The 49,655-nt window shown below is 44.1% G+C and carries 46 protein-coding genes (1 of these 46 running past the window's edge); 25 read left to right on the top strand and 21 right to left on the bottom strand.

The genetic code is table 11. The features are described 5' to 3' along the window. Positions 1 to 186 precede the first annotated feature (186 nt). The 3 genes from IEV36_RS08960 to IEV36_RS08950 are packed head-to-tail and all read left to right on the top strand — an operon-like array spanning position 187 to position 1,276. The gene (locus tag IEV36_RS08960) at positions 187 to 528 is read left to right on the top strand and encodes a hypothetical protein (protein ID WP_005260328.1); all 342 of its coding nucleotides are present in this window, start codon (positions 187 to 189) and stop codon (positions 526 to 528) included. Between the two features lie 58 nt (positions 529 to 586). Next, complete coding sequence (locus tag IEV36_RS08955; protein WP_005260327.1) at positions 587 to 961, top strand: hypothetical protein; 375 nt, start codon at positions 587 to 589, stop codon at positions 959 to 961. Between the two features lie 3 nt (positions 962 to 964). Continuing rightward, positions 965 to 1,276 (top strand): ankyrin repeat domain-containing protein, encoded by a 312-nt coding sequence (locus IEV36_RS08950; RefSeq protein WP_005260325.1) that lies wholly within the window; start codon positions 965 to 967, stop codon positions 1,274 to 1,276. A 290-nt stretch (positions 1,277 to 1,566) separates the two neighbouring features. Here the strand turns inward: IEV36_RS08950 and IEV36_RS08945 are convergent, their stop codons facing one another. Next, complete coding sequence (locus tag IEV36_RS08945; RefSeq protein WP_005260323.1) at positions 1,567 to 2,262, bottom strand: TIGR04219 family outer membrane beta-barrel protein; 696 nt, start codon at positions 2,260 to 2,262, stop codon at positions 1,567 to 1,569. A 132-nt stretch (positions 2,263 to 2,394) separates the two neighbouring features. On the opposite strand from IEV36_RS08945, the gene IEV36_RS08940 reads away from it, so the two are divergent. The 3 genes from IEV36_RS08940 to IEV36_RS08930 all read left to right on the top strand — a co-directional run bounded on the left by IEV36_RS08940 (position 2,395) and on the right by IEV36_RS08930 (position 5,841). Then, positions 2,395 to 3,837, top strand: coding sequence for an aldehyde dehydrogenase family protein (locus IEV36_RS08940; RefSeq protein WP_005260321.1), 1,443 nt, complete (start codon positions 2,395 to 2,397; stop codon positions 3,835 to 3,837). 371 nt (positions 3,838 to 4,208) lie between these two features. Continuing rightward, entirely contained in the window at positions 4,209 to 5,687 is a 1,479-nt protein-coding gene (locus tag IEV36_RS08935) for a sodium-dependent transporter (protein ID WP_005260319.1), read from the top strand. Positions 5,688 to 5,697: 10 nt separating this feature from the next. Beyond that, entirely contained in the window at positions 5,698 to 5,841 is a 144-nt protein-coding gene (locus tag IEV36_RS08930; protein WP_005260316.1) for a methionine/alanine import family NSS transporter small subunit, read from the top strand. Positions 5,842 to 5,923: 82 nt separating this feature from the next. On the opposite strand, the gene IEV36_RS08925 is transcribed toward IEV36_RS08930, so the two are convergent. The 3 genes from IEV36_RS08925 to fmt all read right to left on the bottom strand — a co-directional run bounded on the left by IEV36_RS08925 (position 5,924) and on the right by fmt (position 8,709). Continuing rightward, the gene (locus tag IEV36_RS08925; protein ID WP_005260315.1) at positions 5,924 to 6,346 is read right to left on the bottom strand and encodes a hypothetical protein; all 423 of its coding nucleotides are present in this window, start codon (positions 6,344 to 6,346) and stop codon (positions 5,924 to 5,926) included. A 105-nt stretch (positions 6,347 to 6,451) separates the two neighbouring features. Beyond that, positions 6,452 to 7,750 (bottom strand): 16S rRNA (cytosine(967)-C(5))-methyltransferase RsmB, encoded by a 1,299-nt coding sequence (rsmB, locus tag IEV36_RS08920; protein WP_005260312.1) that lies wholly within the window; start codon positions 7,748 to 7,750, stop codon positions 6,452 to 6,454. After that, positions 7,747 to 8,709 carry a methionyl-tRNA formyltransferase gene (fmt, locus tag IEV36_RS08915; RefSeq protein WP_004776424.1) on the bottom strand — a complete coding sequence of 321 codons (963 nt, stop codon included), beginning with the start codon at positions 8,707 to 8,709 and terminating at the stop codon, positions 7,747 to 7,749. The genes rsmB and fmt overlap by 4 nt, the downstream gene beginning before the upstream one ends. A 210-nt stretch (positions 8,710 to 8,919) precedes the next feature. Here fmt and ilvD point away from each other — a divergent pair, with 210 nt between their 5' ends. The 3 genes from ilvD (at position 8,920) to IEV36_RS08900 (ending at position 12,994) form a co-directional block, all read left to right on the top strand. Then, positions 8,920 to 10,749 (top strand): dihydroxy-acid dehydratase, encoded by a 1,830-nt coding sequence (gene ilvD, locus IEV36_RS08910; RefSeq protein WP_032864002.1) that lies wholly within the window; start codon positions 8,920 to 8,922, stop codon positions 10,747 to 10,749. 143 nt (positions 10,750 to 10,892) lie between these two features. Beyond that, positions 10,893 to 12,182: a hypothetical protein gene (locus IEV36_RS08905; protein WP_004776421.1), complete on the top strand. Its 1,290-nt coding sequence runs from the start codon at positions 10,893 to 10,895 to the stop codon at positions 12,180 to 12,182. 80 nt (positions 12,183 to 12,262) lie between these two features. Beyond that, positions 12,263 to 12,994 carry a sulfite exporter TauE/SafE family protein gene (locus IEV36_RS08900; RefSeq protein ID WP_005260308.1) on the top strand — a complete coding sequence of 244 codons (732 nt, stop codon included), beginning with the start codon at positions 12,263 to 12,265 and terminating at the stop codon, positions 12,992 to 12,994. Positions 12,995 to 13,000: 6 nt separating this feature from the next. Here IEV36_RS08900 and IEV36_RS08895 read toward each other — a convergent pair whose 3' ends face one another. The 4 genes from IEV36_RS08895 to IEV36_RS08880 all read right to left on the bottom strand — a co-directional run bounded on the left by IEV36_RS08895 (position 13,001) and on the right by IEV36_RS08880 (position 19,007). Beyond that, complete coding sequence (locus tag IEV36_RS08895) at positions 13,001 to 13,897, bottom strand: LysR family transcriptional regulator (protein ID WP_004776418.1); 897 nt, start codon at positions 13,895 to 13,897, stop codon at positions 13,001 to 13,003. Positions 13,898 to 14,008: 111 nt separating this feature from the next. Beyond that, positions 14,009 to 15,304 (bottom strand): solute carrier family 23 protein, encoded by a 1,296-nt coding sequence (locus IEV36_RS08890; protein WP_004776416.1) that lies wholly within the window; start codon positions 15,302 to 15,304, stop codon positions 14,009 to 14,011. A 310-nt stretch (positions 15,305 to 15,614) separates the two neighbouring features. Further along, positions 15,615 to 18,299: a phosphoenolpyruvate carboxylase gene (gene ppc, locus IEV36_RS08885; RefSeq protein WP_005260306.1), complete on the bottom strand. Its 2,685-nt coding sequence runs from the start codon at positions 18,297 to 18,299 to the stop codon at positions 15,615 to 15,617. Between the two features lie 84 nt (positions 18,300 to 18,383). Next, entirely contained in the window at positions 18,384 to 19,007 is a 624-nt protein-coding gene (locus tag IEV36_RS08880) for a TetR/AcrR family transcriptional regulator (protein ID WP_004776413.1), read from the bottom strand. A 151-nt stretch (positions 19,008 to 19,158) separates the two neighbouring features. Between IEV36_RS08880 and IEV36_RS08875 the strand changes: the two genes are divergently transcribed. The 6 genes from IEV36_RS08875 (at position 19,159) to IEV36_RS08850 (ending at position 26,843) form a co-directional block, all read left to right on the top strand. Further along, a complete protein-coding gene (locus IEV36_RS08875; RefSeq protein ID WP_005260304.1) occupies positions 19,159 to 20,259 on the top strand; it encodes an efflux RND transporter periplasmic adaptor subunit in 1,101 nt (366 codons plus the stop codon). A gap of 2 nt (positions 20,260 to 20,261) precedes the next feature. Then, positions 20,262 to 23,381: an efflux RND transporter permease subunit gene (locus IEV36_RS08870; RefSeq protein WP_005260302.1), complete on the top strand. Its 3,120-nt coding sequence runs from the start codon at positions 20,262 to 20,264 to the stop codon at positions 23,379 to 23,381. 141 nt (positions 23,382 to 23,522) lie between these two features. Continuing rightward, on the top strand, positions 23,523 to 23,900 hold the full coding sequence (locus IEV36_RS08865; RefSeq protein ID WP_004776408.1) for a hypothetical protein: 378 nt from the start codon (positions 23,523 to 23,525) through the stop codon (positions 23,898 to 23,900). 144 nt (positions 23,901 to 24,044) lie between these two features. Next, the gene (dnaJ, locus tag IEV36_RS08860) at positions 24,045 to 25,160 is read left to right on the top strand and encodes a molecular chaperone DnaJ (RefSeq protein ID WP_005260301.1); all 1,116 of its coding nucleotides are present in this window, start codon (positions 24,045 to 24,047) and stop codon (positions 25,158 to 25,160) included. Between the two features lie 114 nt (positions 25,161 to 25,274). Beyond that, a complete protein-coding gene (gene dapB / locus IEV36_RS08855) occupies positions 25,275 to 26,096 on the top strand; it encodes a 4-hydroxy-tetrahydrodipicolinate reductase (protein WP_004776405.1) in 822 nt (273 codons plus the stop codon). A gap of 96 nt (positions 26,097 to 26,192) precedes the next feature. Beyond that, complete coding sequence (locus tag IEV36_RS08850; protein WP_005260300.1) at positions 26,193 to 26,843, top strand: START domain-containing protein; 651 nt, start codon at positions 26,193 to 26,195, stop codon at positions 26,841 to 26,843. A 38-nt stretch (positions 26,844 to 26,881) separates the two neighbouring features. Here IEV36_RS08850 and IEV36_RS08845 read toward each other — a convergent pair whose 3' ends face one another. Further along, on the bottom strand, positions 26,882 to 28,069 hold the full coding sequence (locus tag IEV36_RS08845; protein WP_005260299.1) for an MFS transporter: 1,188 nt from the start codon (positions 28,067 to 28,069) through the stop codon (positions 26,882 to 26,884). A gap of 1 nt (position 28,070) precedes the next feature. Next, a complete protein-coding gene (dkgB, locus tag IEV36_RS08840) occupies positions 28,071 to 28,877 on the bottom strand; it encodes a 2,5-didehydrogluconate reductase DkgB (protein ID WP_005260298.1) in 807 nt (268 codons plus the stop codon). A gap of 136 nt (positions 28,878 to 29,013) precedes the next feature. Here dkgB and IEV36_RS08835 point away from each other — a divergent pair, with 136 nt between their 5' ends. Continuing rightward, positions 29,014 to 29,916: a LysR substrate-binding domain-containing protein gene (locus tag IEV36_RS08835; protein WP_004776401.1), complete on the top strand. Its 903-nt coding sequence runs from the start codon at positions 29,014 to 29,016 to the stop codon at positions 29,914 to 29,916. On the opposite strand, the gene IEV36_RS08830 is transcribed toward IEV36_RS08835, so the two are convergent. Continuing rightward, entirely contained in the window at positions 29,864 to 30,274 is a 411-nt protein-coding gene (locus IEV36_RS08830) for a hypothetical protein (RefSeq protein ID WP_005260297.1), read from the bottom strand. The two genes, IEV36_RS08835 and IEV36_RS08830, sit on opposite strands and share 53 nt — an antisense overlap. Before the next feature lie 90 nt (positions 30,275 to 30,364). Here IEV36_RS08830 and IEV36_RS08825 point away from each other — a divergent pair, with 90 nt between their 5' ends. Continuing rightward, on the top strand, positions 30,365 to 31,780 hold the full coding sequence (locus IEV36_RS08825) for an aminotransferase-like domain-containing protein (RefSeq protein ID WP_004776399.1): 1,416 nt from the start codon (positions 30,365 to 30,367) through the stop codon (positions 31,778 to 31,780). On the opposite strand, the gene ahr is transcribed toward IEV36_RS08825, so the two are convergent. The 7 genes from ahr to IEV36_RS08790 all read right to left on the bottom strand — a co-directional run bounded on the left by ahr (position 31,777) and on the right by IEV36_RS08790 (position 36,586). Next, complete coding sequence (gene ahr / locus IEV36_RS08820) at positions 31,777 to 32,802, bottom strand: NADPH-dependent aldehyde reductase Ahr (protein ID WP_005260296.1); 1,026 nt, start codon at positions 32,800 to 32,802, stop codon at positions 31,777 to 31,779. The genes IEV36_RS08825 and ahr overlap by 4 nt on opposite strands. Before the next feature lie 39 nt (positions 32,803 to 32,841). Beyond that, a complete protein-coding gene (locus tag IEV36_RS08815; protein ID WP_005260294.1) occupies positions 32,842 to 33,396 on the bottom strand; it encodes a DNA-3-methyladenine glycosylase I in 555 nt (184 codons plus the stop codon). A gap of 35 nt (positions 33,397 to 33,431) precedes the next feature. Further along, entirely contained in the window at positions 33,432 to 33,677 is a 246-nt protein-coding gene (locus IEV36_RS08810; RefSeq protein ID WP_005260292.1) for a hypothetical protein, read from the bottom strand. 9 nt (positions 33,678 to 33,686) lie between these two features. Next, positions 33,687 to 34,223 (bottom strand): M23 family metallopeptidase, encoded by a 537-nt coding sequence (locus tag IEV36_RS08805; protein WP_004776395.1) that lies wholly within the window; start codon positions 34,221 to 34,223, stop codon positions 33,687 to 33,689. 39 nt (positions 34,224 to 34,262) lie between these two features. Further along, on the bottom strand, positions 34,263 to 35,300 hold the full coding sequence (mutY, locus tag IEV36_RS08800) for an A/G-specific adenine glycosylase (protein WP_005260289.1): 1,038 nt from the start codon (positions 35,298 to 35,300) through the stop codon (positions 34,263 to 34,265). A 228-nt stretch (positions 35,301 to 35,528) separates the two neighbouring features. After that, positions 35,529 to 36,266, bottom strand: a complete 738-nt coding sequence (locus IEV36_RS08795; RefSeq protein WP_005260287.1) for a dienelactone hydrolase family protein — start codon at positions 36,264 to 36,266, stop codon at positions 35,529 to 35,531. 161 nt (positions 36,267 to 36,427) lie between these two features. Then, the gene (locus tag IEV36_RS08790; protein WP_004776391.1) at positions 36,428 to 36,586 is read right to left on the bottom strand and encodes a DUF1328 domain-containing protein; all 159 of its coding nucleotides are present in this window, start codon (positions 36,584 to 36,586) and stop codon (positions 36,428 to 36,430) included. A 185-nt stretch (positions 36,587 to 36,771) separates the two neighbouring features. On the opposite strand from IEV36_RS08790, the gene IEV36_RS08785 reads away from it, so the two are divergent. From IEV36_RS08785 to IEV36_RS08755, 7 genes are all read left to right on the top strand, one after another. Then, positions 36,772 to 37,224 (top strand): YcgN family cysteine cluster protein, encoded by a 453-nt coding sequence (locus tag IEV36_RS08785; RefSeq protein ID WP_004776390.1) that lies wholly within the window; start codon positions 36,772 to 36,774, stop codon positions 37,222 to 37,224. A 110-nt stretch (positions 37,225 to 37,334) separates the two neighbouring features. Further along, positions 37,335 to 38,498: a PQQ-dependent sugar dehydrogenase gene (locus IEV36_RS08780; RefSeq protein ID WP_005260285.1), complete on the top strand. Its 1,164-nt coding sequence runs from the start codon at positions 37,335 to 37,337 to the stop codon at positions 38,496 to 38,498. A gap of 25 nt (positions 38,499 to 38,523) precedes the next feature. Continuing rightward, the gene (gene ampC, locus IEV36_RS08775) at positions 38,524 to 39,711 is read left to right on the top strand and encodes a class C beta-lactamase (RefSeq protein WP_005260284.1); all 1,188 of its coding nucleotides are present in this window, start codon (positions 38,524 to 38,526) and stop codon (positions 39,709 to 39,711) included. An 83-nt stretch (positions 39,712 to 39,794) separates the two neighbouring features. Next, complete coding sequence (locus IEV36_RS08770) at positions 39,795 to 41,069, top strand: replication-associated recombination protein A (protein WP_155757710.1); 1,275 nt, start codon at positions 39,795 to 39,797, stop codon at positions 41,067 to 41,069. 147 nt (positions 41,070 to 41,216) lie between these two features. Continuing rightward, positions 41,217 to 43,475 (top strand): ATP-binding cassette domain-containing protein, encoded by a 2,259-nt coding sequence (locus IEV36_RS08765; protein ID WP_005260282.1) that lies wholly within the window; start codon positions 41,217 to 41,219, stop codon positions 43,473 to 43,475. A gap of 143 nt (positions 43,476 to 43,618) precedes the next feature. Then, a complete protein-coding gene (locus tag IEV36_RS08760) occupies positions 43,619 to 44,737 on the top strand; it encodes an acyltransferase family protein (RefSeq protein ID WP_005260280.1) in 1,119 nt (372 codons plus the stop codon). A gap of 141 nt (positions 44,738 to 44,878) precedes the next feature. Then, the gene (locus IEV36_RS08755) at positions 44,879 to 46,618 is read left to right on the top strand and encodes an amidohydrolase (protein WP_005260278.1); all 1,740 of its coding nucleotides are present in this window, start codon (positions 44,879 to 44,881) and stop codon (positions 46,616 to 46,618) included. A 58-nt stretch (positions 46,619 to 46,676) separates the two neighbouring features. On the opposite strand, the gene purC is transcribed toward IEV36_RS08755, so the two are convergent. Genes purC through dapA form a run of 3 tightly spaced genes read right to left on the bottom strand, consistent with a single transcriptional unit; the run spans position 46,677 to position 48,943 of the window. Continuing rightward, entirely contained in the window at positions 46,677 to 47,396 is a 720-nt protein-coding gene (gene purC / locus IEV36_RS08750; RefSeq protein WP_005260273.1) for a phosphoribosylaminoimidazolesuccinocarboxamide synthase, read from the bottom strand. Positions 47,397 to 47,431: 35 nt separating this feature from the next. Further along, a complete protein-coding gene (locus tag IEV36_RS08745; protein WP_004776374.1) occupies positions 47,432 to 48,034 on the bottom strand; it encodes a hypothetical protein in 603 nt (200 codons plus the stop codon). Positions 48,035 to 48,049: 15 nt separating this feature from the next. Further along, positions 48,050 to 48,943 carry a 4-hydroxy-tetrahydrodipicolinate synthase gene (gene dapA, locus IEV36_RS08740; RefSeq protein WP_005260271.1) on the bottom strand — a complete coding sequence of 298 codons (894 nt, stop codon included), beginning with the start codon at positions 48,941 to 48,943 and terminating at the stop codon, positions 48,050 to 48,052. A 292-nt stretch (positions 48,944 to 49,235) separates the two neighbouring features. On the opposite strand from dapA, the gene pncA reads away from it, so the two are divergent. Further along, positions 49,236 to 49,655: the 5' portion of a bifunctional nicotinamidase/pyrazinamidase gene (gene pncA, locus IEV36_RS08735; protein WP_032864000.1), read on the top strand. 213 nt of this gene lie beyond the right edge of the window; the window shows 420 of its 633 coding nt (coding positions 1-420); it begins with the start codon at positions 49,236 to 49,238; its stop codon lies off the right edge, out of view.

Genomic DNA, 49,655 nt, shown 5'->3' with positions numbered 1-49,655 from the left:
CGCTGATGGTAGTGTGGCACTTGCCATGTGAGAGTAAGTCATCGCCAGCTTTTAAATTAGAAACACCCCCTCCGCTAACGCAGAGGGGGTGTTTTTTATGCTTGGACGAAATATAAGTCAAGATTTAAAGAGTCGCGCTATTTTTATCCTGATTAAATGCAAATAAGAGATGATATTAGGACTGAGATGATTTTCCATACACTTTTATCAGCTATTGGAATTGTCTATTTAGGTTTTTTAGTATGGAAGTGGTTAGAAAAACCTAAGCAACAATATCAAGCACCTAGAACAATTTGCAAATGGGTTCTCGATAATCCAGAAGAAGAGCTTTATATAGCTTTTATTACGTCAGATCAAAAGGTGGGGGTTGCTAGTGGTCGATATGCAATGTCTTCTGGTTCCACAAGTACGACTTGGTCTGGCTTTCTATCAGGTGATTTAAATGACCTTGTACGAACAACTATGGGACAAAATGTATTTGATGAAATGATAGAATGCCTTAAACAACAAAAAATAAATCAGATATAGTTAGGCCTATATCTATCTTAAATTAGTATGCAAGTGACATCATATCGGGTGGAAGAAAGTGAATAGTGAGCAGAAATTTGGAGAAGCTTTAGCGTTTAACGTTGTACAGTACCTAATAAAGCAGACGCAAATTAGTAATTATCATAAAGAATATTGTGGAACTGGGTTTTACTTTGATGGGCAGAATATTTTTTATACTCACTTTTTTGATGGATATCCAGACTTAGAGCATTATCAAAATACCGAAAACAGATATAGTGGAATCATTAGCATATTCCATGAAATCGCGGAGTTTCAGGATTGGCTAGCTAATCAATCGGACAGAAAGCTCTCTGGTGTAGAATCTCAAGATGACTTTTATAGTTATAACCAACGTATTACAAGGTTGAAGCTTGAGAAATTAATTTTAGAATCTCAAAAATTGGATAATTAAATTATGAAACTCAACTCTTTCTCTCCACTGCCTGAAGATGATGAAGAACTGCATCTTCCTGAGCTAGTGTATTGGGCATCTCTTGGTGATGTGGAACAAGTCGAGCAGCTATTGGTAGAGGGAATAGATCCAAACCAGACCGATGATGAAGGTTATAGCGCGTTACAGGCTGCTGCCGAGAATGATCATTTAGCGCTAGTAAAGCTGTTAGTGAGTAAAGGTGCAAATGTGGCGTATAAGAGCGAATATACAGCGCTACAGCTTGCAGAAATGGCGGAGCATGCCGAAGTTGTTGCCTACCTAAAAAGTCTTTAAATCGTGGATAAGAATCATTAGATAAAAAGAAGCCCCATCATCCTGACGGGGCTTCTTCATATTCAGCTTATGTCGTTGATATCCTATTAACGACCACTTCCTGTGCGTCTTATTATTCTCAATGAGACTTCCTGTCTCTCTATGATTTGTATAATAGGCGAAAAGTCGAGTTCGGTATATTCGCTAATGGCTGCGATCTGTGTACGTTTTGGCGTACATGAATGAGGAAAAAGTCGTTTCCCATAAAAAAACGGAATCATGAAATTCCGTTTTTTTATATATTTTAGGTCTTAGAAATGTACATCTAAGCCAATATAAGGACCTTTAAAGTTAAATTTAAGGTCATTTTTTTCATAATCATCTAGCTTGATATCCAAGATACGGTAGCCTGCTTTCAGACCAACATCCACTAGTAGATTGTCGATAAAGTTGTATTGTAATTCTGCTTGAGCATCCGTGATTTTGGCATCATTAAAGTTGCTATATAAGAGTTCTGCTTTCGCGCTCAAGCCTGTAAATGGCAGTTTTACTCCCGCCGATCCATAGATCACAGGTACAGTTTTATCGATATCTGTTTTGCTGATGTTAAGGGTTTTGACATCACCATTTAAGTTCGTTGCACCTAGACCGACATCAGCATTTACAATCGTATCTAAAATTTCATAGTATAAAATGAAATCGGTATGATCGATGTTGAGGTCGTAAACAGGTTGACCTGCAACTTTATGATCCGTTTCTGTTTTTAAATTTACATAACGGATTTTTGCATTGGGAATCAATGGAATTGGATGCTCAACAGCAAGGGATACTTGAGCTGAACCTTTACGTTTAAGGTCCTGATCAGGCGCAGCACTTTGGTCGGCCATATTGGCTTCGCCATTGTAGTTCCAGTAGCTGAGGTCACCTTTAACACCAATAACATCGGCTTGTGCCAGGCCACAAATGCTCGTTCCTAAAGCAAGCATTGATATTTTTAATAATTTCATTGCATTATCCTAATTAATATCGAAAACAGTAATGAATTGTTGTGAATTCACCTATGAATGGGCGAATCATATAGTGATCTTGGTAAATATGCAGTAGTCTAATTTTAAATTTTTATAAAGGAATAAATAATAATGACGGATAAACAAAGTGTGGTGGATTATCCGCTTTATGTGGCTGGGAAAGCCGTTATAACAGGTCAATGGCTTGAAGTCCATGATAAGTATAATAATACCGTTTATGCACGAGTCGCCTTGGCGGATGCTAAAGTGCTTGAAAAAGCGATATCGGCTTCGGTGAAGGCAGAAGCTGAGATGGCAGCCTTAAAACCGTTTCAAAAACAAAAAATCTTACTGCATTGTGTAAAGCGTTTTAATGAACTGCGGGATGAGCTGACCGAGATTCTGATTGCAGAAGGTGGCAAGCCACGTGGTGCAGCAAGTGCTGAAGTAGAACGTTTAATTAATACTTTTCAATTGGCTGCAGATGCGGTGACACAGCTCGATGATGGGCAATTAATCCCTTTGGCGGTCACACCTGCTGCCGCGAAGTTTCGTGGCATGGTGAAGCATGTACCGATTGGTGCGGTTTCTTTAATTAGTCCATTTAATTTTCCTCTCAATCTGGTGGCACATAAGATTGCACCTGCGATTGCAGCGGGCTGTCCTTTTGTGTTGAAGCCGGCCAGTTTTACCCCGATCAGTGCCTTAAAGATTGCGGCTGTATTGGCTGAAACAGATTTGCCCAAAGGTTCTTGGTCAATCTTGCCTTGTAATCGTGAGGCAGCGGATATTTTAGTGACTGATGATCGTTTTAAATTACTCAGCTTTACGGGTTCAGATCAAGTCGGTTGGGATATGAAGGCGCGGGCAGGTCGCAAGAAAGTGACGCTGGAACTCGGTGGCAATGCAGCAGTCCTGATTGATGCGGATACAATCATTGATGATGCCTTGATTGATCGCTTGATAAGTGCTGCTTATGGGCATGCAGGGCAGGTCTGTATCAGTGTGCAACGGATTTTAGTCCATGCAGATATTTATGCTGAGCTAAAAAAGAAACTCATTGCCAAACTGAAAAAAATTAAGGCTGATGATCCTGCTTTAAGTACCACATTGGTTGGCCCGATGATTAAAGAGGCGGAAGCATTACGCTTAAAAAAATGGATTGATAAGGCTGAGAAGAAAGGGGCGAAAGTCCTGCTTGGTGGTAGTTTACAAGGCGTTTTGTTTGAACCTGTGTTACTGGAAAATGTCGATGCCAAGCTGGAAATTTATAAAGATGAAGCTTTTGGCCCAGTGGCCATTTTAGAAAAATTTAAGGAATTTGAGCAGGGAATCGCGACCATTAATCAAAGCCGCTTTGGTTTGCAGGCAGGTGTCTATACGCAAAATCTCAATAAAATGCTGTATGCGTGGGATCATCTGGATGTGGGCGGTGTCATCATTAATGATGTCCCGACGTTCCGCGTCGATAATATGCCTTATGGGGGCGTAAAAGATTCTGGTTTAGGTCGCGAAGGCATCCATTCTGCTATCCGTGATATGCAAGAACAAAGACTTTTGGCAATTAAACAATAGAGGAGGAAAAGCGTGGTGAGGATTTGGCTTGCCTGTTTTATGTACTTGATTTTTATAGATTGACTGCAAGGTCAAATTTACAGGCAGTTGAAAAATAATCAATTGTTCTGAAAAGCTGATATTTTCTTGCAGAATTTACAGTAAAAATAAATAAAAACAGGTATTGTTCGGCTATTAAAAGCAGAAAAACAATGCCCAATCTTTAAGGAAGATGGTTTGGTTTTTTGTTTGTTTGGTCTTGAAAATAAGAAGCTCACAAGGTTGAAATTTCATCCAAACAAAACAAGATTTTTTATGGCATTTTCATGTCTGTTGGATAATAAAAAACTGAAAGCAGCATGGAAGGTCAGCAGGACAAATTTAGGTGTTTTATGGCAGATTCTCGTGAAAACTGGACATCACGATCTGGTTTTATTATTGCAGCTGTTGGTTCAGCTGTAGGTTTAGGTAATATCTGGCGGTTCCCGTATGTCGCTTATGAAAATGGCGGCGGAGCGTTTCTTATCCCTTATTTACTAGCGTTGATTACCGCTGGTTTACCTCTTCTCTTTTTAGACTATGCCACAGGTCATCGTGCGCGTAACTCTCCACCAAAAGCGTATCGTGCGTTATTCAAAGGTGGCGAGACGCTAGGTTGGTGGCAAGTCTGTGTGTGTATCATCATCGGTTTGTACTATGCCAGCGTACTGACATGGGCGGGAAGTTATGTGTACTTCTCGATTGGTCAGGCATGGGGCAGTGATCCTGAAAGTTTCTTCTTCAATACGTATTTGCAGACCTCGAAAGCGACGGGCTTTGATCTACAATTCGTGAGTCATTTGTTCTGGCCAATTGTTGGGATCTGGGCGCTCACTTTAATCATTTTATATGGCGGCGTTAAAAAAGGCGTTGAATTATCGAATAAGATTTTCATGCCATTACTCTTCGTTCTATTTACCATTTTGGTGATTCAGTCATTACGTTTACCGGGTGCGGCAGAGGGCTTAAATGCATTCTTTACCCCGAACTGGTCTGCGATGATGAATTATAAAGTGTGGTTAGCGGCTTATGGTCATACTTTCTTCTCGCTGTCAGTTGGCTTCGGGATCATGGTGACTTATGCCTCTTATCTCAAACCAAAAACCAACTTAACGGGTTCTGGCTTGATCGTTGGCTTTGCCAATGCATCAACTGAAATCTTGGCAGGTATTGGTATCTTTGCTGCGTTGGGCTTTATGGCGCATACTGCTGGTAAAGAAGTACACGATGTAGTAAGTGGTGGTATTGGTTTAGCGTTTATCGCTTTCCCGAAAATCATTTCAAGCTTAGGTGCTGGTGCTGACTTATTTGGCTTATTGTTCTTCTCATCACTCTTCGTTGCGGGTATTTCTTCAATGGTGAGTATTCTGGAAGTGCCAATTGCAGCAATGCAGGATAAGTTGAAATGGGGTCGTACTAAAGCCGTAACCATTATTGGTGGTGGTAGTGCGCTAGTTTCAGTCATCCTATTTTCAAGTGTAAATGCGATTAAACTGGTTGATATCGTGGATCACTTCATCAATAACATCGGTATTATTGGTGGTGCGTTGATTTCAATTATTAGTATTGCCTGGTTTAAACGTTCTGCCTTGCGTGAATTGCGTGATCATGTGAATCGTATTTCGACTGTTCAATTGGGCAAAGGTTGGGATTTCACTTTAACGGTGATCACATCGTTGATCTTGTTAACGACCTTAAGCATGACCGTATTTAACTTGGTGAAAAACGGTTACGATAGTTATAGCATGAGCTTACAAGGCGTATTTGGATGGGGCAGCGTGATTTTCTGTGCTGTCGTTGCAATTGTACTCAGCCGAATCAAAGATCGCTAGGAGAACAAATATGAATACTTCAGCAATCGTAATGATGGTGATTTCAATGGTGTTTTTATGGGGTGGATTGGCATTGTCTATTCTGCACTTAACCAAACACCCAGAAGAATTGGATGACGTTCTGGAAGAAGTCAAAGATCAGCATACGCTTTAAATGTTAAAGCTAAAAATAACCCAATCATAGATTGGGTTATTTTTTGAATAATAACGCAGGCTTTAAACTGTATAAGTAAATTTTAGATATTGCAGGATTTTTTATTAAGCGTATTTGTGAATAGCTTTTTACCATTCTTATCTATATAAATGTAATCAACCATAATACCATTTTTTATATAATTCTTTAAATACGTGCAATTATATGCTTGATTTTCTGGAATTAAGTTGTTTTTTGCATCGTCGAGATCTACTTCATCTGCAGTATGGTTAAATGTCTGATAAGTATAAGTAACATGAAGCTTATCCTGTTTAATATTAATAAGTTTGACCGTTGAATTAACATTAAAAGGTATTTGTGATTGTTCTACTAAAAGGTCTTTAGCTATCGATTCAACAAGCTCCGTTTGAAGCTTATGTTTATAAGCAATTAAGGTTGGTATTAGAACTACAGTAAAAGTGATTCCCCAAATGGCTAATTTATATTCTTTGTAACTAAAATTCATTTTAGATAATTAAATAAGTTGTTGATATTATTTTAAACATAGACTGAAATATTGACAATATTAGATAAAAAAGCAGGCTTTAAAGCCTGCTTTTTTATTTTTGATTTATCCCAATTTTTTAATCCGGCAATAATAGAAACCATCACCAGCGTGTGCAGAAGGAAGCAACTGACGACCATGGGTCTGTTCAATGCCCCAATCTGCTTCGATTTTGATTTCTTCTGCATCAGCATGTTCTGCAAAGAATGCCGCCATTTGCTGCTCATTTTCAGCTTTTAGAATCGAGCAGGTGATATACAGCAAAGTGCCACCGACTTTAAGCTGTTGCCACATCTGCTGCAAAATCTGTTGTTGTAGCGCAGCCGTTTGTGCGATATCGGTCGACTGTCTGAGTAAACGAATATCGGGGTGGCGACGAATCACACCTGTTGCAGAACAAGGCGCATCCAGCACGATACAATCGACGGGTTCTGGTGCCTGCCAAGTGGTCGCATCAGCGGTAATAATCTCAACATTGTTGTCATTTAAGGCAAGACGTTCTAAATTTTCAGAAACACGCAATAAACGTTTGGCATCATGATCAAGCGCAATCAGTTTTTGAGGAGTAAAGCGCTCAAGAATGTGCGCAGTTTTGCCACCTGGTGCAGCGCAGGCATCGACAACAACTTTATTATCTAAGTTCGGTAAAAGCGTCGCGCACAATTGGGCATGTTCATCCTGAACAGAAAAACCACCTTCTTCAAAACCTGGTAAATGGGTAATATTGCCCGTTTGCTCCAGAACAATACCAACATCTGAAAGCGTGCAAGGACGAGCATCAATCTGCTCTTCGTCCAAAATCTCTAAATATTCGTTACGACTGACTTGGCGTTCGTTGATGCGCAGGGTTAGTGGTGCGACTTGTTTTAAGGCTTGGCATAGAGACTCTGCTTGCTCAGGCCAATCTTTTTTAAGTCGCTTGAATAACCAGCTTGGTAAACCATGCGTATTATTTAATGCTTTTTCAAATTCAGTTGTTTCACGTGAAACACGACGCAGAATCGCATTCACCAGACCACTCATTGGCTCAAAACCGAGTTGCTTAGAAGCATTTACCGTTTCTGAAATCGCCGCATGTACAGGAATACGCGTACATAAAATTTGATATAAACCAAGATATAAACAACTTTCTAGCGCTTCATTGTCTAACGGTTTTGTCAGCAATGGCAGGGTAATTGCTTTTAAAGAAAACCATTGGCGTAAACAGCCTAAAGTAAGTTCGTGATATAAACCACGGTCACGTTCAGAAACGATATTGATATGTTGATTCAGAACAGAAGACAAAGATTGCCCATTTTGAACGGCCAAAAGAGTTTTGACCACTTGTGCACGTAGATTTAAATTTTTTGTAGATGATTGGCTCATGGGAGAATTTGTCCAATATGCAATTTTTGAGTTTGGGCAATTTGTACAGGATTTAGGGCTTTAGCACCTGGCCATTGCAGACTGGTGAGGCACACTGCGGTATTGTCGCCGCAGGCAACGTGAACGCCTTGTTTATCAATCGCAAGGATCTCACCGCTTTGTGCATCAGTTTTTTGATGTTGAGAAAGCATTGAACCCCACACACGTAAGGCATTGCTTTCATCGAGTTGGATAAACGCCACAGGCCACGGATTGAAGGCACGGATATTACGGTCGATTTGTACCGCATTCTGGCTCCAGTCAATACGTGCTTCTGCTTTCACCAATTTGTGTGCATAGACTGTCAATGCTTCATCTTGCACTTCACGTTTTTCAATGAATTCCTGCAAGCTTTGTTCTGATTCAAGCACGGTACAAATCGCTTCGGCGCCTTGATCTGCCAATTTATCGTGCAAGCTGGCAGACGTATCTTCGGCTGTAATTGGACAATAGGTTTTATACATCATGTCGCCCGTATCCAGACCAGCAGCCATTTGCATGATGGTAATGCCTGTTTCCGCATCGCCTGTCGCAATGGCACGTTGGATCGGTGCAGCACCCCGCCAGCGTGGCAGTAATGAACCGTGAATATTTAAACAGCCATATTTCGGGGTATCCAAAACTGCTTGTGGCAAGATCAGGCCATAAGCGGCCACGACCATGACATCTGCGCCAAGGGCTGCAAGTTCTTGTCGAGCTGCCAAGCCTTCTTCTGTCGATGCTTTAAAATTCAAAGGCTGATAAACCGGTAAACCGTGTTCAAGTGCTAACTGTTTAACAGGAGAAGGGGTGAGTTTTTGCCCACGGCCTGCTTTACGGTCAGGCTGGGTATAAACCGCAATGATCTGGTGTGATGTTTTTAATAATGCCGCCAATGCGGTTGCCGCAAATTCAGGCGTACCAGCAAAAATGATTTTCACAAAGACAATCCAACTAAAACTTGCTTCAAATTATAAGCGAAAAAGTGATGAGTCCCTAATCAGGTGGATTAATTGCTTTTGTACAAAAAAAGATAGGCCTGTTGGTCATCTGTTAAACGATAACTTGTAGTATGATGCAGAGAGCTCAGTATCATTTCGCCAGAGCGAATGTCCTATTCGTCTCGAGCACAAACTTGTTGGGAATACAAAATGCCTGATTATCGTTCAAAAACATCAACACATGGAAGAAATATGGCGGGCGCGCGTGGTTTATGGCGTGCGACCGGTATGAAAGATGAAGATTTTGGCAAGCCAATTATTGCGGTGGTCAACTCATTTACCCAGTTTGTTCCAGGTCACGTGCATCTCAAAGATTTAGGTCAACTTGTTGCGAGAGAAATTGAAGCGTCTGGTGGTGTGGCAAAAGAATTTAATACCATTGCGGTCGATGACGGTATTGCAATGGGTCATGACGGGATGCTGTATTCACTGCCATCACGTGATTTGATTGCCGATTCGGTTGAATACATGGTTAATGCACACTGCGCCGATGCGATGGTGTGTATCTCGAACTGTGACAAGATCACACCGGGAATGTTGATGGCAGCAATGCGCCTGAATATCCCTGTAGTGTTCGTGTCTGGCGGGCCAATGGAAGCGGGTAAAGTGAAATTCCGTGGCGATGAAAAGGCCATTGATCTGGTTGATGCCATGGTGGTTGCAGCCGATGAAAGCTATACCGATGAAGAAGTTCAGGCTTTTGAACGTTCAGCATGTCCAACCTGTGGTTCATGTTCAGGGATGTTCACAGCGAATTCAATGAACTGTTTAACTGAAGCATTGGGCCTATCTTTACCGGGTAATGGTTCAATCGTGGCAACGCATGCCAACCGTGAGAAGCTATTCTTGAAAGCGGGTCGTTTAGTGGTTGAACTGGCAAAACGTTATTATGAACAAAATGATGACAGCATTTTGCCACGTTCAATTGCAACCAAGGCGGCATTTGAAAATGCCATGACGCTTGATATTGCAATGGGTGGTTCAACCAATACCGTATTGCATTTGCTTGCAGCGGCGCACGAAGCCGAAGTTGATTTCACCATGGATGATATCGACCGTTTGTCTCGTCAGGTTCCAGTATTGTCAAAAGTTGCACCAGCAAAACAAGACGTACATATGGAAGATGTACACCGTGCGGGCGGGATCATGGCGATTTTAGGTGAGCTGGATCGTGCCAACTTACTGAATACGTCATGTCCAACTGTACATGAACCAACGTTAAAACATGCTTTGGACAAGTGGGATATTATCCGTACCGAAGATGCTGATGTTTACGAATTCTATCGTTCATCACCGGGCGGTATTCCAACGCAGGTCGCGTTCTCGCAAAACCGTTATTATTCAACTCTAGATGGTGACCGTGAGAAAGGCGTAATTCGTAATGCTGAACATGCTTTCTCTAAAGATGGTGGTCTGGCTGTGCTTTACGGCAACATCGCATTAGATGGCTGCATCGTAAAAACCGCAGGTGTGGATGAATCAATTCTGAAATTTACCGGTACAGCACGCGTTTTTGAAAGTCAGGATGCGGCAGTAGAAGCAATTCTGGATCATAAAATCGTGGCAGGCGATATCGTGGTCATTCGCTACGAAGGCCCACGTGGTGGACCGGGTATGCAGGAAATGTTGTACCCAACCAGTTACCTGAAATCGAAAGGTTTGGGTAAAGACTGTGCCTTGATTACCGATGGTCGTTTCTCTGGCGGTTCTTCAGGCTTGTCGATTGGTCACGTTTCTCCAGAAGCGGCTGAAGGTGGTGCGATTGGTTTGGTTGAAGATGGCGATACCATTCAGATTGATATTCCAAACCGTACTATTCACCTTGATATCGATGATGCGACTATGGCGCATCGTCGTACAGTTCAGGACGCGAAAGGCTGGTATCCTGCGGAAGAACGTAAACGTAAAGTGTCTAAGTCATTGAAGATTTACGCAATGCATTCGACCAGCGCAGCCAAAGGCGCAGTACGAGTTTTGTAATCCCTTTGAGTCCCTCTTTCAATTAAGGGGGACTTTTGTCTCATTTTATAAGATACTGAACATACTTATTGGCTCACCTGTTCTGACTCAGGTTTGAGTAAACTTATCCATATCTCAATTTATGACCATTAGAGGCTATCGACATGTCTTTGTTACGTCGTTGGTTTGATCCCATACGATCGAGTTGGTTCTACCAGAAACCATCTCGTCAAGCGGAATTACCTACGGAACAGGGTTTAAGTATTTACCTACGTCTAGACGATGTTTATAGCTATCTTGCGGTGCAAGAGCTTGATCAGCTCAATGAAATCCTGAGTGATGAACTCAAACCCTTAAAAGTCATTATTTCGAGGCAAGATGCAGAGCCTCCGAATGGCATGTCCAAGCAAGACTGGCAAAGCTACTGTTTAAATGATGCGAAGATCCTTGCCAAGCAGCATCGTTTTGGTTTCGATGAAACCCCTGAAATACCGAGTGCAGAAGCATTACAACAAGCTGAAACAATTCTAAGAAATACCCCCCTCAGAGAACAAAACTTCTTACATTTGCTCGAAGATGTCTTCCACATGTTGTGGCAGCAGCAATACGGTAAATTGCGTACCTTATATGCAATGGCCTCCCAGCATCAAAAACCACAAGATTATCCTGAGCGTATTTTCAAAGATGTACCTGTGATCGCCAGTTATTTTGAATTTGGTGAACGTAAATATCAGGCGGTTGATGATTTACTCCGTCTGACACGCCGTTTAAAACAACAGAAATTACTGACTGGCAATCCGATTTTCCTGATCAACCATATCGAGTGGCGCGAGCATTTAATTAACGATGGAGAGGCTTTGGCAGAAGTGCAGGCCTTGCATCCGGAACTAGATCTGTATATCGCGCTTGAAGACCCGATGAGCTGGTTATTATTGGCTTATATCAAAGAAGAGCTAGCCAATTATTATAATATCCAGTTGAAGGTTTATCCGCTCAGTTATCACGGTAGGGACTGGTTTGACTGGAGTCTGGCAACCCGTGTCTCGAAACGGACACAAGTCGCATTTACCCCGTTCTGCCGACCAACCAGAGAAGCCACTTATGAAATGGCACGACTGTTTTATAGTGTGCCAGAAGAGCAGCAAGTCGACTGTATCCATGAGATTCTGGAATCAGTCTGGACACAAGGTAAAGATCTGTCGTTTAAAGCCCATTTTCAACGGATGCAGAGACGTCTGGGCATTGAGCAGGTGACCGAACAGGATATCGACGCACAGTTAAAACAAAATGATGAATTGTGCCAGCAGAAGCATCAGCCTGATTTCCCTGTATTGGAGTTAAGGATTGATGGACACAGCTATGTCTTCAATAGTCTGTATCGAGTCTGGATGATTGAAAGTATTCTCAGTAATGTACTGGAAGAAAAATATAAAATGGCCTCAACTTTTGATTGAGGCTTGCTCCCAAAAATAAGAATAGGGCAAGCGACGGTTTTTTCCGTAGCATAGCTTCGATGCAAAATCGGAGTTAAAGCGTGACTTTTCTAGCCATCATTATCGTGGTCTTTGCCTTTGCCGGCATGATTAAAGGCATGATCGGACTGGGCCTTCCTGCGGTCTCCATGGGTCTACTGACCATTGCAATGAGTCCGTTTCAGGCTGCCTCTTTATTGATTGTGCCTTCAATAGTCACCAATATCTGGCAACTGTTTGCCGAAGGTCGAGTGTGGTTATTTATCCGCCGCTTCTGGACTTTACTGGTTGGAATCGTGGCGGGTTCGATCTGGAGCTTCTTACCAACTTTAAGCGAGAGTCATGGGCACAGCAGTGAGATTTTATTGGGCTGTATGTTGGCTTTATATGGACTGTATGGCCTCTGTGTGAAAAGACTACCTCATCTGGCTAAATATGAGCGTTGGTTGTCGCCTATTGTTGGCTATATTGGCGGCGCAGTGACCGTTGCCACAGGGGTGGTCATTATTCCAGTGGTGCCGTATTTGCAGTCCTTACATTTGAAACGGGATGAACTGGTACAGGCGCTAGGTTTGACCTTTACCGTTTCCACCTTCTGTTTGGCTTTTTTCCTGCATCACAATCCGATGGCTGGTATCACGCTGGATTATCGACTGTCTGCGGTGGCTTTAGTTGCTGCTTTATTTGGGATGTGGCTGGGTAAAAAAATCCGTTATCAACTCAATGAGCAACGTTTTCGCCGTTTATTCTTTATGGGCTTAATGGCATTAGGGCTATATATGATTGCGCATTAACCGCATTCAGCAAGAGGGACGATGTTGCATCAAAAATTCAGCAAAATATTGGTAGCCTTGTGGCAGCTGAGAAAAATCCTGTGCTGCTAACAGCAATTTACGGTTCGCCCAGGCACCCAGTAATTGTACTGCATGAAAATCATACTCTGGCTGCAAACGCTGTGCTGCGCGCGCGGGCATAATCGCAATCCCTACGCCTTTGGCGACGACCTCTGCAATGGCTGAAAAATTGGGTAAACGTAGGCGATACTGGATATTGAAGCCCAATAGCTTGGCTTGAGTTTCAATCGATTGTTGCAAAGAATGATGGGGCATTAGACCAATAAAACCATAATTTAAGGCATCGACCAGATTCAGTTGCGTTTGCTGGGTCAAGGTATGATGAGCTGGGCAGATCAGCACCAATGGATCACTGGCAAATTCCTGCGTTTGCAAATGACGCGTATCAAAAAAGCTGGAGACCAGTCCTAAACGCGCCACGCCTTGAGTCAATGCTTCAACAATTTCAGAACTTTCTGCTTCGTGTAAGTCGAGATTGATCTCGGGATGTAGCATCAAATATTGCGGTAACAGAGGCGGTAAATATTCACTTTGTGCAGACGAATTACACCATAAAGTCAGTGCTTCCAGTGTCGTGGGGCGAAAGCGCTGCATGTCGTGTTCAAGTAGATCTTTTTGCTGCATGAGGCGTCGCGCATGCTCAGCCAAAGCATGACCCGCGGTGGTCAGCTCAACGCCCGTTGTTTGTCGAATAAATAAGGGCGTTGCAAAATATTGTTCGAGTTTTTTAATCCGCTCGCTGGCAGCTTGCAAGGAAATGGCAGAAAGCTCGGCGCCTTTGGTCAGGCTGCCTGTTGCCACAATATGAAGAACCAGTTGTAAATCAAAGAAATCGAAACGCATGAGCGGAACGTATTGAAATATAAAAGGCCATCATACTAAAACTGAGCAAGATAAAGATAGGATAAAAGTGCAAGATGAAAAAAAGGCAGCTTGGAGGCTGCCTTCAATATTTTAGTTTTTATCTTTTAAATTAAACAGCAGGTTCAGGAAAATCGCTGCAAAAGTTGCAGTCCCGATACCGCCGAGATTGAAGTTACCAAACAATAATTCAAAGTTACCTGCACCTAAAATAATGGTCACTGAAGCCACGATCAGGTTTTTATTGTTTGAGAAGTCGACTTTATTCTCGATCCAGATTTTTGCACCTGCGATAGTGATTAAACCAAAGACAACAATCGATGCACCTGTGAGTACCGCATTTGGAATAGTACTGATGACTGCACCAAACTTAGGTGAAAGCCCTAGAATAATTGCAAATACACCTGCAATCACAAAGACCAGTGTCGAATAAACGCGAGTAACTGCCATCACCCCGATATTCTCGCCATAGGTGGTCATACCTGGCGCACCCACACCACCTGATAACGTGGTTGCAACACCATCGGCAACAAAGGCTTTACCCAGTTGTGGGGTGAGGTTTTCGCCAGTCATTGCTCCGACGGCCTTGATATGGCCCAAGTTTTCTGCCACTAGAATCAGTGCCACAGGTGCAATGATCAGAATGGCATTCAAATCAAAAGTAGGATGTGAAAAGCTTGGGACACCAAACCATGGCGCCGCTGAGATTTGGGAGAAATCAATCGGCTTGCCATAACCCAGACCATTGCTGGCGATGGCATAAATTGCATAGGCAATTAAAAGGCCAATCAATAGCAATAAACGTTGTAATAGCCCTTTGGTAAAGACCGCAATGATCCCCATACTCAGTACGGTGGTTAATGCCATCCACATTTCAAAAGGCTGACCTGCAACCCCTTTGATGGTCACGGGTGCCAGGTTAAGACCAATGATCATCACGATCGCACCTGTGACCACAGGAGGCATGAGTTTTTCGATCCAGCGAGTTCCTGTCAGCATCACCGCAAAACCGATCAGGGCATATACGATACCGCAGACCACAATCCCGCCTAATGCGACTGATAAGTTTGGATTAGCACCTGAACCCGTAATATGACCAGTTGCTGCTGCCACCACACCAATAAAAGCAAAACTTGAGCCTAAATAACTCGGAACTCGTCCACCTGTCATAAAGAAAAACAGAATGGTACAGATCCCTGACATTAAAATGGCAAGGTTCGGGCTAAAACCCATCAATAACGGTGCAAGTACGGTTGAGCCGAACATTGCAAATGCGTGTTGAACCCCCAGTACCGCGCTTTGTAAGGGCGGTAAATATTCATTTGTCGCAACAGGGCGATGATCGACCGTCCCCTGATACGGCTGCCATTTTGGAAACCAACTGGACATAAATTAGACTCATTATTTGATATCAGCGCGTATGATACCCTGTCTTAAAACGAGCTTTCACCTATAAGTCATTGAGAATATTGCCAGATCAGGCGTGAGGACTTTGTATTTTTACCTTTTGGTAAAATTTGTTTCAAAATAAGCTAGTGGAATTATTATTTATTTTGCTTAGACATTTTAAAAAATTAACTCTTTTATTTTCAAAATAATTTTAAAAACTTTTTCAAATTTTTTTATGAAATTGGCATATTTTGCCAATTCTGCCATCAACAGCGGTCTTTTGTGTTGATGGCAATTTTGGAAATAATGTTTAGCCCGTATTACGCAAGCCTGCCGCAATACCCGCGATGCTAACCATCAAGGCATGATCCACTGGACTGTGCTCAGTTTGATGCTCGGCCAGATAGAGGCGTCGACGTTTCATCAATTCAGCCTGTAATAAATGCAAAGGCAACAAATACGGTTTACGCACCTGCATTGATTGATCCAGCACTTCATTATTGCTTAGAAGTTTAGATTCACCTTTTAGGCGAAGTAGGGTATCGACCGCATTTTGCAGGCGTTGACGTAACTCGACACCAAGAACTTTTAAGTCCTGATCTTGAGTCAGATGCGATTCATAATACAGCGCAATATCTGCATCAGACTTGGACAGTACCATTTCCAGCATATCAATCAATGTCTGAAAATAAGGCCATTGTTCAAGCATCTCATCCAGCGTGTTTTGGTGTTGCCCATGAACCTGATTGATTGCGGTGCCCGTACCGAGCCATGCTGGTAGCATCAGGCGAATCTGTGTCCATGCAAATACCCACGGAATGGCACGTAAGGACTCGATTCCCCCACTGACTTTACGTTTGGCTGGTCGTGATCCGAGCGGCAACATCTGTAATTCCAGCTCAGGGGTAACGGTACGTAGATAACTCACAAAATTTGGATTTTCACGCACGGTTTGGCGATAAACCTGTACCGATAAATCCGTCATTTGATTCATCAGGTCACGCCATTCTTGTTTCGGCTCAGGTGGCGGGAGTAAGGTCGCTTCCAAAGTCGCTGCGGTGTAGATTTCCAGATTTTGCAGAGCAATGCCTTCCAGACCGAATTTAAAGCGAATCATCTCACCTTGCTCGGTGACACGAATCGCGCCAGAAATCGAACCCGGTGGTTGAGAGAACAAAGCTTGCTGGGTAGGTGCACCACCACGGCTGATTGAACCCCCACGACCGTGGAATAAGGTCAATTGCACGCCATGCTGTTTGGCAATCGCCGTCAGTTCTTCCTGAGCACGATATTGCGCCCAGTTGGCTGACATAAAGCCTGCATCTTTGGCGGAGTCGGAGTAGCCAATCATGACTTCATGTTTGCCTTGAATATGCTGTTTATACCAATGCATATTGAACAGGGTATTCATGGTTTTGGCGGCGCCATCGAGATCCTTCAAGGTCTCGAATAAAGGCACCACACGTAGAGGCTGCTGGATGCCCGCTTCTTTTTGGAGTAACAAGACTGCCAGCACATCACTTGGATATTCTGCCATCGAAATAATATAGGCGCCCAGACTTTCAGGTGGCTGTTCTGCCAAGGTGCGCATGGTGGCAAACACTTCGAGCACATCGGAATGCTGAATCAGGCTACCTTCAGGCTCATTAAAAAATTTCGGCAGTAATGGGCGCTTGCTTTGCAGTTCCTGAATCAGGAAGTTTTGGCGTGCCTGTTCGGTCCACGATTCAAAATTGCCTAGACCCAAATATTCAGTAATGGCTGAAATCGCTTGGCGATGACGCCCCGATTCCTGACGGATATCGAGTTTTAGCAGTTCAATTCCGAAGCAGTTCACCCGATAAATAAAGTCGAGTAATTGTCCGTTGGCAATCTCAGCCATATTACAGTCGATCAGTGAGCGATAACACAGTAATAGTGGTGCGAGTAATTCATCTTTGGTTCTGATGATATTGCTGTCATCTGCTGCTTCAGTGCCTTGCAGACGATGGGCCAACCATGCACGTGTCGCTTTTAAACGTTCGCGGGTTTCGCGTAAATATTCACGATACGGTTCTGGATGTTCATAACCCAAAGCTTGAGTCAGTTCATCGGAACAGCTTTGAATCGACAATTCCCAACGCAGATTTTCAATATCACGCAGATAAAGATCCGCTGCTTGCCAACGCGATAACCAGAGGACTTCTTGTGTAACTTGATGCGTTACATTCGGGTTGCCATCACGGTCTCCACCCATCCAAGAGGCAAAGCGAATTGGTGCAACATTGAGTGGCAGACTTTGTTCACAATGCTGTTGAGACAATTCATTCAGTTCGCGAACAAATTTAGGTACGGCATTCCAGAGCGACTGCTCAATCGTCGCAAAGCCCCATTTCGCTTCATCCACAGGGGTTGGGCGATGTTGACGGATTTCATCGGTCTGCCATGCTGAACTGATCAATTGCTTGAGCGTTGCAATGGTTTGTTGACGTTCTTTCGGGGTCAGCTTTTGCTGATCTAATTGTGAAAGACAATCGGTAATGTCGTCATATTTTTGAATTAAGGTACGACGGCTGACTTCGGTTGGGTGGGCCGTCAGTACCAGTTCAATTTTTAAATCACAGATTTGTTGAAACAGTTGTTGTGCATTGATCTGCTGACTTTTGAATTTTTCAAACAAATGCGGGAGTGGATTAGGACTTGGCGCTTGCTCATCAAACTCGGCCTGACGACGGCTTCGCACCACATGGTACTGTTCCGCAATATTGGCAAAGTTAAGAAAATGTGAGAAAGCACGGGTCAGCGGTAAAATCTCTTCATCTTTTAAACCGAGGAAAAGTTGTTCTAGCTGTTTTTCTGCTTCGATCTGGCCGTCACGTGCGCCTTTGGCTAATGCCCGAATTTGCTCAATCTGATTAAACAAATCTTGCCCAGCATGTTGCTTTAAGGTCTCTCCCAGTAAGTTGCCCAGTAAGCGGACATCTTCACGTAGTGGAGCAGTGATTTGCTGAATCATTCTAATTCTCCTGTTGTTCTCATTCGACTATAGCGCGATTGAAAGACAATCCAAGAGCAGAACGTAAAAAAATGTGAAATTTATCTAAACTTTAGTCTGATATTTAAGCAAAAAAATCTCGATTGCATGCTGAATCATCTGATCGATTTCATCTGCTGTTGGAACAGGCGCTAAACCGAGCAACACTTGCTGGTGACGGATCCCCAGCAGCAAGGAAATGATCAGTTCAGTCTGCTTGATCGGTTCATCGGCCTGAATAAATTTAAACGCGATAGCTTGCTCAAAAAAATCACACCAGACATGACACATGCGGGTATGTGAGGCATCAAAAAACTGTCGGGTTAAGGGGCTCTGTTCTGCCGCCAGTTCGAACAGGACACAATCCAGTTTCAAGGCTTCAGGAAGATAAATAATATTTAAAGCCCGCTGGCACATGAGAAGCAAGGCCTGTTTAAAATCAGAGTCCGCCGTCAGTTCAAACTGTTTGGCCCGAATCGATTCTTCGCAGCTTTCTTGAATCGCACACATGAACAGATTGTTCTTGTCCTGAAAGTGGTTGTACACCGTAAGTTTGGTGACACCTGCTTCTTTGGCAATCTGGTTCATGTTGGTGGCGTGGTAACCCATTTTTAAAAAAATAGATTTTGCGGCCTGTAAAATTTTGGCTCTTTTCTCTAAATCTTTAGGGCGACCACTATGGATTTGCACGTTATCTTTCTCTTTTAGTCAATTTAAAAATCAGATGGGTAGATTTATTTTTTAATTAATGTACCTATGAGTATATTAATTAAAAAATAAACAATCTATGATAATGCTCATATCACGCCTTAAAAATCAATTTGAATAAGAGCGCAAACAGATGAAGCAGATCAATCGTATCATATTGGGGTTCGTCATTGTCAGTAGTGTCGTCCTCAGCGCCTGCCAGAAAGAGGTGCCCAAGACTGAGGAAATTCCTTATGTCATGGTGGCCCAGCCGAGTGGCAACCATGTTGAGCAAAAAAGCTATGCAGGGGATGTGCAGGCGAAACAGCAAACTGCTTTGGCCTTCCGTGTCGGGGGACAGATCACCGAACGTTATGTCGATGTCGGGGATCGGGTCAAAGTTGGACAGGTGTTGGCGAAGCTGGATGTAAAAGATGCGCAATTGCAAATGAATGCGGCCAAGGCACAGTTACAAAGTGCACAGGCTGCTGCAAAAATTGCCGCAGAAGAATATCAGCGTTATCAGCAGCTATTACCTGTCAATGCGGTCAGCCGTTCGCAATTTGATGCGGTCAAAAATCAGTATGAATCTGCACAGGCAAGCTTACAGCAAGCTCGTTCTAATTATGAAGTATCGTCCAATCAAACGGGTTATAACCAGCTTATCTCGAATAAGAACGGGGTGATTACCCAGCGTCAGATCGAGATTGGACAGGTGATTGCGGCAGGGCAGGCTGCTTACCAGCTAGCCATTGATGGTGAACGCGAAGTGGTGTTTGGTGTGCCTGAACAGGCGGTCAGCACCATTAAAGTAGGACAGCCAGCATGGGTCACCTTGTGGTCGCAACCTGAAGCACGTTTTGCTGCCAGAGTGCGTGAGGTTTCTCCAGCAGCGGATCAGTCTCGAACCTTTACCGTGAAAGTTTCTTTGCTGGAAGGGCAGTCCAGCATTCAACTTGGACAAAGTGCGAGAGTGTTCTTTGTTGCACAAGACAATAATGTATTGAGTGTGCCTTTATCCAGTGTTACTGCCAATGATCAGCAAGCCTACGTCTGGGTGGTGAATGCCAATCAAACCATTCGTAAAGTGCCTGTGACTTTAGGGACTTATGGTCGTGACAGTGTACCCGTCCTTTCAGGCTTGAAAGCGTCTGACTGGGTTGTGGTGGGGGGTGTGCATTTGTTACGAGACCAGCAAAAAATTCATCCCGTTGATCGTGATAACCGAGACATTCGTGTCAAAGCGGGAGGTTAAACATGAAATTTAACCTCTCAGAATGGGCACTCAAAAATAAGGGCATTATCCTTTATTTTATGCTGCTGCTCGGCATCGTTGGGATAATGTCCTATTCCAAACTTTCGCAAAGTGAAGATCCGCCATTTACCTTCAAAGTGATGGTGGTGCAGACCTATTGGCCGGGGGCAACCGCAAAAGAAGTCTCAACGCTGGTGACGGATCGAATTGAAAAGGAGTTGATGACTACGGGGCAGTATGACCGCATCATGGCCTATTCACGTCCGGGAGAGTCCTTGGTGACTTTTGTGGCTAAAGACAGTTTACCGTCCAGTGCCATTCCAGACGTCTGGTATAACGTGCGCAAAAAGGTCAATGATATTCGGACCCAATTGCCAAGCGGTGTACAAGGGCCTTTCTTTAATGATGAATTTGGAGATACCTTCGGCAATATCTATGTGCTGACGGGCAAAGACTTTGACTATGCGGTAATGAAAGAATATGCCGACCGTTTGCAACTGCAATTACAACGGGTCAAAGATGTCAGGAAGGTTAATTTGGTAGGACTACAAGACCAGAAAATCTGGATTGAATTGTCCAATACCAAGGCAGTGCAATTAGGTGTGCCTGTCACCGCGATACAGGAAGCCATTCAGAAGCAAAACGATATGGCGGGTGCGGGTTTCTTTGAAACAGGGACTGACCGTATTCAAATTCGGGTCAGTGGACATTTACATAGTGTCGATGACCTGAAAAAAATGCCGTTATTGGTCGGTGACAGAACCATTCAACTGGGTGATGTTGCTGAGGTCTATCGCGGTTTTAGCGAACCTGCGCAGCCACGCATGCGTTTTATGGGTGAGAACGGGATTGGGATTGCGGTCTCGATGCGTAAAGGTGGTGACATCATTGCGCTAGGTAAAAATCTCGAAACCGAATTTAACCGTCTGCAAAAAAGCTTACCTTTGGGCATGAAACTGCAAAAAGTTTCTGATCAACCTGTGGCGGTACAACGCAGTATTCAAGAGTTCTTAAAAGTTCTCGCGGAAGCGGTGATTATCGTTTTATTGGTGAGCTTTTTCTCATTGGGTTTCCGTACTGGCTTAGTGGTGGCACTTTCTATTCCACTGGTTTTAGCCATGACCTTTGCAGGCATGAACCTGTTCGATGTGGGACTCCATAAGATTTCATTGGGCGCATTGATTCTGGCGCTCGGGTTGCTGGTCGATGACGCCATTATCGCGGTTGAAATGATGGCGATTAAGATGGAGCAGGGCTACAGTCGACTCAAAGCAGCAGGTTTTGCATGGCAAACCACGGCCTTCCCGATGCTGACAGGCACCCTGATTACCGCAGCAGGTTTTTTGCCGATCGCAACTGCCCAATCTGGAACAGGGGAATATACCCGTTCTATTTTTCAGGTGGTGACCATTGCCTTGATTGTGTCATGGATTGCCGCAGTATTATTTGTCCCTTATCTGGGGGAAAAATTACTGCCTGATTTTACCAAACAGAAGCAGCAAGCTGCTTGGTATGTTCGATTATGGGCAAGATTGCGTAAGCAACCTGCGCCTATCGTGGAAGCGCATGGACAACATCATGATCCTTACCAATCCAAATTTTATCAGTCTTTCCGCCGTGTGGTCGAAATCTGTATCACCTATCGTAAAACTGTCATTGCTGTCACAGTCGGAATTTTTGTGTTGTCGGTGGCGATGTTTAAGCTGGTGCCGCAACAGTTCTTTCCGCCATCCAATCGTGCTGAAATTCTGGTGGATTTAAAACTGGAAGAAGGCGCATCTTTGACCGCGACGGAACAAGCCGTGCATAAGGTGGAACAATTCCTGTCGAAACAAAAAGGCATTGATAATTATGTGGCTTATGTCGGGACGGGTTCACCACGGTTCTACTTGCCTTTGGATCAGCAATTGCCGCAAGCCAGCTTTGCCCAGTTTGTGGTGTTGGCTTCGTCTTTAGATGATCGTGATGAAATCCGTCGTTCTCTAGACACACAAATCAAGCAGCTATTACCTCAAGTGCGCACTCGGGTGTCATTACTGGAAAATGGCCCACCTGTGGGTTATCCATTGCAATATCGTGTTTCGGGCGAAGATCTCGGCACAGTACGTCAATGGGCACAGAAAGTGGCAAAAGTCCTGAGTGAAGATCCAAACACCACCAATGTACATCTGGATTGGGGCGAGCCAAGCAAAATCATTGCGATTGAAATTGATCAAGATCGTGCACGTCAAATGGGCGTTTCCAGTGTTGATCTGGCGAACTTCCTCAATGCATCGGTGACAGGATCGGTGATGAATCAATATCGTGAAAAACGTGAATTGATCGAAATCCGCTTACGTGGCGATAAGTCGGAACGGGTTGAAGTGGCTTCTTTGGCGAGCTTGGCGGTACCGACCAGCAAAGGCACCACAGTGCCGTTAGCGCAAATTGCAAAAATTGAATCCCGTTTTGAAGAGGGTTTAATCTGGCATCGTAATCGCCTGCCAACCATTACCGTTCGTGCGGATATCCGTACACACTTGCAACCTGCGACTGTGGTGCAACAGTTGGCAGAGCAGATGCAGACCTTACGTGCAGACCTGCCAAGTGGTTATTTACTGGAAGTGGGGGGTACCGTTGAGGAGTCCGCGAAGGGACAAAACTCGGTCAATGCAGGTATGCCATTGTTCTTGGCTGTGGTGATGACTTTATTGATGATCCAGCTGCGTAGTATATCGCGGGCAACCATTGTGTTGCTGACTGCACCATTGGGTTTGATCGGGGTGGTGGCATTCCTGCTGCTATTTAATAAACCTTTCGGTTTCGTAGCGATGCTCGGTACGATCGCACTGTCAGGCATGATTATGCGTAACTCGCTCATTTTGATTGATCAGATCGAGCAGGATATACAGGCGGGACATGTTCCGTGGGATGCAGTCATTGATGCAACCATGCGCCGTTTCCGTCCCATTGTCCTGACCGCACTGGCTGCCGTACTGGCGATGATCCCGTTATCTCGCAGTATTTTCTTTGGTCCGATGGCCGTTGCGATTATGGGTGGATTGATTGTTGCGACCTTATTAACCCTGTTTTTCCTGCCTGCACTTTATGCAGCATGGTTTAAGGTCAAAAAAACAACATAACTATCGTAATTATTTTGTGAATAAAGGTGCGAAATATTGAAAATTTCAATATAGTAGCACCTATATTTTAAGACCAAAAAATAATTGAATTTCATTGCATGACAAATTTTGCACAATGCTGTGAATGAGGTGATATAGAGCATGGGGCAAGACAATATTGAGCAGCATCGCCGCTATGTGGCGATTTCTTACGTGTTCATGTTTCTTGCATTATTTACAATCGTGTTTGCAGCGTTTGCGTACCTGTTAGCACGAAAAGTTGCGATTGTGGATAATGCTGAAGTATGGATACATGCGCATGCACTGTGGATTATGCGTAATGTGCTGTTATTTATCTTGATGGCCTTTTTTGCTGCCCTATGGTTTATTCCATTGTTCTTTTTTGCATGGGATAGTGCACTCTGGGTAACTGCAATGACCGTTGCAGGTGTGGTCTTTAGTTCAATTGCCTGGTTATTTTTATTGAATGCATGGCTAAAAGGCATTGCTAAATACTTTAAAAATAAAGCAGTTTTTTAATTTTACTGCTTTTTTATTGAATTAGACCTTGTAAATTTATCGTACAGCCCCTATTAAGGCTCTGTTGACTTTAGAAATAAAAAGTCAGCAGAGCCTATTTGTTTTTTTAGATTTGAATAAATTCCGTGAGGAGCATCGCCAACCATGGCTAAACGTGATTATTATGAGGTTTTAGGCGTTTCGAAAACCGCAAGTGATGATGAGATCAAGAAAGCCTATCGTAAGTTGGCGATGAAGTATCATCCAGACCGTAATCCTGACAACGCAGAAGCTGAAGAAAAGTTCAAAGAAGCGGCAGAAGCGTATGAAGTGCTTTCTGACGAAGAAAAGCGCAGCATGTATGATCGTGCTGGGCACAGTGCCTTTGAAGGTGGCTTTGGTGGTGCAGGTGGCGGCTTCGGTGGCTTTAGTGCAGAAGATATCTTTAGCCAGTTCGGCGATATTTTCGGTGGTGCGTTCGGTGGCGGTGGCCGTCAGCAACAACGTCAGCGCCGTGGTTCAGACCTTCGCTATGTGATGGAATTGACGCTCGAAGAAGCCGTCAAAGGTGTGAAAAAGACCATTACGTTTACTGCGCCAGCGCCATGTGAAACCTGTGATGGTAAAGGTTCTCAAAATCCGAATGATGTCGAAACCTGCCGTACTTGTCATGGTGCAGGCCAAGTGCGTATGCAACAAGGTTTCTTCTCGGTTCAGCAAACCTGTAGCACCTGTCGCGGTCAAGGCAAAATCATCAAGAACCCATGTAAGAGCTGTCATGGTTCAGGCGTTGCTGACCGTCAGCAAACACTTGAAGTTACCATTCCTGCTGGTGTGGACAATGGCGACCGCGTACGCTTGACGGGTAAAGGTGAAGCGATCCGTGATGGTCAGGCTGGTGATCTATACGTTGAAGTCGTGGTACGTGAACACGAAATCTTCCAACGTGATGGTGCTGATCTATATATGGATGTCCCTGTCAGCATTGCAGATGCTGCATTAGGTAAAGAAATTGAAATTCCGACCCTAGAAGGGCGCGTGAGTTTGAAAATTCCTGAAGGCACACAAACAGGTAAACTTTTCCGCCTACGTGGTAAGGGTGTTCGCCCTGTACGTAGCAGCATGGTCGGTGATTTACTCTGCCGTATTGTGGTCGAAACGCCTGTCAATCTAAACAGTCGCCAACGTGAATTGTTGAAAGAGCTACAAGCTTCTTTTGATGGGGATGGCCATGCTTCGTCTCCAAAGAAAAAATCATTCTTTGATCGCCTGTTTGACTAATTGGCATTCATAAAAAAACCTGCTTCGGCAGGTTTTTTTATGGGAAATTTTTAGCGCGAGCACAGAGTTTTGCTATAGTAGCTGAATTGTTTAAATAAAAGACTGGGAAAAATTATGTCAACTTCTCCACGCATTGGGATCTTGGGTGCAGGCGGACGCATGGGACGCATTTTGATTCAAGCGGTACAACAGGCAGGCTACCAGCTTGCAGCCGCAGTTGAACGTCCAGAAAGCAGTTTGGTGGGTGCAGATGCAGGGGAACTTGCAGGTATTGGCAACATCGGCGTCAAGATCGTGGGAAGTTTGAGTGAAGTACTGAAGGATTGTGACGTAGTGATTGACTTCACTGCACCTGTTGCCACTGAACAGCATTTGAAGCTTTGCCGTGAAGCGGGTGTGGCAATGGTGATTGGTACCACGGGTATGTCAGATGAACAAAAGGCATTCCTTGAAGAAACAGCAACGCATACACCCGTGGTGTACGCTGCCAATTATTCAGTAGGAGTCAATGTTTCGATTAAATTATTGGAACTCGCTGCAAAAGTATTTGGTGATACCGTAGATATCGAAATCATTGAAGCGCACCATCGTCATAAAGTCGATGCACCATCAGGTACTGCATTCATGATGGGTGAAGCGATTGCAGATACTTTAGGTCGTAACCTGAAAGAGGTTGCGGTGTATGGACGTGAAGGTTATACCGGCCCGCGTGACCGTCAAACCATTGGCTTTGAAACCATTCGTGGTGGCGATATCGTGGGTGAACATACCGTGATGTTTATTGGTGAAGGCGAACGTGTTGAAGTCACCCATAAAGCGACCAACCGTATGAACTTTGCTTCAGGTGCGGTTCGTGCAGCAGCATGGGTAGTTGGCCGTGAAGCACGTAAATACGATATGAAAGATGTTTTAGGCTTTAACGAGATTGAAGTATAAAACGTTCCTTTTTTGTACTATAAAAGAGCTTGTTGAGCTTTCTTTTCAGTAGAAGTGAAGCAGGCTCTTGCCATCATTAAAACAATTGAGCATGACATGAATAAAAAACATATCGTCCTTGCTACACTACTCAGTATCAGCAGTTTTGCGGTGACTGCTGCATCAGATACTGCCAAATTGAGTTTGCATCGTAATAATATTAAGGTCTGGACCTACCAGACAGAAAATAATCCAATTATTCAATATAAAGCCGAAACGATTTATGATGTGCCGCTGGAACGTGCCGTTGCGGTGGTTCTCGATGTCGAGCGTACGCCACAATGGGTGCCGTATGTGGGGAAGGCGCAAATGCTATCTCGCGATGACAAGAAAGGCGAGTTTACCTTGTATATGGTGCTGGATTTTCCATTTCCTTTAAAAGACCGCGATGTGGTGATTAAAGGCAAAATGACCAAAAATGCGGATGGCAGCATTAGCATTAAAAACAATGCCATTCAGAACAATTATCCTGAGCAACCTGATGTGGTGCGTTTAAGCAAATATGCGGGTGACTGGACTTTCCAGAAATTACCGAATAATCGGGTAAAAGTGACCACCAGCGGATATGCCGATCCAGCGGGTTCGATTCCATTGAGCTTTGTGAATATGTTTGTGCAACAGCAACCGTATCAGATGCTCATGAAAATGAAAAAAGAAGTACTCAACCCGATCTATGCGCAACCAAAGTTGCCAGATTTATTGAAATAATAAAAAAGCCTGATTGAATTCAGGCTTTTTTATTACCATCAGGCTTGTGGGCATTGTTGTAGCTGAGTGGCTGGTTTGGCTGCTAGTTTCATTTGAATGAAAACCAGAATTAAACCAATGCCTGCCAGTGCAGCGCCGATCATTGAGACCGCAGTGTAATTCAGACCAAGACTTAATACCGCGCCACCCGCTGCGGCTCCAATCGCATTGCCCAAGTTAAAGGCACCAATATTCACGGAAGAAGCAAGGCCCGAGGCTTCATGTGCCACTGACATCACACGCATTTGTAATGGCGGTACGATGGCAAAGGCGGCTGCACCCCAGATCACCAAACCCAGTGCTGCACCTACTTGGGTTTGAGCAAGGATTGGGAAAATCAGCATCAATCCGATCAATAAACCTAAGAAACCAATCAAAGTCTTGTTGATAGACAGGTCTGCAAACTTGCCACCGAAATGGTTACCGATTGAGAAACCAATCCCGATCAAGACCAGCATCATGGTGATAAAGGTCGGTGAGGCATGTGTAAACTCAACCAGACTTGGCGCGATATAGGTATAGAGCGTAAACATCGCTGATGCTCCGAACACCGTAGTGAGCAACGCCAATACCACAGGTAAACGGGTCAGGACTTTCAGCTCCATTTTTACATTTGGTTTTTGTCCAACTGATCCTACAGGCAGCGCTTTCCAGAGGGAGAGCATCGTAATCACACCAAGTGCTGAAATCGCAAGGAAAGACATGCGCCAGCCGATGTTTTGTCCGACCCAAGTTGCAAGCGGGACACCACCAATATTGGCAATGGTCAGACCCATGAACATGGTGGCAACAGCACTGGCCTGTTTATTGGCAGGAACCACGCTGGCAGCGACCACAGAGCCAATTCCGAAGAAAGCGCCGTGGTTCAGGCTGGTAATCAGTCGAGCGCCCATTAAGCTCATATAGTTCGGTGCAAATGCTGCAATCAGATTACCGACCGTAAAAATTGCCATCAGCAAAATCAATGCATTACGACGCGCAAAACCACCAAACCATAAGGTCATGATCGGTGCACCCAGCATTACGCCCAGTGCATAACCCGTAATCAGCATACCCGCGCTGGGGATCGATACCCCTAGATCATTGGCGATATTGGGCAATAGCCCCATGGGTGAGAACTCGGTGGTGCCGATGGCAAAGGCGCCAATCGCCAAAGCCAGCAAGGGCAGGTTAATGCGGCTGCTCATGTTATTTGTCCCATTCAGGCGCAAATGGTTCTGGACTTACTTCTCGACCATTACGTTCCAGTTGGGCAATCAACTGCATTTCCTCTGCAGTTAAAGTTAAGTCTTGTGCTTTTAGATTGCTGATCAGGTTTTCACGTTTGGTTGATGAAGGAATCACAGCAAAGCCATTTTGTAGTGCCCAAGCCAATGCCACTTGTGCGCTAGTCGCTTGATGTTGTGCAGCGATCTCAAGTAGGGTGGGATCATTTAAGACCTTGCCATAAGCCAAAGTCATGTAAGAGGTCACATCAATATTTTGCTCACGCAGGAAGTTGACCAAGGTGCGGTTCTGTAAATATGGACTGAGTTCAATCTGGTTGGTGGCAATGTGTTCTACACCAATGCTGTCAATCGCTTGTTGAGTCAAGGCAATATTAAAATTCGAGATCCCAATTTGCTGAGTCAGACCTTGCTGTTTGGCTTCTAGAAGCAGTTGCATTACGGTTGGAATGGAGACACCCAGTTGTGGGGCAGGCCAGTGAATTAAAGTCAGGTCTACTGCATCGGTACGCAACTTTTGCAAGCTGTCTTTTAGGCTTGGAATAAACTTATCTTCCGTAAAATTGTCGACCCAGATTTTTGTGGTGAGGAAAATATCCTGACGTGCGACACCACTTTCAGCAATGGCTTGACCCACAGCCGCTTCATTTTCATAAACCTGTGCGGTATCGATGGCACGATAGCCGACGTCTAACGCTGTTTTAACCGAGTCAATCACGGCTTGATCTTTGAGACGGAAAGTACCTAAACCAAATTGAGGGATACGCATATTTTTCACCTGATTTTTTTCATGCTCTAAGGAGCGATTTTGTTGATGGCTGTCATTTTGCGATGATTATTGTTGCTAAAAAATAGATGAATTTGCAAAATACAGTTGACTAAATATCAATAATAGAGAGGCGGTGATGAAATCAACCGTAGAAGAACTTCTTGCCTTTATGACCATTGTCGATACCGGTTCTTTTATCGCTGCTGCTGAACGTCTGGGACAAACTGCATCTGGACTGAGCCGTTCACTGAGCCGTCTGGAATCCAAGCTGGAGGTGACGCTGTTAGAACGCACCACCCGCAAATTAAAATTGACGCAGGAAGGGCAGCAATTTCTTAATCATGCCCGCAAAATCCTAAGCGATCTCAACGCGGCGGAAGAAGCACTGCAAAAATCCGATCAGGACACTTCAGGACTCATTCGGATTGACTCTGCGACGCCTTTTATTTTGCATGTGATTACGCCACTGGTCCATAAATTCCGACGCTGCTATCCCAATATTGAAATTGAGTTGAACAGTAATGATCTGGTGATTGATTTACTGGAACATAAAACCGATGTTGCCTTCCGCTTTGGGGAACTGCATGATTCCAGTCTGCATGCCAAACTGGTGTGTAAGAGTCGTATTTATATCGTTGCCAGTCCCGATTATTTAAGCCGTAAAGGCATTCCTCAAAAGCCGAAAGATTTACTTGAACATGATGTTGTTGGCTTTACCCGACCAGCCTATATCAATAAATGGCCTCTGAAAATTGAAGGGGAATATTTTCAGGCGCAACCTAAAATCAAGGCATCAAGTGGAGAAACTGTTCGTCAATTGTGCCTGCGGGGGCAAGGTATTGCTCGTCTGTCAGAGTTTGAGATCTGGAAAGACTTGAATGAAGGGCATTTGGTCGCACTGTTTGAAGACCAGATCGAACATTCTTATCAACGCATCCATGCGGTGTATTATCAGCAAGAGCATTTGCCGAAACGTGTCCGTTTATTTATTGAATTTTTGACTGAGCAATTAAGTCAGGGCTTTTCGGTTTGCCAATAGCATCATTTTGCAGCTGTACATTCAGGACGGGTACTAATGCACCAGTGGCCTGAATGACTGACACCACAATATGCTGTTGTTGCAAGCGGCATTCCAGTTCCATGGTCGGTAAATACTGGCTTGGCAGCATCACACCATTTTCATTTGGCTTTTTATAAGTCATTTTGATGATACGGGTCTGCTCTGGAGCATCGCGCTTTTCCATTCTCCATAGCTCATAGGTGGTTTGATTTTGCATACGTAAGTAACCTTCTGAGAGAGACTTACAAACCTGTTGTTGTGGATAGCTGGCCTGAGCCGAGAAGTCGCAGCCCGTAAATAGAATTGTACTGAGTATAAATAAGATTTTATTTTTCATGATGTTATCCTTTGGCTGTTGATTTTTATAGCTTAACGGTGTTGTATAAACCAATACAGATACAGAAATTTATAAAAAAGCAGTACAGAGATGACTTTCCAATATCAACGTTTAGCAGAACAGCTGGCACATAAAATTTATCAACATGAATTACAACCTCAGCAGAAGCTCAGTTCTTTAAGGGAATTTGCTCGTCTGCAAAGTGTTAGCCTGAGTACGGCACAGCAATGCTATGAATTACTGGAAGCCAAAGGGCTGATTTATGTCAAAGCCAAATCGGGTTATTTCGTCAGTTCAAGGCAATATCAAAGTCCTGTACCTGATAGCCCACGTTTTGAATCGATGATTCGGCAAGTTTCAAATTTAGACCTGCAAAATCAGATTCAAACCGCTTCGATCCAGAACCATTTAACGCCTTTGGGCGCGATTCAATTATCCCCACATTTGATTCCCGTGGATGGCTTACGCCGTTCCTTGCAACGTGCGCTGAAACACTGTCAGCCAGAAGATTTTCTATATTGTAATAAACAGGGACACCACCAGTTGCGACAGGCCTTGTCGGATCATTGGCGCGAAGATGGTATCTATGTTGCGACGGACGATATTTTTATCAGCAATGGGTGTATGCCTGCATTGTCGCTGTTGATTCAGCAGATCACCAAACAAGGCGATAGCATTCTGATTCCAACACCCACCTTTAATGGTCAGTTGCAAATGTTGGCCAGCCTGAAACGTAAGATTATCGAAATTCCAGCCGACCATCGTGGCATTGATCTGGAGCGTTTGGAATTCTTTATGAAACAGGGCAGTGCCAAGCTGTGTTTGATGACCGCCAATTTTCAAAATCCTTTGGGCTATTGCCTGACGAATGAAGAAAAGCAGCACATCGCCAAGCTGGCTCAGCAGTATGAGTGTTTTATTCTGGAAGATGATATTTATGGAGAATGCAGTTTCCAGAAGGAGCGACCTTTGCCGATACGCTATTGGGATCAGGAGGGCTATGTGATCTGGTGTGGATCGGTGTCTAAATCTTTATCGGCCGCTTATCGTGTTGGCTGGTTCTGTTTGGGACAGCAATTACAATATTTAAGACCGAAATTATTGGCAAATAATGTGGGGGTGAATACGCCTTTACAGTTGGGTCTGGCTGATTTTATTTATAGTCGTGGTTATCGGGAGCATCTCGATCATTTAAGACCTCAGCTTATGCAGCAGGTGGAGCAGTATCGGGCTTTTATCTTAGAGGTGTTTCAGGGGATTCCGATAGCCTTGAGTCAGTCACAGGGTGGTTATGCTTTATGGCTGCAACTTCCAGCGAGTATTACAGGTTTGGAGCTTTATTATCTGGCGCAAGAGCAGGGCATTAATATCGTGCCGGGGGAAGTTTTTGGAGAAGACCGACGCTATCAGCATTTTCTACGCTTAAATGCGGGACATGCCTTAACTGTAGAAATCCGCCAAGCCATACAGCAATTGGCGGACTGGACGCGAAAAAGTTTGAATTAATCGAAGTCTGCTTTTAGAACGATACGATAGCGCGCTTGGCCTGAATGCAGTCGTTCAATTGCCTCATTGAGTTGAGACATTGGGTATAGCTCAATCTGTGGGGCAATATTTTTACGCGCTGCAAATTGTAAAAGCTGGCGCAGTGCCAAAGGAGAACCTGTTGGAGAGGAAGTGACTGATTTAGCCCCATTCATGAGTGTTCCAACTGATACTGGAATTGGTTCTAAAGTCACGCCTAAGAAATGTAGACTGCCATTCGCTGCAAGCGTGCTGAGGTAGGCTTGCCAATTCAGCGTCACATTCACCGTACTGAGCAACAAATCAAATTTGCCGCGTTGTGCCTTGATGGCTTGTGCATCACGACTATTCACCACATGATCTGCACCCATGGCTTTCAATTCATCGGTCTTGTCTGGGCTAGAGCTAAATGCGGTCACTTCGCAACCCCATGCCTTGAGCAATTTAATCGCCATATGGCCGAGACCACCAATTCCAATCACCCCGACATGGTGGGTCGCCTGAATTTTATGTTTCAGCAAAGGATCAAATACAGTAATACCTCCACACAGTAGCGGACCTGCACTTTCTGGATTTAACGCTTCTGGCAGCGGAATGACCCATTGCCAGCCTGCACGGACCTTATCGGCAAAACCACCTGCATGCCCGACAATGGTTGAAATCTTTTCACCCGTACAGAGCACCTGATTACCGCCAATACATGGATCACAGGCCTGACAGGTTTCAGCCGTCCAGCCGATACCAACACGTTGACCGATCTGAAGTCCTTTCGCTTCAGAACCAAGCGCAACGATGGTACCAATAATTTCATGTCCAGCGACCGCAGGGTAGACGGATGAATGCCAGTCATTATTAATGACAGATAGATCGGAATGGCACAGGCCACAATATTCGACTTTGACTTCAACCTGATGCGCCTGTAACTCGCCCGCATCAAATTGATAAGGAACTAACTGTTCACCAGCCTGCATTGCTGCATAAGCACGAATCTGGTTATTGCTCATTCAAGGAACTCCTGTTGAAGGAAAAGCGATAATTTTTGATTATTTAAAATGACAATGATTTTCGTGGTCATTGACCATGCCAACGGCTTGCATAAAAGCATAACAGGTGGTCGGGCCGACAAACTTAAAACCACGCTTTTTGAGTGTTTTAGATAATTTTTTGCTTATTTCTGTTTGGGCAGGGGCTTCGCGATAATTCACTACATCATTATTTTCGGTTTGATGATCCACAAAACTCCATAGCCAGGCAGGTACATCTGAGACTTCATCTTTGAGTTTGAGCCAAGCCAGCGCATTGTCTCGAATTGCTTTCAGTTTGCCAATGTGACGGATTAAACCTGCATCACTGAGCTTGAGTTCCAGTTCATCATCTGTCAGTGCAGCAATTTTTGTGATGGGATGGTCGAAGAAATGAGTGCGGTAGTGTTCACGTTTTTTCAGAACTGTGATCCAAGAAAGTCCTGCTTGTTGACCTTCAAGACAGAGCATTTCAAATAAATGTGCTTCATCATGTTGTGGCTTGCCCCACTCCTGATCATGGTAGGCCATATAGAGCGGATCATCGGAGCACCAGCCACAGCGTTGAGTTGACATATTTGATGCTCCTTATTGTTATATGTACATGATAATTAAATTTTGAATGCCACCCATTCATTTGGGCGAGTATCCCAATAATACAGTTCTGCGTTGTTTAAATCAGCAAATTTAAGCCAAAAGTCTTTCCCCGATTTATCGGCAAAACCCGTACTGATGAGCAAGGCATCTTCAGTAATTTCCATGATCCAGCCTTGATAGCAAGTGCCATTCAGGATGATTTTTTGCTGGTTACCCGACTCTGCAAATACTACCAGCCGTTCAATCAATGCTTCAGACATTGTAGATTCCTAACGTAAATATGGGTATGGATTGACTGCACCACGCCCTTTGCCATTTAAATAAATTCCGTAATGTAAATGTGGAGAGGTATAACGCGCATTGCCCGTATTGCCCACATAACCGATCAGGTCGCCTTTGCGAACATAGTCCCCGACATTGAGACCACGCTTATGTCCGTTAAGATGGGCGTAATAATGCCACGAACCTGCTGGACCAATGATCCAGATCACCTTTCCACCTAAATTATTATTACGTAAATCAGCAACTAAGCCCTCGGTCGCACTATACACTTTCGTACCGCGCTCTGCCATGATATCAATACCTTCATGGCTACGTCCCTGACTGCGGGCAGCGCCCCAAGTATCTCGTAATTCATTGCGGCTGACGCCTTTTACTGGAACTGGCAAGCGGCTATCCAAGCGCATGCTTTTCAGCTTATTAACCTGTGCATTTGGCAAAGGTGCTGGTTTTTTCGGCGCTGTGGCACAAGCTGAAAGTAAAATAATGAACACACCAAGCAGCGTATAAGAAATTGGATGACGCACAAAAACTCCTTATATTTTGATCTACAGCATTGAGGTCACTTAAGCTTTTTTCTTTGCTGTAATCAGTTTTTTCATAGCCGTGGGAATACCTTTGGCAATTGCTGTTTCTGGACTCAGCCATACGCCATTGAGTTCAATACTGAGCTGTTCTTTTTGATCATGTTCCACGTGGAACGGCTGTTCATTCAGTAACCATGTAAAGTGAGTGAAGCTATGGCTAATCTGCAAAGATGATACTTGAGCTTGCAGTTTAAAGTGCTGTTCAATCTGTTGTAATTCGGTTGCTTGCTCAATGATAGGGAGGCAGTACAATCCGCCCCACAGCCCGTGGGCTTCACGTTGTTGCCACAGCCATTCATCACCAGATTGGATCAGTAACACATTGGCTGTTTTGACTGGAACGGGTTTTTTGGCTTTTTTAAAAGGAAGTTGCTGTTCCACACCTTGCTGGTAGGCCTGACAATGCTGTTGCATTGGACAATATAAACACAGGGGTTTTTTCGGGGTACACACCGTCGCGCCTAAATCCATAATTGCCTGTGTGTAATCATGGTTGCGTTGGTGCGGACAAAGCTCTTCTGCGATTTGCCAGAGCGCCCGTTCGTGCTGTGGTTTGGATAGGTCATCTTCGATGGCAAGAAAACGGGCCAAAACGCGTTTTACGTTGCCGTCCATAATCACGCCGTATTGGCGTAAGCCCAATGACATTAGCGCCCCTGCAGTTGAACGGCCAATGCCAGGGAGTTCTATCCACTCTTCTAGTGTTTCTGGGAATTTACCTTTCTGGCTGACGATTCCCGCAGCTTTATGCAGGTTACGGGCACGGGCGTAGTAACCAAGTCCTGCCCAATAGGGGGCGACATCGTCCCAACTGGCTTGTCCCAGACTTTCCACGGTTGGAAAGCGTTCGATAAAACGATCGAAATATTGCAGTACGGTTTTGACTTGGGTCTGTTGCAGCATGATTTCTGAGACCCATACCTTGTAAGGATCATCGGCGATTTGCCAAGGTAAGTCGTGGCGACCGTGTTGGTCGTACCAGCGAAGTAGTGCATCAGAAAATGAGAAATCAGACATGAATCAGGTCAATAAAAAGCAGGGCTGTAGTATAGCGGAAATAGGTTTTTTAGGCGTTAAAATTCTGTTGAAACATAAACAGTGTATAGATAGCAAAGCATTTCAAACTTTTATTAAATTTTAGTCGTTATTTGTTTTTGGGTAGGCGGCATGGATGCCGCCTTTGCACAAGCTTAAATATCAGGATGATATTGACAGGGATTTAGGTTTTGAAAAATCATTTACCGATTACTTCAAATGTTTATCTAACAGCTCATACATTGCTTCAAGCCCTTGGCGCTCTGCTTCTGCGTTATAACCTAAATCAACATTGTTGGCTTTGGCACGTTCATCAGCAAGCGGGTTACTAAAACCATGCTTGGCATCTTCAAAAATAATCACGTCGTGGTCGACTTCAGCATCATGCATTTCCTGACGGAAGCTCGCAACATCATCCAAAGTTACCATGCTATCTAGCTCGCCATGCAGAACTAAAATCTCAGCCTTTATCTTGCCTTTTTCAGCCGGTGCTTTTGGACTTAAAACCGCATGGAAGGTTGCAACTGCTTCGATCTGTGCGCCTGAGCGCGCTAAATCCAGCACTACTTTTCCGCCATAACAGAAACCAATTGCCGCCAGTTTTTCAGCATTGACTTCTGGTTGAGCAGCCAAGGTTGAGAGACCTGCCTGAGCACGATCAACAATGGTCTCTGGCTGTTCAAAGGTATGATTCATCCATGTTGAAGCTTGAGGTACAGCCGTTGTAACTTTTTTATCGCCATACATATCAATTGCTAGTGCGGCAAAACCATGTTCGGCTAGCTCACGCGCGCGTTGTTCGGTATATTCATTACGACCCCACCATTCAGGTGCAACAATCACCCCAGCAACGGGTTGATCAGTGACGGGCGTTGCGAAATAACCAATCAGGCGTTGACCATCTGGTGCAGTGTATTCAATTTCACGAGTATTGACTGTAAAGCTCATTCTATAATCCTGATCTGTATTTTTAGAATGCATTGATTAAAGCATAAAAAAAGAAAATTGAAGATATCGTCAAACAACAAATGCTAGCGTCTTGGTCTTACACAGGCATAAAAAAAGAAGAATACGGAGATTCTTCTTTTTTATTAAGTCGGGTTAAATCCTTAGACTTTACCTCTGGATATGAAACCAACGATGGCTAAGATCACGGCGACAACCAGTAAGATCACAGCGAAATCTTTGGATAAACCAGCAACCCCACCAAAACCTAATAAACTGGCAATGAGTGCGATTACAGCAAAAATAATGGCCCAACGGAACATGTCGTGTCCTCCTAATTTTTCGTTATGAATCTAATATAGCGTGGGTTTTTTGAACAAAATGTGGTGTTTCTGTGGTTCAAATGTTTAATACTTAAAGAAATGTTAAGCTAGAAATGAGATTGAAAAGCAAGACCTAGGACAGCAATGCTATAATCAAACACTCGTTTGAAATAGAAACAACTGGTATGTCCCTCGAACTGCGTCCTAACTTCTGGAAACAATATTCGCTTGATCAGCTCAATGAGGCTGAGTGGGAAGCATTGTGTGATGGCTGCGGTTTGTGTTGTCTAGTAAAACTGGAAGATGAGGAGACTGCCGAAGTTGCCTATACCAAAGTGTCGTGCAAATTACTGGACTGTAAAACAGCACGTTGTTCAGATTATCCTAACCGTCAGCAGCAAGTACCAGATTGCATCCAGCTCACATTAGAGCAGCTCACAACAATCTCATGGTTACCGCCGAGCTGTGCCTATCGTCGTTTGAGTGAAGGCAAGAATTTACCCTCATGGCATTATTTAAATACTGGTTCTCGTCAGAGCGTGATTCGAGCCAAGAAATCTGCCGCAGGACGTTGCATCTCTGAAAGCGAGATTGATGAAGAGCAGATCGAAGACTATATCGTGCGCTGGGTCCGCTAACTGAAAATTTCACCAAATGTTTAAAACATGCTTTGCATAAAACAACATTTTTACAGTATTTTGATTTGCGTATCTCCGTAAGATGAGTCTTATAAAGAGGGAGATAAGTAATGAAGAAATTATTGATAACACCTTTGGTTTGCAGCAGTTTTTTATTTTTGTTGGCCTGTGGTCCGAACAATACCAATTCTAAAACCCCTGATCAAAATGCTGAGCAGCAAAACTCAACCAATACGGCTAAGCAGACCTATCGTACCGAGACGGTCGCTTCATTTGATGAGCCTTGGGCGGTGACCAGTCTGCCTGATCAACGTTTGTTGATTACAGAACGCAAAGGACAATTAAAATTATTTGATCCTAAAACCAAGACCAGCCTGAATGTTTCAGGTGTTCCTTCAGTAAGTTATGGTGGACAGGGCGGACTTGGCGATGTGGTTTTACATCCCGATTTTCAGCATAACCATTGGCTCTATTTGAGTTATGCCAGCAAAGGACAAGGTGGATACGGCGCGGTGATTTCACGTGCCAAGCTGGATTTATCCAATCCGGAGCAACCCAAATTGACCGATTTAAAAACCATCTGGCAGCAAGTGCCGAAGGTCTCTGGTCAGGGACATTACGGACATCGGATGCTGTTTGGTTCAGATGGAAAGTTATGGGTGAGTTCAGGAGAGCGCCAGAAGTTTGATCCAGCTCAGGATTTAAAAAGTAATCTAGGCAAAGTGTTGCGCTTGAATGATGATGGCATCCCTGTGGATGGCAATCCATTTCAGCAGCAAAGTGGTGTCACTGCTGAAATCTGGTCACTGGGTCATCGTAATCCACTCGGTATGGCATTTGATGAGAAAGGGCAGCTCTGGGTGGTCGAGATGGGGCCTAAAGGTGGTGATGAGCTGAATCTGATCCTGAAAGGTGCCAACTACGGTTATCCGAAAGTCTCCAATGGTGATCATTATTCAGGTTTACCGATCCCAGATCACAGCACCCGTCCTGAGTTTAAAGCGCCTGAAATCGACTGGACCCCTGTAATTTCGCCTTCCAGCATGATCATTTACTCAGGTCAGCAGTTCCCTTTATGGCAACATAAGGCGCTCATCGGTGGTTTATCTTCCAAAGCCATTGTGGTGGTGGACTTAAAATCGCAACCTGTGAAAGAGATTCAGCGACTAGATATGAAACAGCGGATTCGTGGTTTACATCAGGCTCAAGATGGTTCGATCTGGGTCATTGAGGATGGTGCGCAAGCCAAATTACTCAAACTAACAGCTTCTTAATTATTAACTTAAAGTGAAATCATCCATGCCAAATTCAAAACGGTTCTCTATACCTGCGAAAAAATTATGTGTACTTGCAGGACTTCTGTCTTGCAGTGCACCGCTTTGGGCACAACAGCTCAGCGAGCAGCAAGTAAAAGCTATTGTTGACCAGCAATTTAAACCGCTTTTACAACAATACAAAATCCCAGGAATGGCGGTGGGGATCACTTTAAATGGACAACATTATTTTGTGAATTATGGAGTGGCTTCAAAACAGAGCCAACAGCCGATTCGCAACAATACCTTATTTGAACTTGGCTCGGTGAGTAAGACCTTTAATGCAACTTTAGCAGGCTATGCACAGGCACAAGGACGACTCTCCTTGTCTGACCATCCTGCCAAATATTTCCCTGAACTTAAAAACAGTGCTGTGAATCGTGCCACCCTATTGAATTTGGGCACCTATACTGCGGGCGGCTTTCCGTTGCAGTTCCCTGATGAGGTGGTTCAGCAACAGGAGATGATCAAGTATTTTCAGGCATGGCAGCCGAAGACCACCATCGGTGCTGCCCGTCAATATTCCAACCCAAGTATCGGCTTGATGGGCTATGTCACTGCCTTGGCCATGAAAAAGCCTTATACCGAATTGTTAGAAAAAACACTTTTTCCTCAGTTAGGTCTCAAACAAAGTTTTATTCAAGTCCCTGAGCAGCAAATGCCGAATTATGCCTGGGGTTATAAGGCGGATCAGGCCATGCGGGTATCACCTGGGATGTTTGATGCTGAAGCCTATGGCGTGAAAAGTAGCAGCGCGGACATGCTGAAATTTCTGGATGCACAAATCAATCCGCAACAGTTGAAACAACCACTACGTAAAGGCATTGAAAATACGCATGTGGGTTATTTTAAAGTAGGCGCAATGACACAGGGTTTAGGTTGGGAGCAATATGCTTATCCAACGAAATTGGAAACGTTATTACAGGGCAACTCCAGCAAAATGGCTTTAGAAAGCCATGCGGTGACACCAATCGCGCAGCCAAAAATTGCTCCAGCAGCGACCTTTTTTAATAAAACTGGTGCGACCAATGGTTTTGGTGCTTATGCTGCTTTTATCCCGCAACAAAAGATTGGCATCGTGATGTTGGCCAATACCAATTTCCCGAATGAAGAACGGATTAAAGCCAGCTACAACGTGATACAGCAACTGATTCAGCAAAACAGTGCGCGATAGAATGACGCAGTGAGTGCAGATTCAAATTGTAGATTTGTGCCAGACACAATAGACTAGGATAAAACAGCATAAAGCCATTGATGATGTCAGATACGCATATTCCTTTACCTGAACGTTTACGTCCTCGTGATTTGTCAGAAATTATCGGGCAAGATCATTTACTGGGCGAAAATGCACCCTTACGTCAAATGATTGATCAGGGGCATTTGCCTTCGATTATCTTCTGGGGACCGCCAGGGGTAGGAAAAACCACGATCGCATTATTACTGGCCCAAGCGGTTGATCGTCCTTTTGTGAGCTTGTCAGCACTGAATACGGGCGTGAAAGAGCTTCGGGAAGTGATTGCTGAAAGCGGTGATCTGTTGACGCCTGTTGTGTTTATTGACGAAATTCATCGCTTCAATAAGTCGCAGCAAGATGCCTTACTCAATGCCGTTGAGAAAGGCAAAATTACCTTGATCGGCGCAACCACGGAGAATCCGTCTTTCGAGGTGAACAGTGCGTTGCTGTCTCGCTGTCAGGTGTATACTCTGAACAGTCTGGATACAGATGCCATTCAAACCTTGCTGAATAAAGCGATACAAACAGATAAGTTTTTAAAAGAGCGTTTTATTCATATCGAAGAATATGATGCATTGATTCAATTTGCAGCGGGTGACGCGCGCAAGGCACTGAATCTGATTGACCTGATCGCCAGTACTTTTGAGCCTGACGTGGAAAATATGGTCACCAATGCGATTGTGGTCAAAGTGGCGCAGCAAAATATTGCCCGCTATGATAAATCTGGTGAGCAGCATTACGATCTGGTGTCGGCATTTATCAAATCTATTCGCGGGAGTGATCCGGATGCAACGTTGTACTGGATGGCGCGTATGCTGAAAGGCGGTGAAGATCCGGTGTTTATCGCACGTCGTATGTTGATTGCCGCATCGGAAGATATTGGTAACTCTAATCCCAATGCCTTGTTGCTGGCGGGAGAATGTTTCCGTTCAGTACAGGCGGTGGGCATGCCGGAAGCACGGATTATTTTGGGCCAATGCGCTGTTTATCTGGCGACCAGTCCGAAAAGTAATAGTACCTATCTGGCGATTAACCGTGCCCTGGAGCTGGCAGAAAAAACGGCGAACTTGCCTGTGCCTTTACATCTGCGCAATGCACCGACCAAGTTGATGAAACAGCAGGGCTATGGCGTCGATTATCTCTATCCGCATAATTATCCTGAACATTTTGTATTACAGGAATATTTGCCACCTGAGCTACGCGGTACCAAGCTGTATGAGCGTGCCCTGAATAAGCGTGAAGTTGAAGGCGAACGTTTACAACAGCGCCGTTGGCAGCAGCAAGATCAGCAACAATAAATTATCTCTAGTTTTATAGCGCTGGATGGTCACAGCTTTGGCGATCCAGCAGCCCATTACATCAATTTCATTTATTCATAAAAACAGCTACATCTCTCACATTCTTTTTGGCTTATCGTGGTTTTAAAGAGCATAGCGAGACGGCAGATGAGTAGCAGAACAATCAATATTTACGGCGCGCGGCAAAATAATCTTAAAAATATTTCATTAAAAATTCCCAAAAACAAAATCGTTGTGTTCACGGGTGTTTCAGGTTCAGGTAAATCTTCACTGGTTTTTGAAACCATTGGCGCCGAAGCACAACGCCAAATCAATGAAACACAGGACAGTTTTGTGCGCAACCGCTTGCAGCATTTTGGGGTGGCGGATGTTGATAAAATTGAAAATCTGAATGTTCCCGTGATCATCAACCAGAAGCCCTTAACCGGAAATATCCGCTCAACCATCGCCACCATTACCGATATATATGCCAATTTAAGATTGTTGTTTTCACGAATGGGTGAGCCTTTTGTCGGGTACTCTCATGTTTTTTCATTTAATCACCCCAATGGCATGTGTCCACAATGTGATGGGATCGGTCTGGAACAGACTATTGATATCTATAAAATTCTAGATCTAGAGAAATCTCTAAATGAAGGGCCAATCGACTTTCCGACCTATCAGCCACATGCTTGGCGCTGGACCCGTTATGCCGACTCGGGCTATTTTGATCTGGATAAAAAGCTTAAGGATTATGATGCGGAAGAGTGGGAGCTTTTCTTAAATGCTGCACAGCATAAACCGCGTCATCCTCGCAAAGACTGGAGAAAAACAGCTTTATATGAGGGCCTGATTCCACGTTTTGAGCGAAATTTTTTAAAAGGTGAAGCACAAGAGCGCAACCGTTATCGCAATATTCTGGACAAGATCATTACTGTCGAAAAATGTAGTCTTTGTCAGGGGCAGCGTCTGAATCAGACTTCGCTGAGTTGCAAGATTCAGGGTAAAAATATCTCAGACTGCACTGCATTGTCGGTGGCTAAATTGCTGAACTTTATCGAATCGATCGAGAATGAAAAGCTGGAGACGGTATTACATGAAATTCGCAATAAACTTCATTATTTAAATTTGGTTGGGCTCAGTTATCTGACACTGGATCGCGTCAGCAACACCTTATCGGGTGGAGAGTCGCAACGCATAAAAATGGTCAAACATCTGGGCAATAGTCTGGTCGATCTGCTTTATATTTTCGATGAGCCCAGCATTGGCCTTCACCCTAAAGACCTGGAAAATATCATCCAGATCATTCAAAAAATTAAGGATAAGGGCAATAGCGTGCTGTTGGTGGAGCATGATCCAGACCTGATCCGGATTGCGGATCATGTGATTGATATGGGCCCTTTATCTGGAAAAAAGGGCGGTGAAGTCATTTATCAGGGGAGTTTTGCGGACCTTAAAAGCTCCTCTGGTTTAACAGGGCAGTTTTTCCAGCGCCCCAATCAATATAAACAGGTGGCACGAAGCAGTCTGGAAAAAATGACCATAAAAAATGCGCGGCTCTTTAACCTGAAGAATATTAGCGTTGATATTCCCAAGAATTGTCTGACCGTGGTAACGGGTGTTGCTGGCTCAGGTAAAAGTACGTTGATGAGTAAAGTCTTACCGCAGCAATATCCCGAAGTGCAAATTATTGATCAATCTGCCATTACTGCAACGATCCGATCAAATTTACTCACTTATCTGGACTTGCTGGACAGCATTCGCCAGTTATATGCGCAACAGAATAAGGTCAGCGCGAAACTGTTTAGTTTTAATAGTGAAGGGGCGTGTCCGCAGTGTAAAGGTTCAGGTATTGAGAAAATTGAGCTGGCCTTTCTGGATGATGTCGAAATGGTCTGTGAGGTCTGTCATGGTTCAGGCTATGCAGAACAGGTACTCAACTATCTTTATAAAGATAAGAATATTGCCGATGCTTTAAAAATGACGGTTGCAGAGGCTTATGATTTTTTTGAAGTGCCTAAATTGAAGCAACAATTCAAGACCCTGATTGATTTAGGTCTGGACTATATTGCCATTGGTCAACGCCTGAATAGCTTTTCTGGGGGAGAACGACAACGCCTGAAACTCAGCCGTGAGCTTGATCAGACCAATAATATTTTCGTGCTGGATGAGCCAAGCTCAGGCTTGCATCCGTCTGATACGGTTAAACTGATCCAGCTACTCAATACCATCGTTGAGCAGGGAAATACCGTCATTGTGATTGAGCATAATCTGGAAATCATGACACAGGCAGACTGGATTGTTGATATTGGACCATTGGCGGGTGAACAGGGCGGAGAACTGATGTTTGCAGGGCCAGTGAGCCAGTTATTAGAAAATAAGGAATCTTATACAGCACATTATTTAAGAGATTATTTAAATCGTTAATATCAAAAGAGGGCACGGCGTACCAGAAAGTTTGAGTCATGTCATGACTTGGTATCGAGCATGATATTTTTGTAAGTGACCACTAGACACTCTGGATAAAAGGTCGCATCATCCCCGCTTATCAAGGATGATAAAGCTCCACCATGACCACAAACAAAATTAATGCAGCGGAAAGTATCCGAGGCTTGGCATGTCTCGCCGTTGTGTTGTCACATTTATCGTTAACTTTCTTTCCCCAAATGCATAATTTTGGCTGGAGTAGCGTGCCTCAATATGAGGTTTTTGCACAATTACATCATTCTCCATTGGCCTTCTTTTATTCGGGCACGGGCGCAGTTTTTGTCTTCTTCGTTTTAAGTGGTTTTGTCCTGACCCTATCCAGTTTTAAAAAACAAAATACCGCCACACAGCTGAAAAAATCATTGATTAAACGCTATCCACGTTTGGCCATTCCCGCGTTTGTCTCTTGTATTGTGGCCTATCTGGTATGTTTTGTGCCCGTTGATGTCTCGCATGTTTCAGAATGGGGGGCTGCTTTGGCCAATCCTCATCCTCAACTGAAGACGGCCCTCTATGAAGGAAGCATTGGTGCATTTCTGTTTGGAGATTCAAGCTATAACTGGGTGCTGTGGACCATGCAAATTGAATTGCTTGGCTCATTGGTGATTTATCTGGCAAGTTATCTATATAGTAAATTGCCCATTTTATCTGCTCTCTTTTTGCTGTTGAGCGTTGCTGCGGCTTATATGATTTCGCAGACCGTATTACTTGGCATTCTCAGCTTTATATTGGGAATGGGGCTATTTCGCTATGCGGCAGAGCTAGGGAAGGCTGTTTCTATACTCTTGTTCTTGTTCGGTCTGTATTTTTGTGGGGCACATAATAGCAGCTCGAGTTATCAGTTTTTTATATCATTTCTGGGCGAACAAACTTACGATTATCTGAATTTTCTTGGTGGCTTTCTGGTTGTGTATGCTGTGTTAAAAGGCAAATGGCTGGCCCACTTTTTTGATCGACGTGCTTTGGTGTTCCTGGGTAAAGTGTCTTTTTCAATTTATCTGATTCACTTGGCAATACTTTATGCCTTGGGTATTCCATTCTTCAATCTCTTGCATGCGCAGCTGGCGTTCTCTTATTTTAATGCAGGACTGCTGGCGAGCCTGTTTACGATGGTGGTAAGTATCGTTTTGGCGCAGTTTTATAGCCGTTATATTGACGATGCTGCAATCAAGGTATCGAATAAACTGGCTAAATTATTTTAGTCTTTAGAACGAGATCAGATTCTGTGCCATAGCCCTTAAAAAATTGAACAAACATTACAAAAATAATCAGTGAATGCTTTCTATTCAGCCCAGAATCAGTTTTAATCATAAAAGGCATAATAAAAATATGGGTTTAAAAATATGAACCGTAACCATCTGCATCAATTTGCATGGGTCACTTCCTTTTCAATTGTTCTATCAGGCTGTGCAACTTCATCCATACCCGTCAGTTCCAGCGAAAAACTGTTTTATGGCGGCCCCATTTTAACCATGAGTGGTGATACGCCAGAATATGCCGAGGCCTTGCTGGTCAAGAATGGTACCATCCGTTTTGTGGGCAGCAAACAGCAGGCGGAACAACTGGCTGATAAAACCGTTCAAGTCATCGATCTCAAAAACAAAATCTTGCTGCCAAGTTTTATCGATGCCCATAGCCATGTGAATATGGTGGGTTTTCACCAGATGGTCGCCAATCTATATCCGCAACCTGATGGACAGGTCTCGGATATTCATTCATTGGTCAATGTGCTGAATACATGGAAAAAGCAGCATCCAGAAGTGATTCAGACCATGGGCGGCTGGATATTGGGCAATGGCTATGATGATGCACAACTCAATGAAAAAAGACATCCCACCGCAACTGATCTTGATCGCGTCTCAACAGATCAGCCTGTGATGATTTTGCATCAATCTGGACATCTGGCTTCTGTTAATCATAAAGCACTCGAATTGCTAAAAATCGATCAGAATACGCCGAATCCTGCGGGTGGCGTGATTCGCCGTGAAGCCAATTCCAACGTACCGAATGGTGTCCTTGAGGAGTCGGCACTCTTTACTGCAATCGGTTCGATTTTTAAAGATGTACCACCCGCTGTCATGTTCCAGATTGCACAGAAAGGCATTGATGCTTACGTGAAAAATGGCTTCACTACGGTACAGGAAGGACGGGCAGATCAGGGTACGACTGAGATGTGGCGGAGCTTGGGCCAGCAAAATCAGCTGCCGATTGATATGGTGTCTTATCCAGATATTACCACCAGCAAGGACTATATGCTCAAATACGGTAGCAGCCGTCAATATGATCACCATTTCCGTATTGGTGGGGTTAAAATCAGTCTGGATGGCTCACCTCAGGGCAAGACTGCTTGGTTGACACAACCGTATCTGGTGCCGCCTGAAGGCAAGGATAAAACCTACAAAGGCTATGCGGCGATCAGCAATGATCAAGAGGTGAAGGATTATATTAATTTAGCCTTCAAACAAGGCTGGCAAGTGCTTGCACATGCCAATGGTGATGCTGCAATTGATCAGTTTATTACTGCGGTAAAAGACGCGACCCAAAAGCAGGGTCAAGCAGATCGTCGAAGTGTGCTGATTCATTCACAAACGATTCGTGATGATCAACTGGACCAACTCAAGGCACTGGATATTATTCCTTCCTTCTTCTCACTGCATACTTTTTATTGGGGGGACTGGCATCGTCAACAGACACTGGGTGAGCAGCGTGCAGCACGTATTTCTCCAACAGCAACGGCGTTAAAGAAACATTTGATTTTTACCGAACATCATGATGCGCCTGTTGTACCGCCAAGTAGCATGATGATGCTTGATGCGACTGTGAATCGAACCACCCGTAGTAATTATGTCTTGGGCGCAAATGAACGGGTAAGTCCTTATCTGGCGTTAAAGTCGATGACGGACTGGGCTGCCTATCAATATTTTGAAGATCAACAGAAGGGAACTTTAGCTCAAGGCAAACTGGCAGATCTGGTGATTCTGGATCGGAATCCGCTGACTATTCCAAGCCGCGAGATTAAAAAAATCAAGGTGGTGGCGACCTATAAAGAAGGTAAGCTCATTTATCAGGATTCAAAAAATTAAAGACCTAAAAAAACCGAGCTATTCAGCTCGGTTTTTTTATATGCGATCTAAGCTGAGCTTAGATATCGTCTAGGTTAATACCTAAACGTGCCGCAACTTCTTCATAGGCTTCAACCACACCACCTAAACCTTGGCGGAAACGGTCTTTATCAAGTTTTTTCTTGGTGTCTTTGTCCCATAAACGGCAACCGTCTGGAGAGAACTCATCACCCAGTACGATACGGTCATGGAATACACCAAATTCAAGTTTGAAATCTACCAGAATCATATTACCAGCGTCGAATAATGCTTTAAGCACATCATTTACTTGGTAAGTGAGTTCTTTCATTTTTTCAAGCTGTTCAGCAGTCGCCCAACCTAAAGCAATCGCTTGAGATTCATTCACCATTGGATCGCCAAGAGCATCATCTTTAAAGAATAATTCAAATGTTGGCGGTGTTAACTCTTTGCCTTCTTCAACGCCTAAACGACGGCAAAGTGAACCAGCAGCATAGTTACGAATGACACATTCAACAGGAATCATCTGAAGTTTTTTAACGAGGACTTCAGTTGGAGAAAGCAATTTTTCAAAATGGGTTTCGATGCCTGCTTCAGCCAGTTTATCCATGATGAAGGCGTTAAAACGGTTGTTGACCTTGCCCTTACGATCGAGTTGCTCGATTTTTTCGCCATTGAATGCCGAGGCATCATCACGAAAGACTAAAATCAGGTGATCAGCGTTATCTGTTTCATATACAGATTTTGCTTTACCAGTATAGAGCAAGGTTTGTTTTAACATGAGGGAACCTTTTGAAAAAAATGCCTAGTAAACGACTAGGCTGGCCAGTTTTGGTAAATCTGGGCTAATACTTCCGTTGCAACCGCAGGGTCTGCAAAGGTTGTATCAAGTTTAAACAGTGCAATGGTATTGCTTGAGCCAACAGCGGTAAGCTTCAGTAGGTAATTTTGCTCACCCACTTTAATGGTTGCTTCATAGCCATGATCTGCCTGAGAGATGACTTTGTAGTTGAGGCTGCTGACGGTCGCAAAAGCATATTGCCAAGCAGTTGCAGTTGGGCCATCTACTTTAAGCAATGGGTTCTTATTCCCATCCATCACCAGTTGTGGACGACCTAAGCTGGTTGCTGTTGCTTCAGTTGTCGTGGTTGCAGTTTGCGCTGCCTCTGGGCGAGGTAACGCATAACGTTTGCCCGTCTTGTTCTCAAATGTTGGTGCATGTTGAATCGCAAGCGGGTCAACCGTTGGTGCTGGATACAATGGCGTAAATGGTCTTACCGTTGCATTCTCAGGGAACTTGAGTGGTTCAAGCGCTTGCGCTTTTTTATAATCTAAAGAATGATTATTGAGGGCAAAACGACCACAACCAGCCAAACTTAAAGCTGAAATGACTAGGACAACACCAAGACGTAATTGCATCATAAATTGCTCGTATTAAATAATTCCCGCAGTTTTTAAATCTGTGCGGAGAGGTTCACGATATTGTTCTGCTAGAGCGGTTAATGGCAGGCGTAAACCTGTACTGATATATCCCATCTCATGCAACGCCCATTTCACAGGAATTGGGTTTGATTCGCAAAACAAAATATTGTGTAGATTTGCAATTTGCTGATTCAGACTTTGAGCCTTTGCTTGATCGCCTGCTAATGCAGCTTCACAAACTTCGCTCATTTGTTTTGGTGCAACATTGGCGGTAACCGAAATATTACCTTTCGCACCACGCAAGATCAGTTCCCAGGCAGTTTCATCATCACCTGAATATACTGCGATTTTACCTTTTAAACCTTCGATGAGGGCTTGACCACGTGGTACATCGCCAGTTGCATCTTTAATCCCAACAATGTTTTTAATTTCAGCAAGACGAATGACGGTTTCGTTTTGCATGTCTACACCAGTACGACCTGGAACATTATAAAGAATTTGTGGAATATCAACTGCTTCAGCAATCGCCTTGTAGTGTTGATATAAGCCTTCTTGTGTTGGTTTATTATAATATGGCGTAACGAGCAGGGCTGCATCTGCACCGAGTTCTTTTGCTGCTTTGGTCAGCTCAATTGCTTCGCGTGTTGAATTTGCACCTGTACCCGCAATAATCGGGATGCGTTTATTGGCTACACGGATCACTTCTTTGATGACTTGTGTATGTTCTTCCATGCTTAATGTTGAGGCTTCGCCCGTTGTGCCAACAGCAACAATACTATGTGTACCTTGTTGGATGTGCCACTCAACGAGCTTCTCCAGGCTCTTCCAATCTACGCGACCATCTTCAAACATAGGGGTGACGAGTGCGACAATTGAGCCTTGAATATTCTGTGCTAGCTGAGTCATTTTAAAAAACTATCCTATTTTCCCATCCGAGATTGAATTAGTTGAAACGAAATATTGGATGGTTGCAGTATTTTGATTCGTCGTCCAATAATGAATTCGATTGAATGACAATTATGCAAATTATGACTGATCGGCGGCATAAGAACAATATGCTTTAGTCAAACAGCCGAAAACTTTAATTCAACTTTTACCTGAATAATTTTCATGTTAAGAAAAGTTCAGGTCGAAGTAGCCAGACGATAAAGAGCAGCGTATGTTAGAAAGGAGCGAGCAATCCAGAATGAAACACAATATGTATACACTTGCGAAACACAGCGCACTCATTGTTGTTGACGTACAAAACGGTTTTACCCCAGGTGGAAACTTGGCAGTCACTGATGCCGATCAGATTATTCCAGTGATTAATCAACTGGCCCGCCAGTTTGAAATGGTGGTGCTTACCCAAGACTGGCATCCAGAACAACATATTTCTTTTGCCGATAATCATCAGAATAAAGCGCCTTTTGAAACCATTGAGCTATCTTATGGAACCCAAGTATTGTGGCCTAAGCATTGCGTGCAGGGGACAGAGGATGCCGAGTTTCATCCAGCTCTTGATATTCCAACAGCCCAATTGATTATCCGTAAGGGTTTTCATCCCGATATCGATAGTTATTCTGCTTTTATGGAAGCAGATCGCAAAACTCCGACAGGTTTGAAGGGCTATTTAACA

Origin of the sequence: Acinetobacter vivianii (assembly GCF_014635885.1) — a bacterium.
GTDB classification, from domain to species: Bacteria; Pseudomonadota; Gammaproteobacteria; order Pseudomonadales; family Moraxellaceae; genus Acinetobacter; species Acinetobacter vivianii.
The sequence above is the reverse complement of the archived record's forward strand: the minus strand, read 5'-3'. Positions and strand labels throughout refer to the sequence as shown.

Bases quoted from the DNA above. Each gene is read 5' to 3' on its own strand.
- IEV36_RS08960 (WP_005260328.1), top strand. From the start codon at position 187: ATGATTTTCCATACACTTTTATCAGCTATTGGAATTGTCTATTTAGGT.
- IEV36_RS08950 (WP_005260325.1), top strand. From the start codon at position 965: ATGAAACTCAACTCTTTCTCTCCACTGCCTGAAGATGATGAAGAACTG.
- IEV36_RS08945 (WP_005260323.1), bottom strand. From the start codon at position 2,262: ATGAAATTATTAAAAATATCAATGCTTGCTTTAGGAACGAGCATTTGT.
- IEV36_RS08940 (WP_005260321.1), top strand. From the start codon at position 2,395: ATGACGGATAAACAAAGTGTGGTGGATTATCCGCTTTATGTGGCTGGG.
- IEV36_RS08935 (WP_005260319.1), top strand. From the start codon at position 4,209: ATGGCAGATTCTCGTGAAAACTGGACATCACGATCTGGTTTTATTATT.
- IEV36_RS08930 (WP_005260316.1), top strand. From the start codon at position 5,698: ATGAATACTTCAGCAATCGTAATGATGGTGATTTCAATGGTGTTTTTA.
- IEV36_RS08925 (WP_005260315.1), bottom strand. From the start codon at position 6,346: ATGAATTTTAGTTACAAAGAATATAAATTAGCCATTTGGGGAATCACT.
- rsmB (WP_005260312.1), bottom strand. From the start codon at position 7,750: ATGAGCCAATCATCTACAAAAAATTTAAATCTACGTGCACAAGTGGTC.
- ilvD (WP_032864002.1), top strand. From the start codon at position 8,920: ATGCCTGATTATCGTTCAAAAACATCAACACATGGAAGAAATATGGCG.
- IEV36_RS08905 (WP_004776421.1), top strand. From the start codon at position 10,893: ATGTCTTTGTTACGTCGTTGGTTTGATCCCATACGATCGAGTTGGTTC.
- IEV36_RS08895 (WP_004776418.1), bottom strand. From the start codon at position 13,897: ATGCGTTTCGATTTCTTTGATTTACAACTGGTTCTTCATATTGTGGCA.
- IEV36_RS08890 (WP_004776416.1), bottom strand. From the start codon at position 15,304: ATGTCCAGTTGGTTTCCAAAATGGCAGCCGTATCAGGGGACGGTCGAT.
- ppc (WP_005260306.1), bottom strand. From the start codon at position 18,299: ATGATTCAGCAAATCACTGCTCCACTACGTGAAGATGTCCGCTTACTG.
- IEV36_RS08875 (WP_005260304.1), top strand. From the start codon at position 19,159: ATGAAGCAGATCAATCGTATCATATTGGGGTTCGTCATTGTCAGTAGT.
- IEV36_RS08870 (WP_005260302.1), top strand. From the start codon at position 20,262: ATGAAATTTAACCTCTCAGAATGGGCACTCAAAAATAAGGGCATTATC.
- IEV36_RS08865 (WP_004776408.1), top strand. From the start codon at position 23,523: ATGGGGCAAGACAATATTGAGCAGCATCGCCGCTATGTGGCGATTTCT.
- dnaJ (WP_005260301.1), top strand. From the start codon at position 24,045: ATGGCTAAACGTGATTATTATGAGGTTTTAGGCGTTTCGAAAACCGCA.
- dapB (WP_004776405.1), top strand. From the start codon at position 25,275: ATGTCAACTTCTCCACGCATTGGGATCTTGGGTGCAGGCGGACGCATG.
- IEV36_RS08850 (WP_005260300.1), top strand. From the start codon at position 26,193: ATGAATAAAAAACATATCGTCCTTGCTACACTACTCAGTATCAGCAGT.
- IEV36_RS08845 (WP_005260299.1), bottom strand. From the start codon at position 28,069: ATGAGCAGCCGCATTAACCTGCCCTTGCTGGCTTTGGCGATTGGCGCC.
- dkgB (WP_005260298.1), bottom strand. From the start codon at position 28,877: ATGCGTATCCCTCAATTTGGTTTAGGTACTTTCCGTCTCAAAGATCAA.
- IEV36_RS08835 (WP_004776401.1), top strand. From the start codon at position 29,014: ATGAAATCAACCGTAGAAGAACTTCTTGCCTTTATGACCATTGTCGAT.
- IEV36_RS08830 (WP_005260297.1), bottom strand. From the start codon at position 30,274: ATGAAAAATAAAATCTTATTTATACTCAGTACAATTCTATTTACGGGC.
- IEV36_RS08825 (WP_004776399.1), top strand. From the start codon at position 30,365: ATGACTTTCCAATATCAACGTTTAGCAGAACAGCTGGCACATAAAATT.
- ahr (WP_005260296.1), bottom strand. From the start codon at position 32,802: ATGAGCAATAACCAGATTCGTGCTTATGCAGCAATGCAGGCTGGTGAA.
- IEV36_RS08815 (WP_005260294.1), bottom strand. From the start codon at position 33,396: ATGTCAACTCAACGCTGTGGCTGGTGCTCCGATGATCCGCTCTATATG.
- IEV36_RS08810 (WP_005260292.1), bottom strand. From the start codon at position 33,677: ATGTCTGAAGCATTGATTGAACGGCTGGTAGTATTTGCAGAGTCGGGT.
- mutY (WP_005260289.1), bottom strand. From the start codon at position 35,300: ATGTCTGATTTCTCATTTTCTGATGCACTACTTCGCTGGTACGACCAA.
- IEV36_RS08795 (WP_005260287.1), bottom strand. From the start codon at position 36,266: ATGAGCTTTACAGTCAATACTCGTGAAATTGAATACACTGCACCAGAT.
- IEV36_RS08790 (WP_004776391.1), bottom strand. From the start codon at position 36,586: ATGTTCCGTTGGGCCATTATTTTTGCTGTAATCGCACTCATTGCCAGT.
- IEV36_RS08785 (WP_004776390.1), top strand. From the start codon at position 36,772: ATGTCCCTCGAACTGCGTCCTAACTTCTGGAAACAATATTCGCTTGAT.
- IEV36_RS08780 (WP_005260285.1), top strand. From the start codon at position 37,335: ATGAAGAAATTATTGATAACACCTTTGGTTTGCAGCAGTTTTTTATTT.
- ampC (WP_005260284.1), top strand. From the start codon at position 38,524: ATGCCAAATTCAAAACGGTTCTCTATACCTGCGAAAAAATTATGTGTA.
- IEV36_RS08770 (WP_155757710.1), top strand. From the start codon at position 39,795: ATGTCAGATACGCATATTCCTTTACCTGAACGTTTACGTCCTCGTGAT.
- IEV36_RS08765 (WP_005260282.1), top strand. From the start codon at position 41,217: ATGAGTAGCAGAACAATCAATATTTACGGCGCGCGGCAAAATAATCTT.
- IEV36_RS08760 (WP_005260280.1), top strand. From the start codon at position 43,619: ATGACCACAAACAAAATTAATGCAGCGGAAAGTATCCGAGGCTTGGCA.
- IEV36_RS08755 (WP_005260278.1), top strand. From the start codon at position 44,879: ATGAACCGTAACCATCTGCATCAATTTGCATGGGTCACTTCCTTTTCA.
- purC (WP_005260273.1), bottom strand. From the start codon at position 47,396: ATGTTAAAACAAACCTTGCTCTATACTGGTAAAGCAAAATCTGTATAT.
- IEV36_RS08745 (WP_004776374.1), bottom strand. From the start codon at position 48,034: ATGCAATTACGTCTTGGTGTTGTCCTAGTCATTTCAGCTTTAAGTTTG.
- dapA (WP_005260271.1), bottom strand. From the start codon at position 48,943: ATGACTCAGCTAGCACAGAATATTCAAGGCTCAATTGTCGCACTCGTC.